Below are 57671 nucleotides of genomic sequence, written 5' to 3'. Positions count from 1 at the left end.
GCAAATAGTATTCTTAAACAAGTTGCAGCCAATTTCTCATAAAGGTTATCTGAAAAACACCGGATAATCAGTTTTCACCTATAAAAATATAAGCTATGCATGAATTGAGTATAGTGAAGGATATTTTTGACACTTTGGAAGAGCATTATGATGCTAAAGTTGAAGATATCCAACAGGTTCAGGTAACGGCAGGACTCCTCTCCAATGTACAGCCTGTCCTTATCCAGAATGCATTTGATGCATTTATTACCGATCATCCCCATTATCAGGAAATGGAACTTGAAGTTCTGGTAAATGATATTATTGCCCACTGTGAACGGTGTAGGAAAGACTTCAATGTCAGGTACCACCGCTTTGTCTGTGACGACTGCGGAACGGCTTCTTCGAATATTGTTCAGGGTAACGAACTCTTTATTTCAAAAGTAATTTTTAAACAAAAAAATCATTAAAATATGTCAACAGCAAACCCAAAAAGTTTAGGTAACCGTGTAGGATCCGTTCAATGTGATAACACGACTCTTCATTTATTAAAGGCCAACGATTTTGTAGCCAAAGCTATCAGAGACCGTTTAAAAGGCATTTGTGTCATCAATGTATGCTCCTCTCCGGGATCAGGAAAAACAACCCTGATGCAGGAAACAGGAAAGCGTCTGTCTCAGGATCTTAATATTTCGATTCTTGTCGGTGATCCGGAAACCGAACGTGATGCCATCAGAATGCGCGAAGTGGGAATCAATGCACTTCAGATTGTAACCGGAGGAATGTGCCACATTGAGGCTCAGATGATTTTGCAGGCTTTGGATCATATCGATCTGGAAGGGATTGACCTTTTATTCATCGAGAATGTAGGAAACCTTCTGTGCCCTTCAGCTTTTGATCTTGGAGAAGATTACCGTGTTACTCTTCTGGCTTCTACGGAAGGAGATGATAAACCGAAAAAATATCCACGCATGTTCTTGACCAGCGAATTGATGCTTGTCTCCAAAGCAGATCTTCTTCCTTATGTTCCTTTCTCTGTAGAAGCGGTAACAAAAGATGCCCATGAAGTAAACCCTAACCTTGAAGTAATGACCATCAGCACCTTAAACGGAGACGGTATTGAAGAATGGTGCAACTGGCTGAAAGAAAAGGTAAAACTGAAAAAAGAAAGTGCTGCTCAAGAGGCGTAATGTATGGAAATACTACAGCCAATCGTAATAGATGAAGTAAAGCCAAGAGAAAACCTGAATGATTCTCATCCTGACATTCTGGAACTCGAATGGTTTGAAAATAAAAAACAAAAACTGACCCGGGTTACCAGATCTGGGACAGTTTTAGAACTCAGATTGGGAAATCTTAAAGAATGGCAGCAGGGAGACCGGCTATACAGTCATGAACAGCAAGTTGCAACGATCTATTTTAAAACCTGCCTTACCATATGTTTTGTTCCTCAAAATGATACCGAAGCCGCAGATTTCTGTTATTTCATAGGAAATCAACACCTTCCTGTATTTGTTATTTCAGACCAACATTTCGCGGTCCCTTATGACGGCCGGCTGTACGAGCAGCTATCGGTGAAATATGGGCCCCGTCTAGAGCTTAAGGATGCACAACTTTTATCTGCCCAATCATTACGTTATCTCGTCCAAAAAAGAACACATGAAAATTAAAACCCTATTCATTACAACTTTTTCTGCCATTCTACTGGTTTTACAAAGTTGTAATAAACCAAAGAATTCGCCTTCAACAGAAACTTCAGCTTCTACAGAAGTAACAGCAACAGACAGCAGAGGTAAAAAAATTACGCTGCCTCATGAAGCTATGCGGATTGTTATTCTCTATAATGCACTTGTAGATGATGTTTATATGCTGCAGGCAGGAGAAAAAATTGTCGGCATTCCACAGCAGGTTTATGAAACGGAAGACACTTACCGTTTTCTTTCCAAACTGGATAGCAGGATTAAAAATAAAAGCATCGCAACCCCTACTTTTGGAGGGCAGTCCAGCAATGCAGAAAGTATTGTAGGGCTAAAACCTGATCTGGTCCTTACATTCAGTACCGATGAAGATAATATCACACAAATTGAAAACCTGGGAATTCCTGTCTTTACTTTCTCGTCTTTAAACGATGAAAAAATTCTGGATGAACTTAAAAATGTAGGGAAACTTCTGGGAAAGCAAAAACGAGCTGAAGAAATCACTCAATATGTTACTCAGGAAGTAAACAAAATGAAATCTTCTCATAGCAGTTCTCCTAAGAAGATCTACTATGCATGGTCTAAAGGACGCATTATGTCTACTTCAGGAAAAGGAAGCCTTATTGATATGGCAATAACCCTGTCAGGAGCTCAAAATGCCTGTCCGGTTCCAGTGGAAGCACCCAATATCAGTGCCGAAACGATGTACAAATGGAACCCTGATCTGATCGTATTATGGAACTCAAAATTATCTGATGTATACAGCCTTAAAGAATTGGCTGCACTTCCTGCAGTAAAAAACAAACAGGTGTTTGTAATGTCTCCTTCTTTTCCTTATGACCCGCATACGGTAAAATTTATGCTGTTTGCCAAACAGCTTCGTCACTGGTGCATGCCAGAATATACCCAGGAACAACTGGACCAGGATGTAGCGAAGGCATTTGAGATCATCTATGGTAAAAAAGGACTGATCTGATGATAAATACCATCAAAAAAGGATCTTTACTGATTATAGTTCCTCTACTGCTGATCATCGTTTCGCTCATTATAGGTTCGAGTCAGAATATCAGCCTGGGGGAACTCTTTCATCATATTGCGCTGGAAACAGGTCTGTCTACAGACCAGGCTTTATTACAGGGAAGTTTACATACTATTTTATGGCAGGTCCGCTTGCCACGAATTATCCTCACTTTTCTGGTAGGTGCCTCACTAGCTTCTGCGGGAGGTGTACTACAGGCTGTTTTCAGAAATCCGATTGTAGATCCTTTTACATTAGGAATTTCTTCAGGTTCTGCTTTCGGAGCAGCATTGGCTATGTTGTTTCCTGTAATGGCCGTAAATGTTTCTGCCTTTATTTTTGGAGTAGCAGCCGTGGGAATCACTTATCTGGTTTCATATGCAGGTGCCAAAACCTCTATTGTAAGCATGGTTCTTGCAGGGATGATTGTTTCAGGAGTGTTCACTGCTTTACTGACTGTACTACAATACCTCAGCGACCCTTATAAGTTGCAGGCGATTGTACAATGGACAATGGGAAACCTTCATACCGCTTCGTGGCAGAAAGTGTATACGGCATTGTTCCCGATCCTTGCGGGATTATTGATCATCATTATATTCCGCTGGAAGCTAAACCTTCTGGCATTAGGAGATCATGAAGCCATGGCTGTGGGAGTAAACCCTTTTGTATTAAAACTGGTCTTCATGGCAGTAGCAACAATGATCACAGCTTCAGCGGTGGCTGCGGTAGGAGTAATCAGTCTGTTCGGATTGATTGTACCTCACATCAGCAGAATGATTTTTGGCCCTAATAATAAGATTACAGTATGGGCCAACATCAGTATCGGCGGAACTTTTTTGCTCCTGATTGATGATTTTTCCCGTACCGTATTGCCTTTTGAAATTCCGATCGGAGTCTTTACCATGATTATCGGAGCGCCGGTTTTCATCTATTTAATGCGTCGAAATGCTATAAACTGGAACTCATGAATTCAATTATTTCAATCGAACAGCTTTCTTTCGGCTATGGAAACCATGAGGTGCTGCAGAATATAAGAGCTCAGTTTCCCAAAGGAAAACTGTCTGTCATCCTGGGAAGGAACGGAAGCGGTAAATCTACCCTATTTAAAATCATTGCCGGTCTTGAAAAAAACTACCAGGGAAATGTGTGGATTGGAGATAAAGAACGACGAAAAATTAAAATAGGAACTTCTTCCCCTGTTCGTCTTGGTTTTTTAAATCAAATTCATCAAACGACTTTTCCCTTTTCGGTATTGGATGTAATATTAACGGGAAGAGCTTCATTTTCAAGATTTTCCCCTAAAAAATCGGACTATAATGAAGTGGAAAATATCCTGTTGAAATTTAATTTAAACCACCTTAAAGATAAACCTTACACTTCTCTTTCCGGCGGAGAACGGCAATTGGTTCTTCTGTGTAGGGTAATGGTTCAGAAACCTGACATCTTGCTGTTGGATGAGCCAACCAATCATTTGGATCTGCATTATCAGGTCGCTGTTTTGGAAGCAATACGCCAATTGGTAAAGGAAGGTACTACGGTTTTATGCGTGATGCATGACCCGAATCTGGCTTTTCTTTTTGGAGACGAGTTCTTCGTCATGCAGAATCACAATCTTGTGGCCGTTCAATCTTTGGAAAAAGAGGAATTACATCAACTTCTGGAAGACACTTATGAATTGCCTTTACTGGGACTGGACAACCAGGGAACTCCAATATTTACACCTTTATTAAAGTAAAATATATGAAAAATCGTGAAGAAATAATGATTTCGTTAGTAGAAGATTACCATGTTTTCGAAGTATTGCCTTACGTTATGGAATTCAGACGGCAGCTGTTTCCTTTACTTGATCCTTTAATCATTCCTAAAGATCTGGTTAATTTCGAGCAGAACTATCTGCAGTCTTTGACGGGAGCATTCCTACAGGCCCGAACAAAAGACGGAAAACTGATTGGTTCGATCGGTATGATGCCTTATGACTACCGTTTTCCCCACCTTGATATTGATAAAGAAACCACTGTAGAAGTGGCCAGACTATTCGTGAACCCGGAGTACAGAAGAACCGGTATTGCCACCCGTTTATTCCAGGAGCTTGCCAATATTGCCAAACAAAAAAATATAAAGCGTTTATACCTTCATACCCATCCATTCCTTCCGGGAGCTTATAATTACTGGTTACAACAGGGTTTCGAACTTATGAAATCCTGTTATGAGGGAACCTATCCTACATTTCATATGGAACTTATGATTCCAGCACAACAATAAATAATACACAGAAAAATACATGAACACAACTAAAAAAGCATTATGCATCAATGGTATAATGCTCCTCCTTCCATTGGCCTTATCCGCACAGGAAACCCATTCTATTTTCGGAAAAGTTCTGAATCAGGAGGGGAAAATAATCTCCAACGCTACCGTTTCTCTCCAACAGGGAAGTTCAACAATAACGAGTAAAGATGGGAAATTTCAGTTTGACACTCCTATTCAATATCCGGCCCAACTTATGATTAATGCCAAAGGATATTCAGAATCGAATATTACCCTGGATTCTCTTTCCTATGATGATAAAAATGGAATAACCATACGACTGGCAGAAAATCACACCAATATTCAGGAAGTTCTGATCACAGCGCGCAGAAATAATTCTTATCTCACCAATAATTTAGAATTAGGAGGTAAATTTTCGGGAAATCTGAAGGATCTGCCTCAATCGGTTTCTATTGTAAGCAGCGAATTTATGGAAGATAAGCAAGCATATACCACCCGTGAAGTAGCACAGGATCTTGCGGGAGTAACTACAGCTTCCTCTTATGATGATCTTATTATCCGTGGTTTTAAAAGTGGTTATGAGACCGGAATCCGTCTTGTCAATGGCTTGCGTTCAGGATATAGCTACGGGAACAGTTATTACCGTTCTCCCTTAACCATCAACCTGGAGAGTGTTTCTGTTTTAAAAGGCCCCGGAGCTTCATTATTTGGAGACATTACTCCTGGAGGAACCATCAATATGGTTACTAAAAAACCTTTGGATCAGCAAAAAGGATCTGTTAATTTTTCTGTTGGAAGTTTTCAGACAGTCCGTACAAGCATTGATCTGACGGGCCCTTTAGATAAGGAAAAGAAAGTACTTTACCGTTTGAATGCAGGATATGAAGACACCAAAACCTTCAGAAATGTCAATCAGCAGAAAAACTTTATGATTGCGCCATCATTTACTTTTAAACCTTTCGACGGAACACAAGTGGATATCGATTTGGTATATGATCAGTTTCATGGCTATCTGGATCGTGGAATGGGTTTAAGAAATAATGATTTCTATGCTCTTCCCCGCTCTTTCACCCTAAGCCAGCCATCAGATTTTTATAATACCAAAACATTGTCATTCAGTGCCAGACTCAGTCAGAGATTGACTCATAACCTGTCGTTGAATGCCAGTTACATGAAATCTATTTATCAGGAAGATGTGAATGAGCACCGTACTCTCAACAGTTACGCAGATGCTCCTAACAATACGATTATGAATATGCGTTTCTTCGATCGTCATGGAAAGGATTATACGGATAATTCGGTAGTTTACTTTAAGTGGGACCTTACCGGAAAGGCAATTGAAAATCATATCATTGCGGGAGTAGATTATGCACAGTATGAAGGAGACAGCAACAATCAGCAGCGTGAAGCAAGACAACAAAAGATCGACGGAAAGATTGTTCCGCTGACATTTGATCTTAATAATCCTACTTATACAATTCATGATCTAAGCAATTATGTATGGCTGCCACAAGGTAGTTATCCTTTCTTAAGTCCTTATAAAACAACCGGAATTTATGTTCAGGACCAGATCTCTTTTGACAGGCTGAAACTGATTCTGGGACTTCGCCACGAACATTATTATTCTGAAACAATAAGCAGCGCTACCACCCGTTACAGCGGTACCCAAAATGCATGGTTACCCCGAATTGGATTAACGTATCAGATCAATGACAAGATCAATTATTTTGCAAGTTATTCACAAGGGTTTGCTCCTGTAGGGGCCAATTTCATCCAGAATTATCAGGATTATGGCGCCGACAAGCCTTTCACTGCCGAGCATAGTTTTCAGATCGAAACAGGTCTTAAAACCGGATTCTTCAAAAATCAGCTTCAGATGGATCTTTCTCTTTTCCAGATTGAAAGAAAAAATATGCTGATTGCTACAGGAGAAATAAGCCCAACTGGGTTTCCAGTGTATAGACAATCGGGAAATGCAGTTTCAAAAGGTGTTGAACTTGATATCCGCGGTCAGCTTACCAAGGAGTTTCAGGTGATGGCAAATTATACCTATAACGATACAGAGGTAAAAGCTTCTTCTATCGCTTCTGAAGTAGGGCAGGCTTTACCTGGGGCGCCTAAAAATATGGCAAGTATGTGGTTGAAGTATGTCTTTTCAGCGCACGCTTTAAAAGGTCTTGGTTTTGGGGCCGGTGTCTATTATGTAGATACAAGACGTATGGACAACAGCATTGGAAAAGACAGTGCCGGAAATGCACTTTGGGGCGAATGGCCTTCCTATACGACCGTTAATGCAGCCGTTTATTACCATATTGGAAAAATGAAAATGTCAGTAAACGTCAATAACGTTTTTGACAAGTACTATTTCCTGGGTGGGTTTGATTATACCCGCGCCTTCCCCGGAGCTCCAAGGAATGTAATGGCTTCTGTAGGATATTCTTTTTAATTTATTTTTTTTACTCTTGTTAAGACCTGGACCGTTTGATAACAGTCCGGGTTTTTTGTATTCTTAATTGTTCTAATAATTGATACCATGATGATAAAAACTATGTAATTAATCTCTTATTTAACTTCACAACAGAATATTTACTTCCAGCCTCCTCCTAATGCCGCATACAGATTAACCATCGCCTGCAACTGCTGGAGCTTATCTGTAACAGCATTCTGTCTGGCACTCGGAAGGCTTTGTTCTGAAGTTAAAACGTCTGTATAATTGGTTGCGCTGGTATATTTCAAAGTTTTTTAGTGAAGTATACCGCTTTTTCGAGATTGGTAATCTGCTCTTTATGGGAAGAAAACTTTTCCTCCACCATCTGATATTGATACAAAGCAAAGGCTCATGAAAAATATATCTTTCCAGATCATAGTAATCCGATTGCTGTGGTTTGACTATTTTTGTAAGACGGTATAAATCTCAATAATTATGCACAATGATTTCACCTTCAATTTTATAGAACCAGATGAGATAATTGCTGATTTTGTAGAAAATCTGGGAACATTTTATAATCAGTCGGACGAACCTAAAGAAGTGGTTATTATTCCTGATGGAAGGGTTGATCTTTTCTTTTCGCAATCTCCCTCTGAGCCATTTCATGCTACTCTTATCGGGCTGGAAACTTATCCTGAGCAAAGATATATTCCAGCCCATGCTCATGCTTTTATTATCAGTTTTAAACCTCTTGCTGTTGAATATATTTTAAAAACATCTATTGCCGATCTCCTCAATACAGGAAAAGATCTCCCGGAAGGCTTCTGGGGCTTTGAATTATCTGATATTCAAAATTTTGAAATATTCTGCACAAAAGCTACCGGGAAAATAAAAGAACTCCTTCCTTCGAACCTGGACGAAAGAAAACGCAGACTTTTTGAATTGATCTATTCATCAAAAGGCGAGATGAGTGTAAAGGAACTGTCAGAGAATATTGGCTGGAGTAGCCGACAAATTAACCGTTATTTTACCAAACATCTGGGATTGTCGTTAAAGGCTTATTCAACGATCTTACGATTCAGAGCTTCATTGGAACACATTGCACAGGGTAAACTTTTTCCTGAGCTTAATTATACCGATCAGAATCATTTCATTAAAGAAGTGAAAAAATTTTCGGGAGTGGCACCGAAAGAATTATCAAAAAATCAAAACGACCGATTTGTACTATTATCAGTGTTGAAGGGAAAGTAATTTTGTCCTGTAAAATTTAAATTAAAAATGTTGATAAACAATAAATCAATAGCCATTGTTGGTGGAGGTCCTGCCGGACTTACATTAGCAAGACTTTTACAATTGAAAAACGCAACTGTAAAAGTATATGAAAGAGATCGTAATCAATTTGCACGTGTACAGGGTTCTCCGCTTGATATGCACGAAGATTCTGGATTGGCTGCTATACGAAAAGCTGAACTTCTGGATGAATTCAAAAATACTTTTCGTCCTGGAGCAGATAAAACACTGATTATGAATAACAAGGGAGAAATTCTCTACAGTGACCACGAGACAAAGCCTGAAGAAGATTTTGGTGCCGAACATTTTCGCCCCGAAATAGACCGTGGGCCTTTAAGAAATATGCTTCTGGGATCTCTACAGCCTGAAACGGTGGTATGGGACAGTCATTTTATATCTATGGAACCCCAAGATGAAGGTTGGCTTCTCCATTTTAAAAACGGAACATCAGCCTATGCAGATCTTGTGATTGCTTCGGATGGGGCCAATTCTAAAGTCCGTCCTTATCTCACGAATAATAAACCTGTTTATTCCGGTGTTATTATGCTGGAAGGAAATATTTCCAAAGAAAACGCGCCCCATATTGATGCTTTGATTCAAGGGGGTAAAATAATGGCTTTTGGAAATACAAAGAATATACTGCTTGGGCAGAAAGGCAATGGAGATCTGGGTTTCTATGCCAGTTTTAAAGCTGATGAAAATTGGCCTACCGACAGTGGGCTAGATTTCTCAGATACCAGACAGCTTCTAGAATGGTTTAAAGAAAAGTATTCTGACTGGAGCGAAATCTGGACTGAACTCTTTGAAAATGCAACCACTCCTTTTATCCCACGTCTTATTTATTATATGCCCTTGGATCAAACCTGGGAAACGATGCCGAATGTAACGCTGATGGGAGATGCCGCGCATGTTATGCCACCATTTGCAGGAGAAGGAGCTAATATGGCGATGCTCGATGCCCTTGAGCTCAGCGAATATTTAACAGATACTTATTATCCTACGTTGAAAGAAGCGATTACCGCCTATGAGATAAAAATGCGTAAAAGAGCAGCCATTGCAACACAGGAATCTCTTGAAAATGGAGAACGCATGCATTCTGAAAAAGCTTTGGAAACTATGCTGGAATTCTTCAACGGACATTCTGCAGAACAGGAAGAAAAATAAATGTACAGACTTCAATATATTCATCATAAAAGGCTGTTTCAATTTTTGAAACAGCCTTTTTCCCTCTTAAAAAATGTCTCCCATTCAACGTGATCCCGGAAGAAATTGTGTTAGTTTCTGATTATATTTAGCACAACTTTTAAAATTTTAATTTGCTACGAGAGCTCATTTTATTTTCGTAATTAATACAGTCTAAATGTAGATTAAAATTTTTAAAAATATGAAAAAGCACCTACTACACTCATACAGCACTTTTATAAAACACTGTATATCAATAATAAAAAAACTATAAAATCCGATAGTAAAAATTATACTCTATAAAATAGTGAATGAAAAATATTTGGCTGTGAAATTTGTTCAATCTCATCATAAGTTCATTAAGCAGCTATCTTAAAATGATTCATGCCACTTTTGGGTAATATCTAAAAAAAATCGCCTACTCAATAACTACTCTCCGTTTCTTTTTTCCCAGATTTCCAACGCTGATAATTTGAATTAAGTTGAACTCAGAATATATTTTATTAATAAAATTGGGTTCTCCTCTTGAAGAAATTAAGAATTTTCAACACAAACAATAATCAATTAATTATCAATATATTGAGCCATTAAATTTCAGATGTAGTACCCGTGTAGTAGTCGTATTTTTTCTACTTTGTCAAAAAATTTTCAAATTTGAATATAAGACCACTACAAAATGACGAGTGGTGAAAGGAGAATATTTCGAATACTGTCTGATGTGATGATCGGACAGTTTTTTTTTTGAATTAATTCAATTCATCAAAAAATTGGTAAATATCTACTTCTGTAGGAATATTCAGTTTTTTTCTGATCCTGTATTTCTTCTGCTGAACGGTTCTATGCTGAACCAAAGTATAGCTTGCAATTTCTTTAGAAGTAAAATGAAGTTTGAGCATGGCGCAAAAAGCGAGTTCTGAACTTTCAAGGCTTGGATTAATGTTAAGAAGCTGCTCTACAAAATTAGGATAAGCTTCTCTGAAACGGATCAAAAATTGTGGATCATTGTTTTTTGCCAGCTCCATAATCTCATCTTGAGTGTTATCATTAATCTGGATTTTCAGACTCTCAGCCTCTGTTCTAAGGACTGCTTTTCTTTTCTTTAATGAACTGATAATTCTCCATGCATATATTCCCAGCATCGAAAAGCCTGCTAATAAAAAAATAAGAGCCCATTGGATATTGTTTTTATGCTTTTCTGAATCTTTTTTGGTTTCCGAAATGAAAGATTCCATATCCTGATTGATGGTTGCCAATAAAGCGGTATTGGTCTTATTTTTGGCTTCGGTATAAGCGTTCAGATAATAATAGGCTTTTTCTTTGTCACCCAAATGATCGTATACGGTTCTGAGATCGTTATAAATATATTTACCGTAATAGGCATAAATACGTTTTGTTTTCTCATTTATTTTCAATGCTTTATGAAGATATCCTTCTGCTTTTTCATATTGCTGATCCGCAATATAATATTCTCCCATAATGGTATTGGTGTAGAGTGCAATACCATCTTCTTTGCCTCTCTCATTGGCTTTGCTGTAAGCATTTGTAATATATTTATAGGCAGAATCTTTATTTTTATACATATAAATATAATCGCTTATCGCACAATCTGCCAACCCGGAATTATCTAGCTTTCTGGCCTTCTGGAAAAACTCCAGGGCTTTTTTCTTCTGCTTTTTCTGGATGAGATAAGTAGCCTGTCTGAGATAAATATTAAAAAGGATATTATTTTTAAGAGCGTGGTTCTGTTCTTTTTCTATATAATCCAGCGATTGTTTATTATACAGGAAGGCTTTGTCCAGTCTCTTCAGTTCCATATTGAATCGACCGTAAACATTATAGAATATAGCCTGATGAACATTATTTTTCGAATGCCTCAATATCTTTTCTGCATCTTCAAAAAACGTCTGGGCTTTTTGGTAATTTTCCAGTGAGATATTGACTTCTGCCAGGTTGATATAGCAAAGTGCTTTTCCATCTTCATAGCCAAGCTGGTCTGCTTTTTTATAGTATTTTTTGTTAAGACTGACAAGAGAATCATAATCACCAGCGAGCCTAAACTCTTCGTTACTTTTCATCAAAGTAACATCAAAACTTTTCTCATAGTCCTTGGAATCCGGATTACATGAAATTGAAATAATTAATAAAACATAAAAAAAGATACGTGTCATAATGCTTTCTCCATTTCGACTTAGTTGGTATAAATTATGGTTTAAAATTAGTTTTCGGTATTAAATGGTATTATGTTTTTTTAAAATTTTTGAAGCAATTCATCGTTTCAAATGATCGAAAAACTCATAAATATCTTCTTCTCCCGGGATATTCAGTCTTTTTCTTATCCTATATTTTTTTTGTTGTACAGATTTATGTTGTACAAAAGTATATTCCGCAATTTCCTTGGAAGAAAAATGCAGTTTCAGCATTGCGCAAAATGCCAGTTCTGAGTTTTCAAGATCAGGATTGATTTTCAAAAGAGCATTGATAAATTCCGGGTCTAATTCCTTGAATTTCATTAAGAATGAAGAATCATTTTTCCTGACTAATTCTATCACTTCCTGTAGTATCTTGTTCTGAACATGGTCTTTTAGTTGTTCTGTTTCCTGTTTCAGGGTTGTTTTTTTATTTTTCTGCTTTTGTATTACTTTCTGAATGTAAATCCCTGATATGGTGATTGCTGCCGTAGACAAAGCAATAAATAAAGGAAGTTCATTTTTATGCCAGTCTGAATCTTTTTTAATTTCGGAAATAAAATCTTCTGTGGCTTTATTCATCGTCGCTACCCTGGCAGCATCCAGACGGTTTTCTTCTTCCATGTATTTTTTCAGGTAATAGTAGGCTTTGCCCCCATCATTCTTTTTCTTGTAAAGTTCTGCCAAAGATTTATACACGCCATTGATGTGGGAAGAATAGGTACGTCTGGTTTTGATATTGATTTCCAGAGCTTTTTTAAGGGCTTTCTCTGCATTTTCATTATCATTGATCTCACTGTAATAGTAACCCATCGTATAATATACCCAGAGAGATTCCACATCACTTGTTTTATAGCTCAGCATCAGTTCATCGGCTTTTACAATATAAGGTTCTGCTGCTTTTGCCTGATGCGTAAACAAATAATATTGCCCCACCATACAATTCGTATATGCTGAATTTTCAAGTTTGTTTCCTTTTATGAATGATTTTAAGGATGTTCCCAACCACCCTTTCCAAGCAAAATAAATTCCTTTATTCACGTACAGTCTTGGAAGAAGCTTAGCACTCAAACTTGATTTTTTGGCTTTGCTTAAGTACATAAATGCTTTGTTATTGCAATCTATAGCTTTATCATACTGCTTGAGGTGAGAGTAATACTGACTGTAATCGTCATAAAATGTTGCCTGATGGTAGGTATTTTCAGAGTCCTGAAGCTCTTTTGAGGCTTTGTTAAAGAAAAACAGTGCTTTTTCGTAGTTTCCGGCTGATACATTCACTCCTGCGATATTGAGGTAGCAAAGACCTTTTCCTTCTTTGTATTTTATTTTGGCAGCTTTCTTCAGATATTCTATATTGAGTCTGATAAGTGCCTCATATTGCCCGGAAAGTTGTAGCTCTGTATTTTTCTTACTCAATGAAACATCAAAATCTTCTCTTTGTTTATTTTGAGAATCTTGTCTACAGGACATTGTAAACAATAGCAAACCTATACAAAATATACAGATCAACCTCTTTATGAAAATTGAATATGTTTCCGTGTTGTTAATAATCATTATATTTTATTCATCATCGCGGTACAGGTATTTTTTCACATTCCTACCTATACATTATCAAAAAATAAACCCCAAAATATGAGCTTCAAAGGTGTCGTTTTTCACAATCTATGATATAAATATACATAATTTATTAAGTACAATGAAATATCTTTTTTGTTAAAAAACTTTCTTTTTATTCTTAAAAATGTGTGTTTTTTTCTATTTTAAAGGCTCTTTCCCTCAAAACAAATCTTTTTCGTGTTTATCGTTTTTTGAATTTTCAACGTATTTTTTCCCTTTTCAATAAGACGGCCTTCTCATAGAATTGTTACATTCTTTATTCCAAAAAATAATCTTTAGAAACAATTCCGCTTTTCATCAATAAAAAAAACCGTGAAAAATTTCACGGTTTCTTGTTTCAATAGGACTTATTTTAAATTATACCAATACGGATCCACCATCAATAAGAAGTGATTGTCCTGTTGTATGAGGTTGCTTCATAAGGTAAATAAAGGCTTGTGCAATATCTTCGGGCTCTCCAATTCTTTTCAATAATGAGGCATCCTCCATATATTTGTAGAATCCATTCCGGTCTTCCTCGCTTAAACCATCCCATAAATTCGTTCTGATGACTCCGGCTGCAATATTATTGACTCTTATAGGAGCAAGTTCAACGGCCATAGCTCTTGTAAAAGCATCCATTGCACCACAAATACTGGCACCAAGACTGTATCCTTTGCTGGGACGATGCCCAAAACTGCCACTCATAAGGGTTATTGATCCTCCTTCGTTAAGATGTGCTTTTCCGTATTTAATGGCTGAAAGAGCACCCCAAAAACGAATGTTGAGGAAGCTTTTGGCCTGTTCAATGTCCATATCTTCCATCATATTCATGCTGATATTTTCCCCTGCTGTATATATCAGGTGATCGAAGTTTCCTACCTGTTCAAAAAATGTTTTAATATTTTCTTCTTTACTCAAATCGACAGAGAAACCGCTACTTTCAGCAGGTAACAACTCTAATGCTGCAGATATTCTTTGCTGATTACTGGATACTATAATCACATTTGCTCCTTCCCCTACTGCTGCTTTGGCTGTTGCCAATCCAATTCCTGAGCTTCCTCCTAAAATGACAATTCTTTTATGGGTTAGTACTCCATTTGTTTTTGGTTCATTTTCCATGATATATTCTGTTAAAAATTACTCTACAAAATTACCTGGTACTGAAAAAACTCTGTTTACCATTTGGTAAAAACGAACTTCCAACAATAAATCAATAGAAAAAAATAAATGAGTTGTTGCCAGTAGCTTTACTTAATGAATATTCTTCCGTATTCTACTCAATGATTGTTGTGTAATCCCAAGATAGGAAGCAATACTGTTCAGTGAAACAAGTTTAGCGACTTCTGGCTGCTGCTTAAGAAATAATTGATATCGTGAAGTGGAATCTAGGCCCAGATAACTGTTTCTTAATTCTACTTTGTCAAGAACGGCCTGTTGTATAATCTGATCAATGATCTTTCCTATGTAAGGCAAGGTTTTATGTAACAGCAACAATTTTTCTCTGCTTATAGATAGTACTTCAAGATCGCATGCGGCCTGAATGCCTTCTATGGCTTCCGTTTGATGGGTAAAACTTTTTAAAATTGTACAAAACTGGTTTTCCTTGAAGAAGAAATTAGTTACTGTATTGCCTTTCTCTTTTAAAACTGTGATTCTAGACACTCCTTTACAAACGAAAAAAAGCTCTCTACAAATATGATTGGGATATAAAAGATAGTCACCTTCCTTAAAAAACCTTCTTTCAAACACCTCTTCTATATACAGTTTATCTTTTTCATCAATAGGCGTAAAAGATTCTAAGTAATTGATTAATTGATTTTGCATAGCAGTTTAACGTGTTTGAATATAACAATGTATGAAAATATTTACAAAAGTAGCTTTTTAGATTTCTATGTTGCAGAGATTTTTATCATGTACTATAGCTTCCTTAGCGATAAATATAGAAGAGTGCTTTTAATTGCTTCTATAGGTGAAATAGGGGTAAACCCAAGCTCAGTCATTGCTTTTGAAATATCAACCCGGGAATCTGCATTATAATAGGCCTCAATGCTATTTGTCATAAGAAGAGGTGGTGCTTTGGTGATAATACTCTCATCTTCCATTTTCTTCGTTATTTTAATAAGCTCTGATTTTAATATTTTGGGAGGTATTAGCACTTCAGGAAACATTTCTTTCGCTATATAAAAAACGTCATACGTCGTAATAGATGGTTCTGTTGCTAAGATATAACGTTCACCTATTCTTCCATATTTATCTGCTAACATCATCCCGTTGACAACGTCTTTAACATCGATAAAATTAAATGCAAAATTAGGGTCTACAGGTAATTGATTTTTAAGCACCATATCAAAAAATGTCATCGTTGGTGTTAAATTTCCTACTACTTCTCCTCCAATTATTGAAGAAGGAAGTACGGAAATCAAGTTCACATTTAATTTTTTGGATAAATCCCAGGCCAATTGCTCCGCTTCCTGCTTTGACTGGTAATATGCATTCGGGAAATATGTATTCCATGTATTTTCTTTCATTGGAACCGAGGAGTGATCAAGTGCAGCAATAGAGCTTACTAATATCACCTTACTGATGCCGCATTTCGATGCTGCTTCAATAATATTTTTAGTTCCAATAATGTTAGGTTCAATAATATCCTTTTGAGGATCAGGTGACCAATGCTTAAAAACGGAGGCAACGTGAAATACTGTATGAACGTCTTTCATTGCAGCTTCCAGGGAAGATTTATCTAGTAAGTCAGCGTAAACCAATTCACAGTTCAATCCCACAAATGCTTTCTTGTTGTTTAGATCTCTCACACTTGCTCTTACATCGTAATGATGATGTATTAGTGCCCTTACTAAATTATTACCAAGATGACCATTCGCCCCAGTTACCAGACATTTAGATTTTTTGTTCATATCGTTGCTCAATTGTATATATCGTTTGCTGCAAAAGGATTGTCAACCAACCACAACCATATGCCATCATGATTGCGCTTCAGTATACAGGCTGTAGCTCCTTCCATTTCCATTGGATCTCCATTGGGCATTTTAGCTTTTACAGCATATTTATCGATCCATATAGCAAGATCACCAACAATGGTCACTCTTTGCCTGAGGCTTTTAATTTCAGGTTTCCATGAACAAATGTTTTCCAGAGCTTTCCCAATATTCTCTAGGCCTTTAATCTCCTGGCCATCTCTTTCGATATATGTTGCTTCTGAATCAAAACAACTTAAAGCACCTTTTAAGTCACCATGATAAATACAATTACGAAAATACTTAACACATCCTTCCGGACTTGTTCTGTCAAATTCTTTACTCATTTCTTGATTATTAATTAATATGATGCAAAAGTATTATTCAATGAATCATAAAAAAATGAACTTGGGTTAAGAAATTCGTTTGCGGATACGACTTAGAGCTTGAGGAGTAATTCCTATATACGATGCTAAATATTTTAAAGGAATATGCTTTATAAGATGTATATGTTCTTGAAATAGCATTAAATAAAGCTCTTCTGGAGTATTGGTTAAAAGAGCAATTTTTCTTTTGGCGGCCATAACAAATAAATGTTCTGTAGCAAGTCTGCCTATTTTTTCTCCAACCTGCGTCCGTTCATAAATAAGTTGTAAATCTGTATAGGAAATTCTCCATAAAACAGTGGGAGTTAACGTTTGTATATTCCAATTTGTTGATTCTTGAGTTAAAAATGACGGATAGGCGCTGAAAAAACTTTTCTCAAAGGCAAAGTCAAAGGTGGCTTCATTATCTCCTGCTTCTATCCAGAAACGAACAATTCCTGTTTCGATAAAAGAAAGGTAATTTTCTACTTCTCCTGACTTTATTATAAGGCTGTTTTTTTTAAATATCTGTTTTTCAAATTTAGGGGAAAATATTGCCCAGTCTTCATCAGATATTGGGGCAAACATTTGTAGACAATCTTTAATTAAAAGCATTTATTTTTGAATGTGGAAATACATTATGATAAAATAGTTGGCCCATTCTGAGCCTCTTTTTTTACGTGTGATAAGGTAAGCAATTCCCATCGAATTTATTAAAATGGAAAAACAAACGAAATCATTCAAAAAAACGACTGATTATCAACAAGATAAAAATATCTATTTTTTAACTCTCGTTTGATGACTAGTACAAACTTTACGGTTAATCAATGAATAACTCATATTTCCTACAAAAACTTGCATAACTGCTGTTCTCTTAAAAATAAAACTGCTGTTAATCACATAATTAACAGCAGTTTTGTGCGTTTTGATCTACATCTTGTGACCCGGCTGGGATTCGAACCCAGGACCCATACATTAAAAGTGTATTGCTCTACCAGCTGAGCTACCGAGTCGGCCACTTACTTTTTCAAGTAAAACCCTTTGTTTAAGGGACTGCAAAGATAGAAAGTTTTTCTATAATTCCAAACTTTTTCTCTTCATTTTACTTAAAAAATTCAGCATTCAACTAAGATAGCGGAAGGCTTCATGAATTTTTAGAAGTCTAAATTCTTTCTCTTCTATTTATAAATATCTGTCTATGAAACATATTGCTTTTAAAAGCTCTATATGACAGCTTTTACACGACATTCAAAAATTAAATTTATAAGTATTCTTTTTTTTGCCAGGTTCCACCAAAATACCAATTACCAAAGAAAGGGAGCCTTCTCTCCTTTTGTATTTTCTGCATAATACAGAGAAGGAAGAACGTGGGATAGATAAGTAAATTCGGTGTAACAATGCTCCATCAATCCAAAACCAATTTCATCCGGCAATGGATGATCACTATCTGCGGCTAATGCGCCAAGAAAAAAATGACTTCTCAACACACATCCCTGAGGTGTATCTCTGGTAACATGTATCATATATCCATCCAAAGGATCTCCATTATGATCTTTGGGAGTATCTTTCCCAAATCCTATTCTGCCATAGATTGCTGCACTGATGTCACGGTGAGCATATGCCTTTGCTAAATCGTCGGGATTAAAAATTTCTGCAGGATCATGAAATTTAATCGAAGCCTCTACGGGAGGAATATTTCCTAAGGATTCCGTAGCGTGAATTGTAGCACCGATATAATTCTCATTCTTAATCCATTTACTATCCCACCCACTATGGACCACATGATCGTGTGGATGCCACAATTTCAGATGCGCTGTTGTTTCAAAATAGGTAAACCACCAATCCAGCATTTTTCCTTTACAGTTGTACATCACATTTCTCATTGCGATGTGCAGCATACCGTTTTCCAGTCTCTTAATACCGGCTTCCAAAGCTACAGGGCCGGGTGATAAAAGTTGATTGATATCCTTAAAAATGATGTTTTCCATCTCTTTCGTAAGTTCCATAATTCAAATATTTTTAGATTTATATATTGATGTATCAGCTTATAATGCTGTAAATCCTCACACAAAATTAAATCAGTGCTTTATAAATTCGTTTGCATTATTTTCTAATCCAATGGGATAATTTGGAAATATGAGGAACCTCTAAGAATAAGATATACTTTTAAAAATCTATGTTAAGAAAATCTTGAAATAATGGACTCGTTTTACACAACTCCTGTCATTTGGTTTCTAAAATCTTCAGGTGTCTGCCCAGTCATTTTTTTATAAAATCTGGAAAAATAAGCAGGATCATCAAAATTCAAATGGTACGCGATTTCTTTTATAGTCAATTCACTGGAAACTAACATTCTATTTACCTCTACAATAAGTCTCTCATGCAGCAATTGTGTAAGGGTTCTGTCCATTTTCTCTTTCAGAATCTGGTTGATTCTTTTTTCACTGATTCCCATTTTGGAAGAATAAAAGTCAGCTCTTCGCTCAGTTTTATAATGCTCATCCATCAGCATAATAAACTGATAAACCCTTTTCTGATTGACATCCTGATGCAAAAAATAATGTTGATTGATGCGGATAAGATGTAATAGGAAAACTTTCAACAGTGATTTTACAATCAGATAGGTTCCCATAGCGTTGTTATATTCTTTCTTTATCAATATGATGAGATAGTTCAGAATTTCAGCTGTATCATTGTCTATAGAAAAATGGCTGTACTGCCCATGCATATTGAAAAGGTTGAAAACATCCAGGGCATATTCTTTGTCATCCTCTTCCAGATATTCTCTTTTAAAGGCAATTATACAGCCTTTTTTATCTTCCAGATCCAACGTTGTCATCCGGTATGGTGGAACAAGATACAAGTAATTACTTCCTTCTTTGTTATTGTTATTGTTATTGTTATTGTTATTGTTATCTTTATTTTCATGTTCTTTGACCCAAATCATTTCAAAAAAATGAGGCCGGTCGGTATTTTGCAAGTAATGAACAGGAAAATGAGAAAACTCAAAAAAAATAAATTTCAATGGATCAATTTGGTGAATGAATTTCATATACCGCACAATTTCCATACAAATATACAGTTATATCACACTAGGAAATGATGACAAAGGTTAGATTTTCAGGAATAATTTCTGTTGAGTTCCATGAATAAAAAAAGCTTCAACAATGGTTGAAGCTTATTCTTGTGACCCGGCTGGGATTCGAACCCAGGCCCCATACATTAAAAGTGTATTGCTCTACCAGCTGAGCTACCGAGTCGGCCACGTTTTCAATTGAAATAAATACTTAGAGTACTTTATTTCAATTACGATTTTCGTTTACAGTTCCTACTAATAAAAAATTATTCAGCAGGCAAAAAATCACAAATCAAATGATTTTTACTGTTAGTGACCCGGCTGGGATTCGAACCCAGGACCCATACATTAAAAGTGTATTGCTCTACCAGCTGAGCTACCGAGTCGGCCACTTACTTTTTCAAGTAAAACCCTTTGTTTAAGGGACTGCAAAGATAGAAATTTCCTTTTTAAATCCAAGCTTTTCTGAAGGTTTTTATTGAATTTTCTTTGCCATTATCAGCAAACATCTGTTTATAAATAAATTACGTTATCATATTTTTTCATAAAAAATTCCGACAATATCTTTTCCTGGTCGAAAAGGGCAAATGGTTTACTGCATTCATCAATACATTGTAAGTATAGTCGTTTTCATTTTTTTTAAACATCTATCTTTTAGCTTATGAAAAAGAATTTTTTCTCTTGAAAAGTATGAGGCATATCCTAGCTTGTTTGTAGCCTTATCCTGCTATTCCTTGCTGATATTCAAAAATCTCTACAATTGTATCAACTATCTTTTGGCCATGGTGTTTCCCGATCAGATAGAGAGCTGCGTCTATTCCTGCTGTAATTCCTGCCGTTGTAATCAGCTTCTCCTGATCTACATATCTGACTTCTCTTTTAACACAGCTCTTAGGATTATATTGCTCTAAAGCGTCCAAAGCCATAGCATGGGTTGTAATTTCATGATTCTCCAGAATACCCGTTTTGGATAACAACAGACATCCCGTACATACAGTAAAAATAACGGCCCCGTTTTGATACCCGTCTTTGACCCAATTCATCACAGTATCCTGAAAGTCAATATCCTGCAAATGCCTGATCACATGATCTGGATTAGCCCCAGGAATAACAATAATATCCGCCTTAGGAGCATTATGGATGGTATAAGTTGGGATAATAGCCATGGTATTGGCTTCCGTATGAATAGGTTCATTGGTTTTACCGACAGTATAGCAGTGATAGCTTCCTGGAAGAATTACATTTGCTTTAACAAAAACATCCAGCGGACCGTTCAAATCCAGGACTTCTACCTGGTCATACACTAAAAATGCGACATTCATTGTTTCATTGTTTTTTAATGGTTTCATAATGGTGTGATTAAGATTTATATTTTCGTGTAAAGACACGGTTTTTGTATGCTGACAATTCATTATCAACCTTATATTGGTTTATGTAAGAAGTTCAAGGATTAATTTTATTGAATCGATAAAATCGCGTGAATGAACCAGAATTCAAAAAAGGGTTATTCTGTACCCTTACCCATTTTACGGTATTTTGCCGGGGAAACTGAAAGGTATTTTAAAAATAAACGGCGGAGGGAAACAGGGCTTCCAAATCCTGATTTTTCTGCAATTATATCAATACTCAGATTGGTATATTCGAGCATATTTTTTGCCTGATCCAATCTCATTTTCTCCAGAAACCGGCCGGGCGTCATTCCAGATTCTTTTAAAAATACTCTGGAAAAATTACGGGTACTCATATTTAAAGTTTCTGCAATAGAATCGATATTTAAGGATTGTCCCAATTTATCTTTAAGCAAATCCCTTACTTTTTTTGTAAAGGAAGACATCATATCATAATCTGGTAGGGCATTTCCAAATTGTGACTGCAATCCGGGTCTTTTTAAATAGAGCACCAGATGTTTTGCTACTTCAGAGGCCAGAGGTTTTCCAAAATCTTCTTCCAAAAGCGCTAAAGCAAGATCAATTCCTGATGACACTCCTCCTGAAGTATAGATCTGTCCATCCCGGATGAAAAACGGATTAATATTGACTTCCAGCTCAGGATATGCTTTCTGCAGAATATCAGCATATTTCCAGTGGGTAGTCACCTGTTTTCCTTTTAAAAGTCCTGCTTTTGCCAAAACAAATGCTCCAACACAAACAGCGCCAAGACGTCTTACCTCCGTTATTGCATTTCTCAGATACTCATAAAGGTAAGGGTTTATTTCATCAAGAATTAAATGTGTAGTCCCGGCAATCAGTAAAGTATCTATTGGAAAATCAATATCATAAATAGTATGGCTACAGGTTAAAGGAATTCCCGAACTTGAATATACCACATGATCTGCAGTTCCTGATACCAGATAAATTTTATACCCCTGGTCAGGCTTTTCTTTGCATAAACACATATTGGTAGATGTAAATACATCACAAGGTCCTGCGACATCCAACAATTGTACCTGTGGTAAAATTAAAAGGACAATATTTTTCACTCTTATATCTTTTTCTGCATTTTCCATACTGACTTGTATGATACAAATGTACAGAGAATGAAGCCTGGCTGCAATGACAAAAAAAGGACATTTTCGGACAAAGCTATCATCATTTTAAAAACAAAAAGAGACTGCCTTTATAAAAAGACAGCCTCTCACCACTCAACTATAAAAACAAGCTTCAAACAGCTATACTCTTTTAATTTTATTAGAATTTCAACTTCTCATTTACGCAGGTGATAATCTGCGGGATTTTAAATAAAGAGCTGTACGGTTCAGATATGGGAAAAGAAAAATCAACAATAGAAAACCAGCCAGCAGCCACACCATCATTTCATAATAATCCATTGCAAAGCGAACATGATCCTGAACATTCATTCTTCCCACCAATAATTTATTGGCTGCTTTTACAGCACGATCTTCAGGCATTCCTCTAGCAATCAGTTTAGCGGTCTGACGATGAAGAAAATTTTTAACATCAGGGTCTACAGCGCTCAGGTGATCCTGAAAAGCGTTATAATGACGACTTTTTTCAAAAAGTTCAAAGAAATTGATCAATGCAATACTCATACAAAATCCAAAATATCTGATAGCTAAAGCCGTCGCAGCAGCCGAAGGGCCAATAGTAGCCGGAACTGAGGATATGATATAGATAATAGTAGGAACCATAATGAGCCCAACTCCCAGTCCCTGAATGAATAAAGGAATGTAATAATTGTATTCGTCTGCCTGCACATCAAAAGAATAGTACATCAGCACATGAAACAGTAACAGCAGCAGAAAACCAGGCCCCCAGATATACTGAATTCTCTTCTTCTGCAACACCATACAACAGGCGATAATTACACCTGCAACAAGCCCTGAAAGATTAAAAATATTGATGTATGAGATATGAAAAGGATCCAAATGCAGCTCTGCAGCAAAATAATTGTTGGTAATTCCGGAAGCAAAACGGCAAATATACATTACGAAAAGAACCAGTAAACCTATTTTAAAATTCCTGTATCTGAAGATTCTCAAATCAATATAAGGTCTTTTAATTGTGTGTTGGCGAACAACAGAGATCCACCCCACTACTACAATTCCGATAACGCTTCCTGCAATTCGGTTGTCTTCCAGCCAATAATATTCCTGTCCGAAAATAGTGATATAACCAATCAACACAAGCAGAATACTGAAAAGTACAAAACTCTGCCAATCCAGCTTATAGAGTGGAAATCTTGCATGACTTCTGTAGTTGCTCATCGCAAGAGTCAGAAAGACAAGTCCCGGCAGATAAGAAAAAATTGCCGTTTTATAAACGATATTAAAATTATAAGAATCAATAAGATCTGCGGTAATCAGATTATTGAAAGGCATGGCACAAAGTAGAATTCCAAAAAATACGGAGAAGCTTATCTCGCGGCCTCTTTCACTGCTTAGTCTGGTAAATATTTGTGTAAGAGAAAGGTTAACATTCCCAGCAAACAGTATTCCCTGTAGAAAACGGATCGGAAAGAGAATATAAATTTCCCGGGTACAATAACAGATCAGGCATGCCAGAATCTGTAAAGTGGTGAATAAAAGAAAATACTCTTTCGCAGCAAGAAAACTAAAAAACCGTCTTTCAAGGCTGTAAAAGCCAACGTATCCGGCATAGAACAGAGCTACAGAAAACTGAATATCAGCAGGTTCGCATCCATAATATCCTGCAGCTGCATTGATATTGGATAATGGAAGAAAAAAGATAATGATCCCCGGTAACGTCATGGAAAAAAGAATGATTTTTACCAACCATTCCGGAGCCCATCTTTTGAAAAAGGGCATTTTTCTTTTAACCATTGGAATGTTTTTTATTGGCGTATACATTCACATTCATTCCTACTTTAAGGACGTTGATTTCGTTCCTTTTACCATCTACCCTTATTCTCACAGGGATACGCTGTACAATCTTCACATAGTTTCCGGTAGAATTATCAGGGGGAAGCAATGAAAAACTCGATCCTGTTGCCGGTGAAAGCGAAATAATAGTTCCCTGAAACTCCTGATCCGGATAAGAATCGGCCACAATTTTCACATGATCACCAATATGCATATCTTTAATCTGAGTTTCTTTATAATTGGCTACGACCCATTTGTCTGTTTCGTTATTAACGATAAATGCAAGCGTTTCTCCGGCATCGATCATCTGCCCGGCTTCTACGGTTCTTCTTCCCATTCTTCCATCATACGGAGCCGTAACAGCCGTGTAGCTTACATCAAGTTTATGACGGTCCAATAAAGCTTCCAGCCTTGCAATTTCTGCCTGAACAACCGTTTTTTCTGCCTGAATATCTTTGATTTTGGAAACAGAAGCAGCATAATTGTCCTGTGATGATCTGTAATCACTTTCATTCACATCCAGGGCGGCTTTTGCATCTTCGAGTCTTTGCTTGGTCGCGGATTCTTCGTTGTAAAGTTTCTCATATCTTTTATAATCGAGCTCCTGTTTCCAGACTTTTGCTTTACTGGCTTCCACCTGAGCCTGTGCTGCGGCAGCTTCTTTGGATGTGGTTCCGGTATTGCTTTCCAAAACCTTCAATTCTGCATATGCTTTCTGAAGGGCAGCTTGAGTCTGTTTTTGCTGAAGAACATACTCACGGTTATCAATCACCAAAAGAGTGTCCCCTTTTTTTACTTCCTGATTTTCTTCAAATTTCACTTCTACAATGAATCCGCCTGCTCTTGAAATAACCGGATTAACGTATTCCTGAACTTGAGCATCGTTGGTTTGCTCGTATCGATAATAATTTTTAAGGGTAAAACCGCCCCACGCAATAAGTGCTGCAACGATTAAAACTGAAATCCATCCTGTAATTTTTGTAATCAGTCGGTCGGTGGGAGTATATTTTTTTTTCATTGTATTATAAAGTGCCTGTGATATTTTGTAATAAATAGTAATTGTTTTGTGCCATAATTCTTGCTGCTTCCAACTCAAATTTGGTTTGTAAAAGCTGTATATCTGCATCTAAGAGATCCGTAATAAGGGAAGTCTGACTGAAATACGTATTCTTCATGATCCTTGCATTTTCTTTGGCCTGGGCGACATTGGTTTCTGCCACCTTTATCTGCTCAAGAGCTTCCTGATACCGTAAGTAGGCTTCTTTTACCTGCTGTCTTATTTTGTCTTCCGTATCTTTATGTACTTCTTCTTCTTTTTCAAATTCCAGAGCGGCTGCTTTCACTTTCTGAGTATTGTGATAGAGTGACGAGATAGAAAATGATGCTTTTAAACCTACAATACCGAGGGAATACCAATAAGGATTGTAAGGGTACAGGAAAATCTGAGGATTGGCGTAATAAAATTCTCCGTATAGCCCTACTTTAGGACTTACATTGGCTTTTACCTGTTTCAGTTTAATTTTGCTCAGTTCTGTCTGCTGTTCTGAAACATGATAGTCGAAAGAATGATCCAGAGCTTGTTTCAGGTATTCATTATATGGCATTTTTTCATCCCACTCGCTAAAAGGAGCGTCGGGAATAACGATCTGATCATCAGGAATTCCAAGGATAATATTGAGTTTCTGCATCGCGATGAGAATATCATTTTCAATGGTAACCAACGCCATTTTTCTTTTGGAAAGTTCAAGGTCTATTCTCAAGACATCACTTTTCAGGACTACTCCATTTTTATAGAGAGTTTGAATTTCTTTAAGCTGAACTTTCTGATCCGCAATATCTTTTTTAATAAGATTTCTGAAAATTAATGTTTTCTGGAGATCAAGATATAGTGATGCTGTTTTATAGTGAATATCAGAAACAGCCTGCTCTTTTTGAATAGTTTTAATTTTCTGAAGGGTCTGGTTTTCTTTAATTTTAAGGTTTAATTTATTTCCTTCATAAATATTCAGATAAAAATCGGCTCCGGCTCTGTACAAAGTATGGATCACTTCGTGTTGTATAGGTTTTGAAAAAATTCCGTTTTCATAGATAGGAATATTGGAAGCTTTTTCAATGGATCCTTTGACCCCAATTTCCGGAAGGCGTTCTCTTTTGGCATCTTTTACTTCTGCTTCGGCAATGTCTGTACTTATGGTATTGATTTTAATATGACGGCTGTTTTCTTCAGCTCTGTGCCACGCATCTTTTAGGGATAGATGGATGGTATCAATTCTGGAACTGCCTGCCTGGGCTGAAATAGTGTAGGATGTTCCCAGTATCAGCAGTCCGGTGAGATAAATTTTCATCTGAATTTTTCGAATTATTGCACTGCAAATTTATTGGCAATCTGGAGATTATTTTTACCTAAAATAGTCAAGTTTTACATGATTCCGGCCAAATGATTATATTTGCTTACTGATAATGATTTTAGAACGGCAATGGGACTCATCGCAACACTTCCACATATAGACGAACACGACAGAAGTGTGTTTGTAATGCACGAAAAGTCTGAAAAACTAATCCCTTTTCACAAACATACAAAAGGACAACTGAGTTATGTGGAAGGCGGAATTGCCTATATCACAATTGATAACCGAACCTATGTAGTTCCCGCCCGGCATTTCTTCTGGATTCCACAGGGAATGGAACATATTCTGGAAATCGGACACAGTGCTACCGTTCTGCATTCTTTATATTTTTATGCCTATGATGATGATTCTGATCTTTTTTATGGAAGGTTGGGAATTTATCCTGCGTCAGAGCTTTTAATTCAAATGATCCGATATACTGAAATTTGGGACGAAAAACACGTTACCGAAAAAGATGAAAATTTTGAGTTTCTGATTGCTTTAAAAAAAATTCTACCCAAAACTCACAAACAACCTTTACCTATTATTCTTCCTGCAACGCATAATAAGCAGATGCAAAGGATAACTTCTTATCTTGAATGGAACATTGGAGAGAAACATACTCTTGCCAATGTAAGTGCCAGGTTTGGGCTGAGTGAACGATCTATGTCCCGTTTATTCAAATCTGATATGGATATTTCTTTTCTTCAATATCTGAAAACATTAAGGATCATCAAAGCGATAGAACTGCTTTTGAATACTGATAAGCCCATTAATGAAATAGCGGATGATGTGGGATACAGCTCTATCAGTGCATTCAGTGATACGTTTCATGAATTTACGCAATCGCGACCTTCGGATTTAAGAAAAAGTAGCAAGACTTCAAGAAATTCTGGGATGTCGAGAAGTTAAATGCTGATTGGGTTTTATTTTTACCGCAGATGACACGGATTTTCGCAAATGATTGCGTATAGATTGAAGTGTGTGAGTGCTAGATGTGCGTGTAAGTAAGTCTTTATTGAATGGAAGAGAGAAGCGGAAAATTATTGTTAGATCGATGTCTTAATCATTTTCCGCTTTTATGTTTGTACATGAGAAGATTGTTTTATTCTAAACTCAGGTTGCAATTGATTTGGCATTGCATCTGTTTCTCATCATGTATTAATTTTTTTATTGTGTCGCTTTCATTAGTGCTGAAGTAATCTGGCTCTCTTTTTTTGTTGAATAGGTAGAATCGAAAGGTTCCATTACGTTGAATAAATATTGATAAAACGGAGCAATCTGCTGAACTTTTTCAGATTCTTTCATCGCTTTTTCTTTATTCATTTGTTGAAGATCTTTTATAAAAATGTTGAATTTTTTGTCAATTGGTTCCACAGATTGTAATACATAAGCACGGGCTTTTTCATTCTGCCCTATTGTTTTATAAGCTTCTGTAACTGCGGAAACTACAAGTGCATATTCCATAGGTTTGGAACGCATCTGTTTTCTGGATGCAGCCTGAAATTTAGGGGAAAGGCTATGGTAGTAATCATATTCTTCAAAAATTCCTTTTTTAAGGGTTTCTGCCAGTTTTAAACCTTTCTGCTCCTGTCCGGCAACAATATATCCTGTAACCATCGAGCTTAATGAACGGGGATCATTATATTTTTCTACAGGAATTTCTCTGGCCGCTAGATCCAGAAGTTCTAGGGCTTTAGCTTTCTGACCACTCACGACCAATGCTGACACGGCTCTGCTTACAGACATTCGATAGCCCAAAATATTAGAAGTAGCAGTTTCATCATAATAAATACTAAGATCTTTGAAGTTCCCCCATCTGAAGTTTTTCACAACCTGGTACAGCGAGTTGGCATCTACCCTTCCTTTATCTCCATCCTGAAGTTGAGGAGTATAAATAGGAACCAATCTGTAGCTAAAACCATCAAACTGTAAATAATCATCAAGATAGAATATATTTTCACTGTCATACATTCCTCCTGAAGAGAAATTAATTGGACGTTTCCAGTCAAAGTTAGCCAGCATATCAAGCATCATCAGATTGCTTTTGTATAAGGTATTGGCTTCGTACTTAATGGTTATCTGATCTACCGCATTCGGAAGATCTTTTGGATTTATGATTCCCGACTGTACAGCATTTTGCTTATTCACAGGCAGAATAAATTTGTTTACCGGGATGATGTTGTATTTTTCATATTCCTTTTCACCAAAATACATCTTCAAAAGTTCATCTTTTGCCGGAGATTTTACTTTCAGGAATTGAATGGCTTCTTTCATTGTCATCGAATCCTCCGTCAAATATTTTCTAAATTCCTGAAACTCGGTTTCCGGAGCACCCTGATCTTTAAGCATTCCAAAGAAACCTTCCCAGTCTTCTTTTTTCATCAAATAAACCTGATCGTTTACTCCATCCCGGTATTCATCATGGGTTAATTCACCAGGAATTCCTTTTGCATTGTAAGTTCTTCTTTTTACCTGATCAATATTCCATGGAGTGGCTAAAAGAGTAAAATTTACTGTTTTTACGTCATCTCTGAACCTTTCCGTTTCCTGAATTGCCCAAACCGGAAAGGTATCGTTATCACCATATATAAAGATGATATCATCTTTTGGTAAAGACTTGAGAAATGAATAAGCATAGTCACGGGCCGCTGTTTTCTTACTTCTGTCATGAGAAGTATAATTCTGAAAGCCCATCATAAAAGGAATTCCCAATAATATCAATCCCAGAACAACGTTCACTATGTTAGATTTTATTTTAGACTGAAGGAACCAAAGGATAGCTCCGGCCCCCAAACCGATCCAAACGGCAAAGGCGTAAAATGATCCTACCATTGCATAGTCTCTTTCTCTTACTTCAAAAGGTTTCACCCCTGTGTAAAAAACAATTCCCATACTGGTAAGAATGAAAAGTGAAAGAAGGGCATAGAATCTACCAAAATCTCTGTTTAACTGAAAAAAGAAGCCAATAAGCCCTAAAATAAGAGGTAAAAAGAAGAATTTAACGGTACTTTCATTTTTAAATTTTGCAGGCATATGATCCTGATTTCCCAATAAAGCATTGTCTATAAAAGAGAATCCTGAAATCCAGTTTCCCTGGGTATTTTCCAGATGCCCCTGAAGGTCATTCTGTCTTCCAACAAAGTTCCACATCAGGTATCTTACAAAGTAATATCCGTTCTGAAAGGAAATAAAATAATCCATATTCTGGGCCAATGAAGGACGCTGAACTTTGATCAGGTCGTAGGGCTTTACCTTAAGATAATCTGAGGCCGTAATGGAATCATTTTCGTATTTAGCTTTCAGCTCTTCGAAGATTTGTTTGGCTTGAGGATTATCTGCCACATCTTCATTATCATCATTGAATGTAAAGTCAGGAGCGCCATATAATGCAATATAATTGGCCATTACATCGTCATCACTACTGAACATTCTTGGCATGAAGCTTATGTGAGATTTATTAAAAACGTAATTGAAACGTTCTCCTGTTTTTCTGTAGGTTCCCGTTTTTTCGTCTTTTTCGTAAATATCTCCTGTTATCTGTCTTTTATAACTGCCGTCTTCATTTTTTTCGATTCCGCTTTTATCAAGGAAGGCTGTATAATTCTGTCCGTAAATAGTTGGCCAGTCTCCATATTGCTCTCTATTGTAGTAATCTTTCATCCCGATTGCGGTATCCGGGTCGTTGAGATTCATGGGAGGATTAGCATTGGCTCTTATGGGAATCACCAGCCAGCAGGAAAACCCGATAATCATATAAACAAGGGATAAAACAGCAGTTTGGTATAATTTCCTTTTTGTTTTTCTTGTATATTGAATTAAAAGATAGCTGATTACGACCATGAGAACAAATGCAGCAATAGTTCCGGAATGGAATGGTAATCCCAATCCATTAACAAAAAAAATCTCCAGCTTCCCAAACAAAGTCATGATAAGGGGGAAAATAATTTTAAAGACAAATGCAAGAATTGCTAATGTAATGAGGTTTGCACAGATGAAGGTTTTCCATGAAAACGTATAGTTTCTTGCATAATATATAAGACATATTGCCGGAATAGCAAGCATACACATCATATGTACCCCTACAGAAAGTCCTATGATAAAGAAGATAAGAATAATCCATCTTTCACTGTCTACCGTTTTATATTCATTTTCCCATTTGGTAACCAACCACATCAATAATGCAATAAACATGGAAGCCATAGAATATACTTCTCCCTCTACAGCCGAAAACCAAAACGTATCTGAAAATGTAAAACATAAAGCACCGATGACTCCTGCAAAAAGGATAGAAAATTCCTGATATTTTGTTATTTCGTTGAAATCTTTATGTAAAAGACGTCTTAAAAAATGAGTAATTGTCCAAAACAGAAACACAATAGTAAACGCACTGAATAAGGCAGACATCGCATTGATGACAATAGAATAATTCTCAGCGTTCCCTAACGCAAAAATGCTTGCCACTGCTCCCATAATCTGAAACAAAGCAGCTCCGGGAGCGTGTGTCACCTCAAGTTTTGCGGCAGAGGATATATATTCTCCACAGTCCCAAAAACTTAAGGAATGCTCCATGGTTGAAAGGTAAGTAATAAGTGCAATAGCGAAAAGGAACCATCCCAATGCGGTGTTCCGTTTTTTAAAAGACCAATTTTTCATATAATATTTTCCAATAATCTATAAGACAATTGAAAGAAATGTTTTATTACATGAATATTGAATATTTCGTGCGTTTCAATAAAAGAACCTTCAGATAATGCATCTGAAGGCATACATTTATGCAAAAAAGATAATTTACATTTATCTGTTATAATTAGGACAATTCAAATCTTTATCAGAACTTTAGCTTTACATAAAGTAATCTTTTTCTATAGTTTTGTTGAATAATACCTTCTTAGTATGTATTATTGAGTCCACCATCCAAAGGAATGCTTGTTCCGGTAAGGTAAGATGCATATTCTGAAGCTAAAAAAGCTACGAGGTGACCATATTCTTCTGTTTTTCCTAATCTTTTCATCGGAATTTTATTTTCTCTGGCTTTTTTAATTTCTTCCTGAGAAACTCCGGTTTGTTGGGATTCATGACGGATAAGATTTTGGATTCTTTCCGTGTCAAAATACCCTGTTAAAACATTGTTCACGGTGATATTATGTTGAGCAATTTCATTGGAAAGAGTTTTTGCCCAGGCAATTACTGCGGAACGAATAGAATTGGAAAGCGCCAAATTTCCGATCGGTTCCTTTACTGAGAGGGAGGAAACGTTGATAATACGACCTGTGCCCTGTTTGATCATATTGGGTAAGGCAAGCAATGTAGTCTCACAAACGGTTTTAAATAACAAATCAAATGCTTTCTGATAATCATCAACACTTTTGTCCTGTGCAAGGCCAGGCTCCGGTCCGTTGGTATTGTTGACCAAAATATCTACAGCGTTCCTTTGGAAATATTCTGCAATAATTTTTCTATAGTTTTCAAAATCTGAAAAATCGGCTACCAGATACTGATGTTTCTGTTCTGTGTTGATTATGGGTAATAACGAAACGATATCTTTCAATTTGGATTCATTGCGGGCCATTACTGTAACATTGGCTCCACATTTTGCCAATTCTAAAGCGATTCCTGCCCCAATACCCTGTGTGGCTGCTCCTACTAAAGCATTTTTTGAAAAAAGTTGAATATTCATAGGGATTGTAGTAATTGTTATTTAAGTATACTAAATGTACGAAAAAAGCTATAGTTTTTTGCATTATCAATCCGAATCGGTTAATCTTAAGCCATCGAAAAAAACTTATATTATCGTCTTTTCCTACTTATATTCATTTTTTTTTAAAATCATAAAAGTTTTTATTTTTCGACATTTTAGTACACATAAGATGAAAATCTTTGATTTTCAAGACAACTGTAGTGTGCTTGGTTTACAGAAAGGTTAGAACTTATGCTTATCTTTTGTGACTTTTGTGGTTGAGTCTAAATTGACCTTTTAATTGACAGTAAGCAAACTCTACTTATCAAATTTTTATTTCAATAGTTCATCAATCTGTTCATAGAAAGAATCTTTACTGTAATCGGCTACTCCTGTATGATGAAGACGAATTTCTCCTTTTTTGTCAAGAACAACGGTTGTCGGTAATGAGCCTTCATAGAGAGCTACGGGAATAGTCCCTACCGGAACGAGAAATGGGACTGTGAAACCTTTTTCCTGTAAGTAATTTTTACCGAGCTGCATATTATCATCCATGTTAATGGTAAGAAATACCATATTGGGGTTCGTTTTATATTTTTCATAGAGTTTTTGAACAGAAGGAAATTCTGCTCTGCAGGGAGGACACCATGATGCCCAGAAGTTGATAAAAACCACTTTATTTTGTAAAGAAGCAGCATCAATAATGGTTCCGTCTTCTTTTCTCAATGTAAATCCTGTATATGAAACAGAAGCGTCTTTACTGGTTTCTTTTTTTACATCCGATATCCTTGAATTGAGGATTCCGGTAGAAGCGATCTGCCTCATAAGCCATGCTTTGGCATCCGGATTTACGAGCAATATAATGAAGAGAAGGGCCAAAATTGCTGTAGACCAGTTTTTCATCAACCATAATTTCAGTTTTTCCATATTCTTTTTTCTGGTAATTCTTTACAGCAATATAGGATTTATATTCGGATCAGGGGTATCATTGAACGGGTTTCTGTATAAAAAAGGCCTTTAAATCCTAGGATTTAAAGGCCGCCTCTGCATGGTGTTCTTTCTTACCGAGAAAAAAACACATCTCCATCTTTAGCATACATCAAGAATTTCATTTGTGTACTTTACCTTCCATCCGTTTGACTGTTTTTGAATATCCCACATCTTGCGGTATATTCCGTTTTTTTCTAAAAGTTCTGTATGATTTCCTTTTTCTGAAATTTCACCTTCATTCAAAACCAGAATCTGATTGGCATTTTGGATGGTAGACAATTTATGAGCAATAACCACAACCGTTTTGGATCTTACCAGCTCCTGTATAGCGCGCTGAATATAGATTTCATTTTCAGGATCCAGGCTGGCTGTAGCTTCGTCCAGTAATACGATGGGAGCATCTTTCAGTAAAGCTCTTGCAATGCTGATTCTTTGTTTTTGGCCTCCGGACAGCTTGCTTCCTCCCTCTCCTACTTTGGTATGTATACCTTCCGGCAAATCGTTGATAAATTCAAGACATTGTGCTTTTTCCAAAGCCTTTTCTATTTCGTGATCTACGGCTTCGGGGTTTCCTATTTTAACATTATTATAAATCGTATCATCAAAAAGATAAACCTCCTGAAATACTTCGCTGATCTGTTTATAAAAAACATCCTGATTGATATTTCTGATATCTGTTCCTCCAATGGTTATACTTCCTTCATTCACATCCCAAAATCTGGCAATTAAAGAAGCAATAGTCGTTTTTCCTGAGCCTGAATGCCCTACCAAAGCAAGCATGGAGTTTTCAGGAACGGTAAAATTGATATTCTGTAGAGTCATTTTTTCCTGATATCCAAAGCTTACATTATGAAAACAGATCTGGTAGTTTTGAGGAATTTCATTTTTTTCAGTTTCCATGGTAGGTTCTTCTAAAACTCCGATGATACGGCTCAAACTTTCGTTCATATATCGAAGAACAAGATAGTCTACCATCACCACTTTCAATGGATTATAGAGGTTATATCCCATAATCAGAAAAGTTATGAGCACAGGAACTGTGATGGACTGATGGAGAAGAAAATATAACCCAAGTGCGACCATACTTATAAAACCAATCTCAAATACAATTCCGGCTGTTACAATAAACGGCCCTGGAATGGCTTCCATCTGAATGCTTTTACGACGAAGATCATCAAAAGAATCTTCAAGCCCTTTATGTCTCTGTCCTGTTAATCCATAAGATTTCAAATGACGGATTCCCTGTACATATTCTAAAAATTTTGCTCCAACTGTATTTCTGGCTGCAATTTGTTTTTTCCCTAAACTGCTTACAAAATAATTTGCAATCCTTAAAAAAGGATAGATTAGTGGCAGCGCTAACAATAGGCAAAAAGCCAGCCTCCAGTCATACACGAACAGAAATACGGATAATAAAGCAGTTCCAAATGCTGCTGAAGCCAAGTTTCCGATACTGTGGCCAAATATTCCTTCAAAATTGGCAACATCCTGCAAAACAATGGATGCAATCTCGCCCGGATCTCTCTGCTTAAAGAACCCCAAAGAAAACTTCTGAATATGATTCCCCAGTTTAATGCGCAGTTTTGTGGAAAGATCATAAACCAGAATATTGGATTGCACCATAGAACGGGATGCCACAAAAAACTGAATAAGGAGCATCACGGCCATCAAAGCCACTACCGTCCAAATTCTTGTCAGATCTGGCTGTTCTGAGAAAAGCTCCCAGACCACAACCAACAGAATCCCTGAAGGAGCCGCAATAAACATACTGTGTATCACTTCCGTGAAAGCTACTTTCCGGGTGTCTTTCGGGTTAAAAGAAGTGACATATTTTAAATTTTTCATCATGATCAAACTTTTTTAGAAGTTTCATATTGTGTCAATAATTTTCTTCTGAACAGGAACAGCAGTGAACTGAAAAACACCAAATACGCAATATTGAATATCGCTCCTCCAACCCATCCTGAATAAGGTAATGGCAGCATACTTTTAACAGGAATAATAAGCAATGTCAAAACAAATGGAGTCAGCAAAGCCATCCATCTCGGAAGAAGTGTTTTGTTTAAAAGAATACTCACAGCAAAGGAAATCCAGCCGACTGCCAAAACTCCAATGGCTGCTCCCCAGGCGATATTCAGCATTTTCATAAATCCTCTTCCTGTCTCTAAAAGATAAGGGTGTGAAGCGGGATCTGTATGATAAATTACTTTATAAATTTCCCCAACGTAAAAGAATCCCGCATGGCCTAGCGGAGACAAAACCGCACCAGCCAACAGAACCCAATACACCAATATAGCATACCATTTCTGAGTATCTTTAAAAAACTGATACACCAACCAACTTGCCGGAATAAGCAGCGGGCCTGTGAGTGCGCCAATTAAAGCACCAAACATCAGTCGGGCCGTTGAACCTTCTAGCATTAATGTAGCAAATTCAATATTGACCTGATTTGCATAGTTTTTTGAGAATAATGGATAATCTGCGGGGTTAGGATCAAATCCTGCTACAAAAATATCTCCAATAAGCCAGCAAATAGATACAACAATTGCGGCAACAAAAGACCATTTTATTTTATTTGAATAATTCATAAACTTTTCTGTAGATAAATAGCTAAATCATTATTGAGTGTTAGCATCTGCATTTTCTTCGTGTCTTTCTGCTGCCGATTTATCTTCTGTAACTCCGGATTTCCAGTAGGAATAGGCATAAAGTTCTTCCTGTTTCCACTGTTTTTCTTTTCTGAGATATCTGCGGATTTCTTTAACAGAAGAAAATTCTGCGGCTACATAACCGGAGCGAGAACCTTCGGGCAGCACCTGTTCTTTTACTACTTCTGCCAGTTTACTACCCTGCTGAGGGTGCTCATTATGAATCCAGATAAACTGAATATCAGCGTTGGTTTGCAGATTCTGCTCATCTTCTTTGCCATGAACCTCAATAATACATATTCCCTTAGCTTCTGTAGGAAGATCTTCAAGAATTGCAGCCAAAACCGGAATTCCTGTGGCATCTGCAACCAAAAAATAATGATCGGCTTTGCCATAGAGTTCTATTTTTCCATCTTTCATCAACACACCCAACAAATCGCCCGGTTTGGATTCAATGGCCCATGCTGAGGCCGGACCTTCGTCTCCGTGAGCGACAAAATCGATCCATATTTCGTTCTTTTCGAGATCAATTCCCCGATGGGTATAGGTTCTTATGCTGGGACGGGTTTCTTCAGGCTGAGGTTTCCACTGCATTGTATCATAATCAAATTCAGGAAAATGAATCTGCCTCACTCCTTTTGGTGGAATAAGTATTTTATTGTTTACCCCTATCGTGGTGTTCTCTATTAATGGAACCTGTTCTCCCGTTAAAAAAATCCTGATATAGTGTGGTGTGATGTATTCTTTTCTGCTTACTGTAAATTCTGCCTGTATTGCTTTAAAATTTCTCATAATACGTTTATTAAGGGTATTTTTCTGTTACATTACAAATTCTTTCGCTCTGATATGAGCATTCCACATTCTCTGATATATTTTGCTTTCTTCGAGAAGATCTTCATGTTTTCCTTCCGAAATAAGCTTTCCTTTGTCAAAAACCAGAATGGCATCTGCATCGGTAATGGTGCTTAGTCTATGGGCAATGATCAATACGGTTTTATCTTTAATCAAACGACTGAAAGCCTGTTGGATTTTGTATTCGTTTTCGGGATCTGCAAAAGCCGTAGCTTCATCGAGGATAAGGATCGGAGCATTTTTAAGGATTGCTCTCGCCAGCTGGAATCTTTGCTGCTCTCCGCCACTCAAATGTACTCCTGATTGCCCGAATAGCGTTTCGTAGCCATGAGGAAGTGATAAGATCAAATCATGAATTTGTGCCGCTTTAGCCGCTTCTATTACTTCTTCATAGGTTTTATCCATTCCCATTTTTATGTTTTCAAACATGGTCTGCTGAAACATAAAACTATCCTGAAATACAAAGGAAACCATCTTCATCAGCTGTTCCTGAGGATAATCTTTAATATTGATCCCACCAATTTTAATATTTCCTTTACTGGTATCCCAGAAGCGGGCTAAAAGCTGCCCTACTGTACTTTTACCTGCTCCTGAAGGACCTACCAGCGCTGTAATGGATTTCTCTCTAATCATAAAATCTACATTTTCCAATACAAGATTATTCTCATCATAGGCAAAACTCACTTCTTCAAAGACAATACTGAGATCTTTGGACTGACGATTTTCATGGTTTTTTTTTAAATTTTCGTGATACAAAAGGTTATCTATCTGCTCTACTCCACGGTTGATCACCGAAATCTGTATTCCCATATTACTGAGTACAAAAAGTGGTTTGATATATCCGGTTCCTAAAATCAGGAAAAGTAATAAGGTAGACAGCGTAACTCCGTTTCTAAAGTATAAATACAACCCAAGAGCCAGGACAGGAAGCATTGCATTGCTGATAAAGCTCATAAATACAGCAAATGCCGGAGTGCTGGATTTTACCCAGTCATTGACAAAACCGTTAAACTGTTTTACGGTATTTCCATATTTATCAAAGGTTTCTGCGGACTGACCAAAAATTTTCATCACAGGCATAGCCCGTACATATTCCACAATCCCGGAATTCATGTCTTCTAGTGACTGATGATAGTTTTTCATCAGAGCTTTTGATTTTTTACCTCCAAACATAAGCGGAATCCAAATTCCCAAAATGATTAAAGGAACAAAGCTGATAGCTGCCAGTCTCCAATCCTGTGAAAAGAGAAAAATAATAGTAACCACAGGCAAAGCCACACCTTTTACAAAATCCGGAATCTGGTGAGCGATAAAGTTTTCTATTCTCTCCACATCATCAGACAGAATCTTTTTCAGTGCTCCTGAGTTTCTGTTGTTGAAATATCCCATAGGAAGTTTTCCTACTTTATCTACAATGAATCTTCTTAATTCGAACAAAACATTATACGCTGCGATATGTGATAAAATTCCGGACAGAAAGAATACCGACATACTGACTACAGCTGCAACCACAGCATAGATGATATATTCTTGGGCCAGACCAAAATCTACCTTTTCTTTGGTCAGTTCACGGATAATATAAAATACCAATATATAGGGAACCAAACTCAAAAATGCATGGATTATGGCCAATAAACCGGACAGAAACAACAACATTTTTCTTCTTCCCGCGATTTCCAGCAGTCTTGCAATACCGTTCTTTCTTTTCTTAGATTCTTTCATGAAAAACAGACTTAGTTATTAAGAATGATTCTAAATAATCATTACCTTTGTGCAAAAGTAGAGTGTACAGCCAAGAGTTTGGGTATGCATAACGGAATAAAAAGTCCGCAAAAAGGAAAATCTAACCATAGGAAAGACAATGACATTACGCTTATATGATGAAAGTATCGGAAAAATGCTCATGGAGCGAAATTATCCTGATACCTATTACGCAAAAGACGGAGATATCCAGGAGTGTATTATACAGCTGAAACCTCCATATGGTAATGGGTTTTACCATGAAATATGTTTCGAAAATGTGCATATCAGTTTTGGAAATATTGCATTGGACAATAAACTTCAGCTGTATTTTGAAAGTGATTTCGATACCGTGGAAATGCATTTTGCCTTAAAAGGAAAAAGTGCGGCCAATTCTGATAATTTTGGAAAAACGGTACAGTTTGACAGCTACCAGCACAATATTATCTATGCCCATCAAATGCAGGGAAAGATGGATTTTTATGGTCCGGATCTTCATATTCTGGAAATTAATCTTGCGCCTTCTTTCTTTAAAAAATTCCTGCCGGATTATTCAGGGCTCTTTGAAACCTTCAGAAATGCTATTGAAAAACAGCAGTCATCGCTCATTAATCCTCACCACAGCCGAATAAGCCTGGAAATGTATCAGATTCTGAATGATCTTATGAACTGTGACAGAAAAGGGATTTTCAAAAGAATCTACCTTGAAGCTAAAGTAAGTGAACTTCTTCTTCTACAAATGGAGCAAATCCTTCACAATGATTCCTCAACCTCCACCCTGCCTAAAAAAGACGAAGAAAAGATCTATGCAGTAAGAGATTATATTGCCAATAATCTAGATGCCAGTTGTTCTCTCAATGAACTGGCTCATCAGGTAGGCACGAATGAATTTACTTTGAAGAAAGGCTTTAAAGAGCTTTTCGGTACTACCGTTTTTGGTTTCTGGAATGACACCAAAATGGAACTTGCGAAAAAAATGCTCCTCGACAGCGATTTGAATATCAGTGAAATTTCTGATATGATCGGATATAAAAATCCACGACATTTTTCGGCGGCCTTTAAAAAGAAATACAATGTATTACCCAGCAAAGTGGGAAGCAAATCATTCTAATTTTTGATTTAATATAAACGCCAGGCAATATTTCAGACGTTTCAGAGTTTTACTATCAATCAGAAATATCTGATGTATGGTCATCATGTTTTGCCTGTTTACGTCAATGGTGATGATCCCACCATTAAAAAAAATAACTATGAAAAATCACAAAATCACGACAATTTCCTCTTCTTTTTGTTCTCGGATGATCTCCTTCTCATCGCTCTATGATAAGATTTTCTGATCAGGAATGTCATTTTTTATATTTATTTGGAAGAAAATTCATTCAGTAAATTAAAATAATTTATTCATTCCCATAATTAAACCAATAAATGAATTAAATAATATTCCAAGCATAATATTATTTTTTATGCAACAATTTTGTTTTATTATTATTTCACATACATTGGAAAAACACTATAAAAGCTCTTATTTTCATGGATTTATTTCATAATTAAGGCTTTAGCTGTAACTAATCCCTCAATTATTCAACTAATCTTACGTCAAATAAAAACATCTATTCCTATAAAAAAGATCTACTACTTTAAAATAAACTAATGCAAATATCCTTTTTCAAAATTACAGCAGCCACCGCTGCTCTCTGTTTCAGTACCCTGGCCATTGCCCAACAAACCTACTCTGTAAGCGGAACTGTAAAAGACAAAAAAAATGGTGAATTACTGATTGGAGTCACCATCAAAGTAAGTGAAAACCCAGCCATCAATGTCGTTGCCAATGAATATGGATTTTACTCCCTTTCGCTACCAGAAGGCAATTACACTATCATTATTTCCAATCCAGGATATAAAGATTTTGAACAACAGATAACAGTAGATCAAAACATCAAATTGGATCTTCCTCTTCTTCCACAGGAGGAAACGGCAAAAGCCATCGATGAAGTAGTGATTACAGGGATTAAAAAGGATAAAAATCTCACCTCCGCTCAAATGGGAACGGAGACATTAAGCATTAAAAGTATAGAAAAACTTCCTGTTCTGTTCGGAGAAAAAGACGTGATGAAAACCATTCAGCTGTTACCGGGAATCAAAAGCAGCGGAGAAGGAAGCAGCGGATTCAGTGTAAGAGGGGGTGCCACAGACCAAAACCTAATCTTATTGGACGAAGCTCCTGTCTACAATGCTTCTCACCTTCTTGGTTTTTTCAGTACATTTAACAGTGATGCTTTGAAAGATGCAAGTATCATTAAAGGAAACAGCCCGGCCCAATACGGCGGTCGACTATCTTCTGTACTGGATGTGAAAATGAAAGACGGAAACAATAAAGACTACAACGTAAATGGAGGGGTTGGTCTTATCAGCAGCCGATTGAGCGTAGAAGGTCCTATTCAAAAGGAAAAATCATCATTCATTGTTTCAGGAAGAAGAACGTATGCAGACCTTTTCCTTAAAACAACCAAAGATTATAAAGACAACAAGCTGTATTTCTATGATCTTAACCTGAAAGCGAACTATCAGATCAATGAAAACAACCGTATTTATCTTTCCGGATATTTTGGAAGGGATGTATTGGGACTTGGTGACACCTTCAATACAGATTGGGGAAATACAACAGCAACATTGAGATGGAACAGCATCATCAGCAGTAAATTATTCTCCAACACATCATTTATCTACAGTGATTATGATTATAAAATCAGTCTGAAAAATGATGATAATGTGTTTGATCTTAATTCAAAAATAAAAGACTGGAACCTGAAGCAGGATTTTACGTGGTTTGCAGGCAATAAGCATTCTGTACGTTTTGGTCTTCAGTCTATCTATCATACCATTATCCCAAGCAGCGCTTCCGGAACGAGTGTGAGCAGCTATCCAAGAAATCCAAGATATTCATGGGAAAACGCATTGTATATAAACGACGACTTTAAGGCTACAGAGAAGCTAACCATTAATTATGGAGCAAGGCTTTCGATGTTCAGTGTATTAGGTGGAGATACTTTCAACACATATAACGAAGGAGTTCTTACAGACAGTGAGTTTTTAGAGAAAGGAAAATTCGGAAAAACGTATGTGAATATTGAACCGAGAGTTTCAGCCAACTACCGAATCAATGAAGTAAGCAGTGTGAAAGGAGGTTATTCCCGCAATACTCAGAATCTTCACCTTTTAAGCAACAGTAACAGTGGAAATCCTACCGACCAGTGGATTGGAAGCAGCTACACAGTAAAACCGGAAATTGCAGACCAGATAAGCTTAGGATATAGCAGAAACTTCAACAATAACAATTATGAGTTGAATGCTGAGGTATATTATAAATCTATGCAGAATCAGATCGATTTCAAAAATGGAGCCCAGATTGGATTTGACACCGGAGCTGATGTAGAAAGTGAACTGCTTTTCGGAAAAGGAAGAGCCTATGGTTTGGAACTTATTGCCAAAAAGAAAAGCGGAAAGCTTACAGGATGGATTTCTTATACGTTATCTAAAACGGAAAGAAAAATCAACGGAATCAACAACAACGAATGGTATAATGCGAGAATGGATAAAACCCATGATCTCTCTATTGTAGCAACGTATCAGCTGAATCCAAAATGGACCTTCTCCGGATTGTTTGTTTACAGTACAGGAAATGCCGTTACCTTCCCTACCGGAAAGTACGAACTGAATGGACAGACCGTATTCCAATACAGCAACAGAAATGCTGACAGAATGCCGGCCTACCACAGAATGGATGTAAGTGCCACTTATGAGCCAAGCACCAATAAACGTTTCCGTGGTTCATGGACTTTCGGTATATACAACCTGTATGGCCGTGAGAACGCTTATATCATCAACTTCGAAGATAATCCTGACCGTATGGGAACCACCCGCGCTACACAGGTTTCTTTATTCCGTTGGGTACCTAACATCACTTATAACTTCAAATTCTAAATCATGAAAAAATCATTTTTTATCATATTATCTTTATTTGCCTTAACTTCTTGTGAAAAAGAAATCGACCTTGATCTCAACGACCAAAGCGGTAATATTGTTATTGAAGGAAATGTAACTGATAAAGTAGGCCCTTATACTGTGAAGATCACAAAATCTGTTGGTTTTTCGGAACCTAATCAATATCCTGCTGTTACCGGAGCTCAGGTTATTTTAAGTGACAATACAGGGCAAACCGAAACACTTCATTATGTAGGCAACGGAATGTACCAAACCACAACTTTTTATGGTGACCCAGGCAGAACCTACACGCTGAAAGTGCAGGCTGAAGGAAAAGAATATACTGCTCAAAGTACAATGCCTGAACCTGTGCTTCTTACTGGATTACAGCAGAGTTCATTCAAATTTGGTGATAAAAGTACTTATACTCTTTTACCAATTTTTACAGATCCGGCTCCGCTAGGCAACCGTTATCTTTTCACTTTTACCATCAACAATCTTACGAAGAAATACATGACGGTGATGTCTGACAATGTCAACAACGGATTACCCAATCAGCAGCCTTTGATCCTTCCGAACGATGATAATAAAGGACGAGACCATGAAGTAGTGCCAGGAGATACAATTCATGTAGAAATGCAGTGCATCAGTACCAATATATTTACGTATTACAGTGCCCTTCTTCAAATTTCCGATGGTAATGGCGGAGGAGTAACACCCACCAACCCACCAAGCAATATCAGTAACGGAGCTTTGGGGTATTTTTCAGCCCATACCGTTGACAAGGATAGTTTTGTGATCCAGCAACTAACTACCCCATAAATTGAAAAAGGATATTCCAGCATTTTGGAATATCCTTTTTTATTACGCTTTAATTTATTGTAGCAATATCTGAAGGCACTCAATAAAAGCAGCCTTCATGAAAATGAAGACCGCTTTCTGGAAATGTATGAATGTTCTGAATTTAATATCCTGATTCCAAAATCTTTAAAAGCTCGGTCTGCTGAACAACATCGTTTTTGCTGCTGATCAGGTTATAATTAGCCTGAAGCCATCCGTTACGGACTACAAAAAATGTATACGCATCCATTAGCCCTTCTTTATACTTTTCTTCAGATTTCTGGAATGACAGTTTCTGGTTTTCAAAATTGGTATTCAACAGATTATATTTTTCCTGGGCATTTAAAAACTGTGCCTTAATGGAATTGATATTCTGTGTAAGATCATTGATTACCAATTCTTTATCATAATTGGAGTTAATAATATTAAGTTTTGCTATTTCTACATTCGTTTTAACCTGTAACTTATTAAAGATTGGAATATTGAGTCCAAAAAATACCGTCTGATTTTTATTCTGAGAAAACTGATCCGAAAAACGGGTATTGAAACCATCATCTTTTCCCAACACTTTGTTATAGAAGGTAGACCAGCTGTAACTTCCGTTCAAAGTTGGCAGATAGGCAGATTTGGCAATATCTTCTCTCTTTTCCTGGGCCTTAATTTCCGCGATGGCAGATTGATAAGCAGGATTTTTTTCCAACAGTTTTTGGGTAAAATCCGGATCGTGAAACTCTTCTTCAGCAGCAAGATTACCCTCTGTCATTACAAAATCTACTGAATCCTGAGTAAAAGACAATGCATTAAGCAGATTGATCTTCGCCTGATCCCGCTGATTTTTTGCAGAAACCCATTGCTCCTGTAACGTACCAAAGTTGGCTTTGATATCATACACATCACTTTTGGGCCTGTTTCCAATTTCTACTTCTTTTTCAGTTCTTTTGATCTGATCCTGCATTCCTGTGATCTGAGTTTCCAGAACTTCAAGCCAGCTTTTGCTGTTTTGATAGGTAAAAAACATTTGAATCACATTCAGTTTTACCTTATTCTGAGCCAATTTAAGTTTATAAGCACTGGTTTCTTTATTCAGTTTAGACAGAGATATATTGAGAATATTAGTCCAGTTGAAAAGACTCCAGTCTGCCTGAGCTGTAAACTGATCATATTGTGTATTGAGCGCTTCTCTCTGGTTACTCGACTGGTTAATGGAAGAACCAAAACTATAAGTATGTCTCACCCCCGCTTCCACGGAAGGCAGCAACATTCCTTTTGACCCTGTTATCAATTGATCATTTTTTGCAACATTCACTGTAGCCTGCTTCACCAAAGGATGATGAGCTACTGCATAGTTGAGACATTCCTGCAGGTTCCATGTTTGCTGAGCCGGAAAAAGGCCAACAAAAAATAGGAAAATGAAATTTTTCATGAGTACTTTCTGGTTTGAAAAAATTAAAAATAAAGTGAGCAATGTGCCCTGTTACTCATATTTCAGGTATTTTATAAGATCCACTTTTGTTGCTTTATACGCTTTGATGCTTACGACCGCAAAAGTAAGTCCCAATAAGACAAGAAAACTCAGGATAAACGGCCATACCGGCATATCAATTCTGTAAGCGAAATCTTTCAGCCATTCGTTCATCAGGAAATAACAGATCGGAATGCTTATCAGAACAGCAATGGTAGCAATCCAAAGGAACTGACGGGTTAATCCGAATACCAATGTATGATCAGAAGCTCCTAATGTTTTTCTGATAGCAACGTCTTTGAGCTTTTGCTCAATCATCAATGAAGAAAGTGCAAAAAGGCCCAGCAAAGCAACCATTAAAACCATAGCATTGAGAATGGTAAATAAGGTTTGTTGTTTTTGATACATTTCAAAAGTTTTGGCAAATTTCTGATCAAGGAAATAATAATCAAATGGGTAACCAGGTTCCACATTGCTCTGCCAGTAGGTTTTAAGTCTTTTTACTGTTCCGTCAATATCATTAGGCTCTATTTTCAATTGAATATTATAAACATTAAACCTCTTCCATTTTGTCTGCATGTAATGGAAAAATACAACCGGTTCTATCTCTGTTTTTAAGCTTCTTACGTTGAAATCTTTTACAATTCCTACAATTTTATACTTTTTGTCATCAAACCCAGGTTGAATTTCATTTTTAAAAGCATCTTCTTCGTTCCATCCGAATTTTCTTATAAAAGCTTCGTTCACCATAATATTATTGATCGTATCCGATGAAAGATTAGGATCCAGCCAACGTCCTTTTTTAAGTTTTACATTGATGAATTTCAGATAATTATAATCCATAGAACCATGCTGAGCCTGAATACTTTTACCCATAAAATCCATATTTGAGCTTCCATATCTTCCCACTCCCGGAACAGCTTCACCGTAAGAAACATCACTTACTCCCTGAATTTTCTTCATTTCAGTTCTCAGACGTTCATATTTCAGCCAAGGTTTATCGCTATTTTCACCGAAATTAATCATCAAGATTTGCCTTCCACTATATCCGAGATCTTTGTTCATCATATATTTTACCTGTTGATGAACAATCAATCCACCGATAATGAAAAATGAGGAAATCACCAGCTGTAATGTTAAAATACCGTTTCTCAGCCAAACGCCGTGTTTGCTTCTGGCAAAATTTCCTTTCAGCGTTTCAATAGCTTTGAAATTGGAAAGATATATTGCAGGAATCAGTCCTGATATAATTGTTACCAAAGTAACCATTCCAAGAGAATATGCGTAAATGTGCCAGTCATTCATTTTTATGTCTTTATCATAAAACTTGTTCAGACTCGGCAAAAGTAATTCTGTAAGGGCTAATGAAAGCAGATAAGAGGCTATACAGATCACAAAGGTTTCCAGCAAAAACTGTAGAATAAGATTAGACTTTGTACTTCCAATCGCTTTTCTCACCCCTATTTCTTTAGCTCTCTGTGATGCCTGTGCGGTTTTCAGATTAATAAAATTGATGGCTGATAAAACAACGATCAGAACAGAAAGGGTGAAAAGAATCAACAAAGTTTTGAAATCAGGATTTCCAAACCAGGAAGCTTCTGCGTGAAGTTTCAGCCGATCCAAAGGAGTCAGCAAACTGTCTGTAGGGCCATACAAATCCATATATTGCTTTACCGACAATCCGGAAGATTTTCCGTCCAGCGCTGCACGATATTCAAAAATATCTTTAATGAATTTATGTTGTACCGTGAGAGGATCTGTTCCTTTTTTCAGCATGAAAAAGCAACCGTAGCTGAAGTTTCCCCAGCTGTTTTCGTTATCTTTCATCTGACGAACAGGGTTGAAAAGAAATTCGGGTTTGATCTGTGAATTCCCTTCCGGCAGTTCATATACAGCTGTTACAATATAGTTTTTATTATCAAATTTGATGCTTTCTCCTGCCACATTGGTTCTCCCAAAAAGATTGTTGGCAGCGGTTGTGGACAGTGCAATGGAGTTTTCTGATTTCAAGGCATCTTTGTAACTGCCGGCAACCAGTTTGAAAGGGAAAAAATTGAAGAAATTTTCAGAAACTTCCATCCCCTCCTGCTGATAAAAAGTTTTATTTTTTGCAATCATCTTCAATCCTATTCCCGAGCCACTCAATAAAACATAATCCTGAACCCCCGGAACTACTTCCTTGGCACGTTTCGCCATGGGAATTGAGATGTTGTTTCCGTAAGATTTATTTTTCTTGGAGTAAGACTGAAAGAAATAAATACTTTCTTTTTTGGGATTCCATTTTTCATAGGATTCTTCGTCATTCCAATGCATAAGAATAAGCATAAAGCCTGTTAATCCTATAGTAAGTCCAAATAAATTGATGAACGTGGACAGCCAGTTTTTTTTATAATTGATCAGAGCAATTTTGATCCAGTTGGTAAGCATAATAATAGTATTATAATTAATGATAATCGACAGAATACGGAAGAGTTATTCAAATATTCCTGCATCTGCTTTTGCAAAGACATCTTTTCTCTGGGAAGCATGTTCTTCACTAAAAATTTCACCATCTTTCATATTAATGATTCGGGAAGCAAATCCTGCATCATAGGAAGAGTGCGTTACCATCACAATGGTAGATCCTTCTCTGTGGAGTTCTGCCAGGAGGTTCATTACTTCGTTTCCATTAGAGCTGTCGAGGTTTCCTGTAGGTTCATCGGCAAGGATTAGTTTGGGCTTTGTCACCAAAGCTCTTGCAACGGCTGCTCTCTGCTGCTGTCCTCCGGAAAGCTGCTGTGGATAATGCTTGGCACGGTGAGCAATATTGATCTTTTCCATAATTTCTTCTACTTTTCTTTTTCTTTCTGAAGAGGAGAAACCGTTGTATATTAATGGAAGTTCAATGTTTTCATAAACCGTCAGCTCGTCGATCAGGTTAAAATTCTGGAAGATAAATCCTATATTTTTTTTACGAACGTCTGATTTTTTTCTTTCGCTCAAGCCCATCATCTCTGTTGTTTCAAATTGGTATGAACCTGAAGAAGCACTGTCCAGAAGTCCAATAATATTTAGAAAAGTAGATTTCCCACATCCTGAAGGGCCCATTATAGCGAGAAATTCTCCCTCTTTAATACTTAGACTTACCTCATTCAGAGCGTTGGTCTGTACATCTTCTGCTCTATAGATTTTTGAAAGGTTATGTATATTGATCATGATAACGTTTTTTATTAATTTAATTGATTAAGTTCGTTGATAGCTAGTGGCAATGAAAGGTTAAAAATATTCATCTTTTTACTTTTTAATATCGAGAATTTCATATTTTTTCAAATCTGAATAATCAGAGGTAATAACTGTCTCTCCTACTTTTAGGCCAGACAATACTTCATAATAAAGAGGATTTTCTCTTCCCAGGCTGATGGTTCTCTTTTCTGCTTTATTCCCTTTAACGACAAAGATCCATTTTCCATTGGTGTCTTTTGAGAAATTTCCTTTGGGTATCATAATACTTTGGGTATCGGCTGAAAGTTTCAGTTTTACTCCGAATGTCATTCCTATTTTCAGGTTGTCAGGTTTTTTGTCTGTAAAGCTCAGCTCTACAAGAAACTGCCCGTCTTTTACTTCCGGTAGAATTTTTGAGATCATTACTTCATACGATTTATCATTGTTGTCCAGCATTCCTTTGATCCCATTCTGAAGTTTATTGATATAATATTCATCTACTTTGGCAACCAGCTTATAGCCGTCCATCAGGTCAATTTTCCCTATACTCTGACCTGTGGTAAGATTCTCTCCCATCGAAATAACGAATGAAGAAAGCCTTCCGGAAGCTGGAGCCACAATAAGAAAATTATTTTTATTGGACCTTAAAATCTGAAGACTCTTATCCATTTGTCCCATAGAATTTGTAATAGCAGACATTTGAGCGTTTCTTGAGCCTTTTTCCGTGGAAAATCCTTTTTCAACAATAGATTTTCTTTGTTTTTGATACGTAAGATTCTGTACACTGATGTCATAATCTGTCTTTTTACCAATTTCTGCATCATAGAGCCTTTTTTGCAGATTAAAAGTCTGAAGCGCCGTATTATAATCATTCTGTGCCTGCAGAAGTTCTTTGTCCTGCGCCAGCTCCTGATTTTTCAGTTCAAGAAGTGTATTTCTCATCTGGCTGATCTGCTGCATAATCCCCGTTTCCTGGTTCATATAATTAAATTCGGTATTGGGATTATACACTCTTGCTATGGGCTGGTCTTTGGTAAGCATCTGCCCATCCTCAGTAAAAATTTCTTTTACTGCTCCGCCTTCCAAAACATTGATTAAAGATGAATTGAGAGATTGAGTCTGTGCTGTAACCATCAACATGTCTTCAAACTTTCCCTGGGTTACCTCATCGGTCTGAATATTTTCTACAGAGACATTATACGTTTTTTTCTGTTGTACAAAATACAAACTGGAAAGTGTCAGAAACACCAATATTGCCAATCCACTTAAAACAAATTTTAATTTCGATTTCTTTTTTACTATTTTCGTATCCATATTAAAGATAACTCATTTTATTACAATAGATTACACAATGTAGATGCCAGAAAATTATGATTCTGTAAGTCATTGAAAATCTGCCATTCTTTTGTAATCAACACAGAAAGGACTGTTCATTATCGGACACTTTTTGTGCGAAAATGAACAGTTTTAGTATTAAAACCTTATTTTTAAAAGTAGAAACCATACCATGCGTAAAAAAGAAGCCCATATTCTGATTGTAGATGATGATGAAGATATCCTGTTCTCTGCGAGAGTCTGGCTAAAAAAGTTTTTCACGGAAGTAAGCTGCCTTAGCAAACCGGGTGAAATTTTAAAATTCATGACTGAAAACCAGGTAAATGCTGTGGTATTAGACATGAACTTTAGAAAAGGATTTGAAAACGGACAGGACGGTCTTTATTGGATGAATGAGATCAGAAGTCTCGAGCCTCAACTTCCTATTATTCTGATGACGGCCTACGGTGAAGTAGAACTTGCTGTGGAAGCGCTCAAAAACGGAGCTTCCGATTTTATTCTGAAACCATGGAACAATGAAAAGTTATATGCTTCTGTTAATTTGGCGGTCGATCTTTCAAGAAAGAACAGAAAACTCAGCCAATGGGAAAACGTGAACCAAAAGAGCAATCAGTACCAACTGGAAAGTCATTCTCCCAAAATGCAGGAAGTTCTGAAACAGATTGAAAAAGTAGCTCCTACAGATGCCAACGTCCTTTTATTGGGTGAAAACGGAACCGGAAAATATGTATTGGCAGAATCTATTCATCAACAATCCGAAAGAAGCAGCCAGCCTTTTGTACATATTGATCTTGGAAGTATCTCCGAAAGTCTTTTTGAGTCGGAGCTGTTTGGATATAAAAAAGGGGCTTTTACTGATGCCCATCAGGATTATGCAGGAAAAATTGAAAATGCACAGAACGGAACTGTTTTTCTCGATGAAATTGGAAATCTACCGTTACAGCTTCAGACCAAATTGCTAAGCCTGATCCAAAACAGAAAATTATCCAGATTAGGAGAATCTAAAGAACGTTTACTGGATGTACGTTTTATTTTTGCAACTAATGAGAATTTGAAAAAAGCGGTTGCAGAGAATCGTTTCCGTCAGGATTTGTACTACAGGATCAATACGGTAGAAATTCAGATTCCGGCTTTGCGCGACAGGCAGGAGGATATTGGATTACTGGCGCGTTATTTTCTGGATCGCTATAAACAGAAATATCATAAACCCAATCTGGAACTTACGGACGATATTCTGACAAGCCTTACTCATTTTCCGTGGCCGGGAAATATCCGGGAGCTCGATCATTGCCTGGAAAGAAGCGTTATCCTGTCTAATGACAGTACACTTCAGCTATTGATCCCGCAATTAGAGGAACAGGAAAATGCCATTATCAATTTGAATATTGAAGAAATGGAAGAACTTCTCATCAAAAAAGCGTTAAAAAAACATACGGGAAATATCTCTTTAGCGGCAGAAGATCTGGGATTATCGCGGGCTGCTTTGTACAGAAGAATGGAGAAATTTGGACTATAATTTAAAATTGACGGTCAAATTTCATCTTTTCAATCTAAATATTAACCGTAAAAAAGTATCTTTAAATAACAACTTTTCTTTTTAAATAAAAAGTACTGTAAACTTCATGAATACGAACTACAATCTGTGGCTGCCATACAATCTGCTTTCAGTTGCCAGTGGAATTATGGCCTATCATTTTTTTATGGAGGAGCAATGGTTTAATGCCGTTCTCTTCGTTCTGCTTACGATTGTTTTTACCGTTTTGATCTATTTTTCATTATCAGCAAAGACATCAAAAGTTGAAAAGATCATCACTTCTGTAAGGAAAAAAGATTTTTCATTATTTCCTCAGGAAGAGGGCGATTCTTTGTTGGACAACAGTATTCGTTTATATTATCAGAGCAAGGAGGAACAATTTTCTTTATCGTCTTATAAGTTGCTTTACGAAAGTATTCTGGATCATATGGAAACGGGGCTTATCATCTTATCTGAAAAAGACGGCAACTGGGAAGTTTTTTATGTAAACAATGCTTTTCTCAATATTTTGCAGGTTCCAAAATACAAGCAGTGGGATCTTTACGCTACGAAAGTTCCTGAATTTTATAACATTATCAAAGAAACAAATTATCAAAGCTCACAGGAGTTTTTTGATATTTCTGTAAACAGTGATTCTAAACAGTCTTTTTCTCTCAGAACCAAACAGGTAAAAAACAGACAGCATCTTTTCTATATCATTACGCTGGAATCTGTTCAGAAAATTATTGAGCAGAAAGAAAAGCTGGCCTGGAACAATCTTATGAAAGTCATTTCTCATGAACTTTTGAATACACTGACGCCTGTGAACAGCCTGATTCAGAATCTGGAATATATCAGTAATCAGGAAACCATTGATCAGGAAGATCAGGAGGAAATGAAGGAAAGCCTGATGATCATCAATTCCAAATCTAAACAGCTTTTAAATTTTGTGGATCATTACCGTCAGGTTGCCGAATTACCCAAACCCCACCTGGCTCCTGTTTCTTTGAAAAAAGTGATTGAGTCGGCCCTTGGATTCCTGAAATCTGAGTTTGAAAAAAATCATATTCAGATCCTTCAGAATATTGAAGATTATATAATATCTGCCGATGAAAAAATGATTGAACGAAGCCTGATCAATCTTTATCTTAATGCCATTCATGCTGTTTCAGAAAAAGAATATAAACAAATTTCTACTACGGTAAAATCTTATAGCAACCGTATCATTGTAAGCATTACAGATAATGGTTCGGGGGTTACTCCTGAAATTAAAGATAAAATTTTCCTACCGTTCTTTACGACAAGATCACATGGTTCCGGTATAGGACTTACCCTTGCCAAAAGTATTATGGAAGCTCATGGAGGTTATCTTAATTATAAAACGCTGGAAGAAGGAAGTACCTTTGAACTCTGGTTCTTAGAATAAACAGGTTTCCTCACTATCATAGCTCCTTTTTAATGATACATTCTGGACCATTATATTTTTTTGTACTATAATGCTTTACTTACTGACATACTGTTGTCACCACTCTATTTTACCTTTGTTTTAAAGTTATTCAACAATACAATTTAAAACAATATGAAATTAACATCCTTAAGAATCATCACCCAAGACATCAAAAAATCTGTCGGATTCTATGAAAAAGCAATGAATGCAACCGGACATTGGTATACTGAAGATTTTGCAGAACTTTCTACAAGTACCATTACAATAGCGATTGGAAGTACTCGAACTATGAAAATGTTTTCCGAAGGGCTTACAGCGTTTTCCGGTACAAAATCTACCATTATTGAATTTATGGTTAAAGATGTAGACACAGAATATGAAAGAATCAAACTGATTACTTCAGATATAATTCAGGAACCTACAACAATGCCGTGGGGGAACAGATCTCTTTTATTCTGTGATCCGGACGGGAATATGATCAACTTTTTTACCCCTGTAAGTGCAGAAGCGATCCAGAAGTTTGATTAAAATTTTTTGAATACAAAATACCGTTTTTTCAGAACGGTATTTTTATTTTATACCATCACTGAAACTTTAATGACCACAATTTTTAAATTTCCAAAAAATACCACTCCAACACGCCACTTATTTTTTATATTTGGCTTTGAAAAACACCAATACTTTATGATGAATTTAAAATCGTATCTGGAATTAAAAGTAGATGATCAGGAATATTTGTCAGCATTTACCATTACCGGCTCAAACATTCAATTTTCCGGAACAATATATATTCACGAAGACAGCCGATCTCTTGCTGATTTTGCCAACAGCCTTATTGATTTTCCTAAATATGAAAAGAAGCTGTTTTTTGAAATGGGACATAAAGATTCTCGATTTTCTTATTTCTCAATAAGCCTTTATCCAACGCAATCTCTTTCTCACATTGGGGTTCAGATCACAATGGTAACAGATGCTCATTTTCGGGATGAAGATCAATGTAAAATACAATTTGAGATTATTGTAGAACCTAGCGCCATTGATGAGTTCCGAAAAGCTTTATCACGAATTTCGCATAAAGGGTCAGGAAATGCTATTCTATATGGAAAAGACAATCGTATATAACCTATCCGAATGAAAGATATAAAACTTCATCAAAAGAAATTCAACGAGATAAAAGAATTATTGATCTCAAAATTGGGCGAAAAAATTGTTATTGACGAAGAAAATGGAACCACATTTCTTCAAATTGAAGATTCTGAATATTGGCTTTCCGTTGATCATTCTGAATTTACAGTAGGATTTGGACTCAATCACAAACATTTCAGTGAAGAATATGACAATTTAAAAAAAGGCATTGAAGAAGCCTTTAAACTGTTGACCCATGAAATACGAGTTACAAAATACATCAAAGGTAAAACCCTTTATAAAGCAGTTACAGAAATTAAAATTTCTGATTCTATAATAGAAAACCTAGGAGTTACCGGAATTTTATTCTACCCTTTTTGGAAAAAAAACCAAACTGAAACCTCCTATTTTGAAGCAATAATAAAGAAAGAGGACATTGAATCGGAAATTGAAAAAATTGTAACAATACCCTAAACTCATTTCCCCATGCTTTCTAATGAAAAACCAGCCTGAAATAAGCAACAGACTGGTCTTTATTATTTTTATTTACCTAAGAAATCAATTGCCTTATTGACAAATGTTTCATGGTTTTGGAAGAAAGAAGCGTGGCCAGAATCCGGGAAGATTAAAAGCTCGGCATGTTCTAATACCTGTGCCATATTCTTGGCATTCTGCACTGAAACCGGAAGATCATTTTCACCATGAACAATTAGTACTGGATTTTTGATCTTTTTCAGCGTGATAAGGGCATCTGCATCAGGTTGCGCCCAACTTAATACGGCTGTAAACTGAGCATTTGAAGTATTATCGCTCAATGGAAGATCCCGATCTGTCGTACGAAGCTGAATTCTGGCATAAGAAGCTTTTCCTGCAGCAATACTTTGGCTGGATTCTGTAAATCCAAATTTCAGAAAAGAGGCTTCAGCGCTCAATCCAGCTGTTCCGGCAATAATATTGGGTAGATTAGACAATCCGATGGCTCCCTGTGGTCCTGTTCCTGTTAAAATCACTTTATTGATGAGTGAAGGTTCAGTTAAAACAATTCTCTGAGCCACAAATCCACCCATGGAGAATCCCATGATATTTACTTTATTCAAATTCAATGCTTTGATGAAATCTACAGCATCATCTGCCATGGCCTGAACTGTATTGGGAGTAGTTCCTTCTGAGGAGGCAACTCCTTTATTATCAAAAATGATTACTTTATATTTTTTAGATAAACCATCTGTTATTGCGGGATCCCAATCATCCATTGAGCCTCCCAGCCCCGGTAATAATACTAAAGGAATACCATTTTCATTTCCCAGTGTACGATAGGCAATCGTATTTCCCTTTACATTTACAAATTGGGTTTTGGCGTTTTGGTGGTTGTTATTCTGTATCTCCTGTACCGTGGGAGGTTCGTTTTCCTCGGAGCAAGACACCGTTGCTACTGTAAATAAAGTTAAACATAGTAAACTTACTGCTGAGATTTTTCTGATTGCTTTCATTGTTGTTTATTTTTTTGTTTTGATTATGCTGCAAACTTAAAACACAACAAAAAGCGAAACATCCAAAAGGTTGTTCAACAGGACTTTTTACCGACCTAATTAGACAATTTTAGTGGGGAAATTGAAAACCTTTTTTATTTTTTATCCATCAAACGCTGTATTTCATACTGATTCAGAAAGTATGTTCTATCAACAGAAATTCCGTCCCGGCTGAGTGTTGCCCGTTTTGAGATGTATTTCTTTTCATTCCAATTGAGAATATAGGTTCTTGTATTGCTCATAAAATTATTGGTTCCTTCACTTCCATCCGAATACATATTGGTAATTCGGTTAAAATTACTTTCATCCATCATGATCGGCTGATTGTTGTAAACATACACCATTTTATACTCCATGATACAGCCATAATATTTTGTCACATATTCATTGCATTTTTCTTGGCGGATCTTTTCAGCCTGCGGTAAGAGTTGATTGATTTTTTCAATCTGCAGCTGTTCTTCGGCCTTCAGGTCATCAAATTTGATATGTTCGATTAATGACTGCCCCAAACAAATCTGGCACAATCCCATCCATACAAGGGTTAAAAAGATTTTCATGAATTACTGTTTTTGCGAATATAGAAATTCAGAAAGACAATATCAATTGTAAAAAGCGCTTACTGTATTTCTTTACTATTTTTTAAAGCATGGAGTGCCTTCATTGCTTTATCGGCATCATGTTTTGCAACAAAGATATGGTCATGAAAATAGGCTGCAACAACATTACAGCTGATGTTCTCTTTTTTGAGAGCGTTGGCAAAAGCAGCTGTAAGGCCTACGGCTTCCAGTGAGGAATGGATCGTAAGAGTAATCCACGAAGCAATATAAGTGTATTTCAAATGCCATTCGTCTGCAATTGTTCTGTCTAACACTACAGTAAATGCTTCCGCTTCTTTAAAGAAAAACAGAATTTTCTCTATATCCGGGATCTGGCTCAGTGTTTCAACAGTACAAAACACATATTCTCCGGTATTCAATACGGGTTCCATATTCTGAAGCAGAACCGCTAAATCTTTTTCTCCTGACATCTTTTTTATACAAAACTAAAGTATAGATTTCTGGATTTATTTATCATTTGATAAAAAATAAAGATCATCCGATAAAGTTGTTTCAACAGTATTTCTTGCCTTATGCAAAGATCACTGAGAAATAGATTAGGTAATATTGCATTGTTATGACGTAATTAACACATCTCACTAATAATTAGCCATTTATAAAGCTTTTAAATAAATTTACAGGAACATTTTTACAATCAGGACCGTTCTTCATTTTCGTTAAACTCTTAAAAAGTAAAGTTTATGAATAATTACAACCATACTATTGAAATAAAATCTTCTACAGATATGATATATAAAGCCCTGACGGAACAAATTCCTCTTTGGTGGACAGAAACTTATGAAGGTTCTTCGCTAAAAACGGGTGATAGGTTTACTATAAGATTTGGAGATCAGGTGCACAAAACAATGCGCGTAAAAGAATGTGTACCCCATTCAAGAGTGATTTGGGAGGTTGAAGATGCGCTGATTGCCATTTCTTCGCTGAAAAATCAGTCCGAATGGATAGGAACTACGATCGTTTGGGAAATGAAAGAAGAAAAAAATACAGCATTGCTTGATCTTACACACATTGGCTTAAATCCTTCAATTGAATGCTATGAAATCTGTATTGGCGGCTGGAAGCAGTTTATAGGAAGCCTGAAAATGTTTCTGGAAACTGGGAAAGGAAATCCTTATGCAAAATAGTATTTAAAAAGCTATATACTCAAAAGCAAGAAAGAGGCAATATGCCTCTTCCTTTTTAGTACTAATAACCTACCAATTGAACTTCTCTATGTGTATTTGTGTTTTTTTATATTCTTATTATCATTTGGTCTTTTTATCAAGAAGAACGATTTAAAAGCTATTCATACATTTTATAATTGTTTCATCATTTGCGTTTTTTATATAATTATAGTTTATTATTTGTACTGCTATAATTATTAATTTTTCTCGATAAAATATACTTCTGAAAAAGTGTTTTAAGTTTCTTTCTTTCCGTAAATCTTATAGTGCAAAGTAACGACATTGCTGAATAAAGTCTTCTATAAAAGGCATCGATACATATCGAAGTGTTTATAGATATTTATCGATACACAATATCTGTTTGATGAAAGAGATGTAGAATAGCCCTTGGTACGTTATATTTTATGATGAGTTTTAACAAGATCTACCAGTTCAACCAGGTTTTCTATTTTCAATTTCTCGAAGATATTTTTTTTGATTGTACTTACGGTATTTTGTTTTATGTCCAGACTATTGGCAATTTCCAGATTTCCGTATCCTTCGGCATAGAGCTCGGCAATTTCCATTTCTCTTTTTGTAAGGCTGGTGAGCGGACTTATCAAATTGGGATTATAAACAAACTGTACGAGCAGATCTCTGGAAAGATCAGAAAAGTACTCCCCTTTCTGAATAAAGGCAGTAAGTGCTTCTCTTATTTCATCTTCTTCACTTAATTTGCTCAGATATCCGTTTGCTCCTGCTTTAATAAATTTAAGAGCGTGA

At 36.6% G+C, this 57671-nt stretch carries 50 protein-coding genes and 3 tRNA genes (1 of these 53 cut by a window edge); 20 read left to right on the top strand and 33 right to left on the bottom strand.

Features of this window, described 5'->3' with window-relative positions:
- The first annotated feature begins 95 nt into the window (after nucleotides 1–95).
- From ACL9RH_RS02920 to ACL9RH_RS02885, 8 genes are read left to right on the top strand one after another with little or no spacing between them, the layout of a single operon-like run.
- On the top strand, nucleotides 96–449 hold the full coding sequence (locus tag ACL9RH_RS02920) for a hydrogenase maturation nickel metallochaperone HypA (protein WP_422691836.1): 354 nt from the start codon (nucleotides 96–98) through the stop codon (nucleotides 447–449).
- A gap of 3 nt (nucleotides 450–452) precedes the next feature.
- Nucleotides 453–1169, top strand: a complete 717-nt coding sequence (gene hypB, locus ACL9RH_RS02915; protein ID WP_422691835.1) for a hydrogenase nickel incorporation protein HypB — start codon at nucleotides 453–455, stop codon at nucleotides 1167–1169.
- Nucleotides 1170–1172: 3 nt separating this feature from the next.
- On the top strand, nucleotides 1173–1649 hold the full coding sequence (locus ACL9RH_RS02910) for an urease accessory protein UreE (RefSeq protein WP_422691834.1): 477 nt from the start codon (nucleotides 1173–1175) through the stop codon (nucleotides 1647–1649).
- Nucleotides 1639–2652 (top strand): ABC transporter substrate-binding protein, encoded by a 1014-nt coding sequence (locus ACL9RH_RS02905; protein ID WP_422691833.1) that lies wholly within the window; start codon nucleotides 1639–1641, stop codon nucleotides 2650–2652. The genes ACL9RH_RS02910 and ACL9RH_RS02905 overlap by 11 nt, the downstream gene beginning before the upstream one ends.
- Nucleotides 2652–3662, top strand: coding sequence for a FecCD family ABC transporter permease (locus ACL9RH_RS02900; RefSeq protein WP_422691832.1), 1011 nt, complete (start codon nucleotides 2652–2654; stop codon nucleotides 3660–3662). The genes ACL9RH_RS02905 and ACL9RH_RS02900 overlap by 1 nt, the downstream gene beginning before the upstream one ends.
- Nucleotides 3659–4429, top strand: a complete 771-nt coding sequence (locus tag ACL9RH_RS02895) for an ABC transporter ATP-binding protein (protein ID WP_422691831.1) — start codon at nucleotides 3659–3661, stop codon at nucleotides 4427–4429. The genes ACL9RH_RS02900 and ACL9RH_RS02895 overlap by 4 nt, the downstream gene beginning before the upstream one ends.
- A gap of 5 nt (nucleotides 4430–4434) precedes the next feature.
- Entirely contained in the window at nucleotides 4435–4956 is a 522-nt protein-coding gene (locus ACL9RH_RS02890; protein ID WP_422691830.1) for a GNAT family N-acetyltransferase, read from the top strand.
- Nucleotides 4957–4975: 19 nt separating this feature from the next.
- Nucleotides 4976–7408, top strand: coding sequence for a TonB-dependent siderophore receptor (locus ACL9RH_RS02885; protein WP_422691829.1), 2433 nt, complete (start codon nucleotides 4976–4978; stop codon nucleotides 7406–7408).
- A 140-nt stretch (nucleotides 7409–7548) separates the two neighbouring features.
- On the opposite strand, the gene ACL9RH_RS02880 is transcribed toward ACL9RH_RS02885, so the two are convergent.
- The gene (locus ACL9RH_RS02880) at nucleotides 7549–7698 is read right to left on the bottom strand and encodes a hypothetical protein (RefSeq protein WP_422691828.1); all 150 of its coding nucleotides are present in this window, start codon (nucleotides 7696–7698) and stop codon (nucleotides 7549–7551) included.
- Between the two features lie 187 nt (nucleotides 7699–7885).
- Here ACL9RH_RS02880 and ACL9RH_RS02875 point away from each other — a divergent pair, with 187 nt between their 5' ends.
- Together ACL9RH_RS02875 and ACL9RH_RS02870 are read left to right on the top strand one after the other, a co-directional pair.
- A complete protein-coding gene (locus ACL9RH_RS02875; RefSeq protein WP_422691826.1) occupies nucleotides 7886–8641 on the top strand; it encodes a helix-turn-helix domain-containing protein in 756 nt (251 codons plus the stop codon).
- Between the two features lie 27 nt (nucleotides 8642–8668).
- Nucleotides 8669–9844 (top strand): FAD-dependent oxidoreductase, encoded by a 1176-nt coding sequence (locus tag ACL9RH_RS02870; protein WP_422691825.1) that lies wholly within the window; start codon nucleotides 8669–8671, stop codon nucleotides 9842–9844.
- Between the two features lie 764 nt (nucleotides 9845–10608).
- On the opposite strand, the gene ACL9RH_RS02865 is transcribed toward ACL9RH_RS02870, so the two are convergent.
- The 17 genes from ACL9RH_RS02865 to ACL9RH_RS02785 all read right to left on the bottom strand — a co-directional run bounded on the left by ACL9RH_RS02865 (nucleotide 10609) and on the right by ACL9RH_RS02785 (nucleotide 26744).
- The gene (locus ACL9RH_RS02865) at nucleotides 10609–12030 is read right to left on the bottom strand and encodes a tetratricopeptide repeat protein (protein WP_422691824.1); all 1422 of its coding nucleotides are present in this window, start codon (nucleotides 12028–12030) and stop codon (nucleotides 10609–10611) included.
- A gap of 99 nt (nucleotides 12031–12129) precedes the next feature.
- The gene (locus ACL9RH_RS02860; RefSeq protein WP_422691823.1) at nucleotides 12130–13518 is read right to left on the bottom strand and encodes a hypothetical protein; all 1389 of its coding nucleotides are present in this window, start codon (nucleotides 13516–13518) and stop codon (nucleotides 12130–12132) included.
- A gap of 504 nt (nucleotides 13519–14022) precedes the next feature.
- Nucleotides 14023–14766, bottom strand: a complete 744-nt coding sequence (locus ACL9RH_RS02855) for an SDR family oxidoreductase (protein WP_422691822.1) — start codon at nucleotides 14764–14766, stop codon at nucleotides 14023–14025.
- A gap of 132 nt (nucleotides 14767–14898) precedes the next feature.
- Entirely contained in the window at nucleotides 14899–15471 is a 573-nt protein-coding gene (locus tag ACL9RH_RS02850; RefSeq protein WP_422691821.1) for a Crp/Fnr family transcriptional regulator, read from the bottom strand.
- 92 nt (nucleotides 15472–15563) lie between these two features.
- The gene (locus ACL9RH_RS02845; RefSeq protein WP_422691820.1) at nucleotides 15564–16559 is read right to left on the bottom strand and encodes an NAD-dependent epimerase/dehydratase family protein; all 996 of its coding nucleotides are present in this window, start codon (nucleotides 16557–16559) and stop codon (nucleotides 15564–15566) included.
- 8 nt (nucleotides 16560–16567) lie between these two features.
- On the bottom strand, nucleotides 16568–16966 hold the full coding sequence (locus tag ACL9RH_RS02840) for a YybH family protein (protein ID WP_422691819.1): 399 nt from the start codon (nucleotides 16964–16966) through the stop codon (nucleotides 16568–16570).
- Between the two features lie 66 nt (nucleotides 16967–17032).
- Nucleotides 17033–17599 (bottom strand): Crp/Fnr family transcriptional regulator, encoded by a 567-nt coding sequence (locus ACL9RH_RS02835; protein WP_422691818.1) that lies wholly within the window; start codon nucleotides 17597–17599, stop codon nucleotides 17033–17035.
- Between the two features lie 325 nt (nucleotides 17600–17924).
- Nucleotides 17925–17997: transfer RNA gene (locus ACL9RH_RS02830), tRNA-Lys, on the bottom strand.
- 291 nt (nucleotides 17998–18288) lie between these two features.
- Nucleotides 18289–18990 carry a DAPG hydrolase family protein gene (locus ACL9RH_RS02825; protein WP_422691817.1) on the bottom strand — a complete coding sequence of 234 codons (702 nt, stop codon included), beginning with the start codon at nucleotides 18988–18990 and terminating at the stop codon, nucleotides 18289–18291.
- Between the two features lie 203 nt (nucleotides 18991–19193).
- Nucleotides 19194–19931, bottom strand: a complete 738-nt coding sequence (locus ACL9RH_RS02820) for a helix-turn-helix domain-containing protein (protein ID WP_422691816.1) — start codon at nucleotides 19929–19931, stop codon at nucleotides 19194–19196.
- Between the two features lie 240 nt (nucleotides 19932–20171).
- A tRNA-Lys gene (locus ACL9RH_RS02815) sits at nucleotides 20172–20244 on the bottom strand.
- 129 nt (nucleotides 20245–20373) lie between these two features.
- Nucleotides 20374–20446, bottom strand: a tRNA-Lys gene (locus tag ACL9RH_RS02810).
- Between the two features lie 333 nt (nucleotides 20447–20779).
- Nucleotides 20780–21409: a DJ-1/PfpI family protein gene (locus tag ACL9RH_RS02805; RefSeq protein ID WP_422691815.1), complete on the bottom strand. Its 630-nt coding sequence runs from the start codon at nucleotides 21407–21409 to the stop codon at nucleotides 20780–20782.
- A 155-nt stretch (nucleotides 21410–21564) separates the two neighbouring features.
- Nucleotides 21565–22566, bottom strand: coding sequence for a GlxA family transcriptional regulator (locus ACL9RH_RS02800; protein ID WP_422691814.1), 1002 nt, complete (start codon nucleotides 22564–22566; stop codon nucleotides 21565–21567).
- A gap of 201 nt (nucleotides 22567–22767) precedes the next feature.
- Entirely contained in the window at nucleotides 22768–24360 is a 1593-nt protein-coding gene (locus tag ACL9RH_RS02795; protein WP_422691813.1) for a beta-carotene 15,15'-monooxygenase, read from the bottom strand.
- Nucleotides 24353–25417: an HlyD family secretion protein gene (locus tag ACL9RH_RS02790; protein ID WP_422691812.1), complete on the bottom strand. Its 1065-nt coding sequence runs from the start codon at nucleotides 25415–25417 to the stop codon at nucleotides 24353–24355. The genes ACL9RH_RS02795 and ACL9RH_RS02790 overlap by 8 nt, the downstream gene beginning before the upstream one ends.
- A gap of 4 nt (nucleotides 25418–25421) precedes the next feature.
- Nucleotides 25422–26744 carry a TolC family protein gene (locus ACL9RH_RS02785; protein WP_422691811.1) on the bottom strand — a complete coding sequence of 441 codons (1323 nt, stop codon included), beginning with the start codon at nucleotides 26742–26744 and terminating at the stop codon, nucleotides 25422–25424.
- A 102-nt stretch (nucleotides 26745–26846) separates the two neighbouring features.
- Here ACL9RH_RS02785 and ACL9RH_RS02780 point away from each other — a divergent pair, with 102 nt between their 5' ends.
- On the top strand, nucleotides 26847–27698 hold the full coding sequence (locus ACL9RH_RS02780; protein ID WP_422691810.1) for a helix-turn-helix domain-containing protein: 852 nt from the start codon (nucleotides 26847–26849) through the stop codon (nucleotides 27696–27698).
- 258 nt (nucleotides 27699–27956) lie between these two features.
- On the opposite strand, the gene ACL9RH_RS02775 is transcribed toward ACL9RH_RS02780, so the two are convergent.
- The 7 genes from ACL9RH_RS02775 to ACL9RH_RS02745 form a co-directional block, all read right to left on the bottom strand.
- The gene (locus ACL9RH_RS02775) at nucleotides 27957–31442 is read right to left on the bottom strand and encodes a DUF2723 domain-containing protein (RefSeq protein ID WP_422691809.1); all 3486 of its coding nucleotides are present in this window, start codon (nucleotides 31440–31442) and stop codon (nucleotides 27957–27959) included.
- Between the two features lie 235 nt (nucleotides 31443–31677).
- Nucleotides 31678–32466: an SDR family oxidoreductase gene (locus tag ACL9RH_RS02770; RefSeq protein WP_422691808.1), complete on the bottom strand. Its 789-nt coding sequence runs from the start codon at nucleotides 32464–32466 to the stop codon at nucleotides 31678–31680.
- A gap of 333 nt (nucleotides 32467–32799) precedes the next feature.
- Nucleotides 32800–33393 (bottom strand): TlpA family protein disulfide reductase, encoded by a 594-nt coding sequence (locus ACL9RH_RS02765; RefSeq protein WP_422691807.1) that lies wholly within the window; start codon nucleotides 33391–33393, stop codon nucleotides 32800–32802.
- Nucleotides 33394–33555: 162 nt separating this feature from the next.
- Entirely contained in the window at nucleotides 33556–35304 is a 1749-nt protein-coding gene (locus ACL9RH_RS02760) for an ABC transporter ATP-binding protein (RefSeq protein ID WP_422691806.1), read from the bottom strand.
- Nucleotides 35305–35306: 2 nt separating this feature from the next.
- Complete coding sequence (locus tag ACL9RH_RS02755) at nucleotides 35307–36044, bottom strand: DUF6796 family protein (protein WP_422691805.1); 738 nt, start codon at nucleotides 36042–36044, stop codon at nucleotides 35307–35309.
- 30 nt (nucleotides 36045–36074) lie between these two features.
- The gene (locus ACL9RH_RS02750) at nucleotides 36075–36896 is read right to left on the bottom strand and encodes a siderophore-interacting protein (protein ID WP_422691804.1); all 822 of its coding nucleotides are present in this window, start codon (nucleotides 36894–36896) and stop codon (nucleotides 36075–36077) included.
- A gap of 27 nt (nucleotides 36897–36923) precedes the next feature.
- Nucleotides 36924–38678 carry an ABC transporter ATP-binding protein gene (locus ACL9RH_RS02745; RefSeq protein ID WP_422691802.1) on the bottom strand — a complete coding sequence of 585 codons (1755 nt, stop codon included), beginning with the start codon at nucleotides 38676–38678 and terminating at the stop codon, nucleotides 36924–36926.
- 139 nt (nucleotides 38679–38817) lie between these two features.
- Here ACL9RH_RS02745 and ACL9RH_RS02740 point away from each other — a divergent pair, with 139 nt between their 5' ends.
- From ACL9RH_RS02740 to ACL9RH_RS02730, 3 genes are all read left to right on the top strand, one after another.
- Nucleotides 38818–39807, top strand: coding sequence for a helix-turn-helix domain-containing protein (locus ACL9RH_RS02740; protein WP_422691801.1), 990 nt, complete (start codon nucleotides 38818–38820; stop codon nucleotides 39805–39807).
- A 539-nt stretch (nucleotides 39808–40346) separates the two neighbouring features.
- Entirely contained in the window at nucleotides 40347–42677 is a 2331-nt protein-coding gene (locus ACL9RH_RS02735) for a TonB-dependent receptor (RefSeq protein ID WP_422691800.1), read from the top strand.
- Between the two features lie 3 nt (nucleotides 42678–42680).
- The gene (locus ACL9RH_RS02730; protein ID WP_422691799.1) at nucleotides 42681–43499 is read left to right on the top strand and encodes a DUF4249 domain-containing protein; all 819 of its coding nucleotides are present in this window, start codon (nucleotides 42681–42683) and stop codon (nucleotides 43497–43499) included.
- 142 nt (nucleotides 43500–43641) lie between these two features.
- Here the strand turns inward: ACL9RH_RS02730 and ACL9RH_RS02725 are convergent, their stop codons facing one another.
- The 4 genes from ACL9RH_RS02725 to ACL9RH_RS02710 form a co-directional block, all read right to left on the bottom strand.
- On the bottom strand, nucleotides 43642–44940 hold the full coding sequence (locus tag ACL9RH_RS02725; protein WP_422691798.1) for a TolC family protein: 1299 nt from the start codon (nucleotides 44938–44940) through the stop codon (nucleotides 43642–43644).
- A 51-nt stretch (nucleotides 44941–44991) separates the two neighbouring features.
- Complete coding sequence (locus tag ACL9RH_RS02720; protein WP_422691797.1) at nucleotides 44992–47406, bottom strand: ABC transporter permease; 2415 nt, start codon at nucleotides 47404–47406, stop codon at nucleotides 44992–44994.
- Nucleotides 47407–47451: 45 nt separating this feature from the next.
- Nucleotides 47452–48174 carry an ABC transporter ATP-binding protein gene (locus tag ACL9RH_RS02715; RefSeq protein WP_422691796.1) on the bottom strand — a complete coding sequence of 241 codons (723 nt, stop codon included), beginning with the start codon at nucleotides 48172–48174 and terminating at the stop codon, nucleotides 47452–47454.
- Between the two features lie 78 nt (nucleotides 48175–48252).
- The gene (locus ACL9RH_RS02710; protein WP_422691795.1) at nucleotides 48253–49494 is read right to left on the bottom strand and encodes an efflux RND transporter periplasmic adaptor subunit; all 1242 of its coding nucleotides are present in this window, start codon (nucleotides 49492–49494) and stop codon (nucleotides 48253–48255) included.
- A 193-nt stretch (nucleotides 49495–49687) separates the two neighbouring features.
- Between ACL9RH_RS02710 and ACL9RH_RS02705 the strand changes: the two genes are divergently transcribed.
- The 5 genes from ACL9RH_RS02705 (at nucleotide 49688) to ACL9RH_RS02685 (ending at nucleotide 54074) form a co-directional block, all read left to right on the top strand.
- Nucleotides 49688–51031: a sigma-54-dependent transcriptional regulator gene (locus ACL9RH_RS02705; RefSeq protein WP_422691794.1), complete on the top strand. Its 1344-nt coding sequence runs from the start codon at nucleotides 49688–49690 to the stop codon at nucleotides 51029–51031.
- 106 nt (nucleotides 51032–51137) lie between these two features.
- Entirely contained in the window at nucleotides 51138–52454 is a 1317-nt protein-coding gene (locus ACL9RH_RS02700) for a sensor histidine kinase (protein ID WP_422691793.1), read from the top strand.
- A 153-nt stretch (nucleotides 52455–52607) separates the two neighbouring features.
- Nucleotides 52608–53003 (top strand): VOC family protein, encoded by a 396-nt coding sequence (locus ACL9RH_RS02695; RefSeq protein ID WP_422691792.1) that lies wholly within the window; start codon nucleotides 52608–52610, stop codon nucleotides 53001–53003.
- 156 nt (nucleotides 53004–53159) lie between these two features.
- On the top strand, nucleotides 53160–53597 hold the full coding sequence (locus ACL9RH_RS02690) for a hypothetical protein (RefSeq protein ID WP_422691791.1): 438 nt from the start codon (nucleotides 53160–53162) through the stop codon (nucleotides 53595–53597).
- 9 nt (nucleotides 53598–53606) lie between these two features.
- Complete coding sequence (locus tag ACL9RH_RS02685; protein WP_422691790.1) at nucleotides 53607–54074, top strand: hypothetical protein; 468 nt, start codon at nucleotides 53607–53609, stop codon at nucleotides 54072–54074.
- Nucleotides 54075–54142: 68 nt separating this feature from the next.
- Here the strand turns inward: ACL9RH_RS02685 and ACL9RH_RS02680 are convergent, their stop codons facing one another.
- From ACL9RH_RS02680 to ACL9RH_RS02670, 3 genes are all read right to left on the bottom strand, one after another.
- A complete protein-coding gene (locus ACL9RH_RS02680) occupies nucleotides 54143–55090 on the bottom strand; it encodes an alpha/beta fold hydrolase (RefSeq protein WP_422691789.1) in 948 nt (315 codons plus the stop codon).
- Between the two features lie 134 nt (nucleotides 55091–55224).
- Entirely contained in the window at nucleotides 55225–55686 is a 462-nt protein-coding gene (locus ACL9RH_RS02675) for a hypothetical protein (RefSeq protein ID WP_422691788.1), read from the bottom strand.
- A 59-nt stretch (nucleotides 55687–55745) separates the two neighbouring features.
- The gene (locus ACL9RH_RS02670) at nucleotides 55746–56156 is read right to left on the bottom strand and encodes an ACT domain-containing protein (RefSeq protein WP_422691787.1); all 411 of its coding nucleotides are present in this window, start codon (nucleotides 56154–56156) and stop codon (nucleotides 55746–55748) included.
- A gap of 270 nt (nucleotides 56157–56426) precedes the next feature.
- On the opposite strand from ACL9RH_RS02670, the gene ACL9RH_RS02665 reads away from it, so the two are divergent.
- On the top strand, nucleotides 56427–56870 hold the full coding sequence (locus tag ACL9RH_RS02665; RefSeq protein WP_422691785.1) for an SRPBCC family protein: 444 nt from the start codon (nucleotides 56427–56429) through the stop codon (nucleotides 56868–56870).
- Nucleotides 56871–57304: 434 nt separating this feature from the next.
- Here the strand turns inward: ACL9RH_RS02665 and ACL9RH_RS02660 are convergent, their stop codons facing one another.
- Nucleotides 57305–57671, bottom strand: the 3' portion of a protein-coding gene (locus ACL9RH_RS02660) for a response regulator transcription factor (protein ID WP_422691784.1). The gene runs 287 nt beyond the window's last position; 367 of the gene's 654 nt are visible here — the last part of the coding sequence; its start codon lies beyond the right edge, outside the window; its stop codon occupies nucleotides 57305–57307.

Origin of the sequence: Chryseobacterium sp. Mn2064, assembly GCF_049319685.1 — a bacterium.
Taxonomy (GTDB): domain Bacteria; phylum Bacteroidota; class Bacteroidia; order Flavobacteriales; family Weeksellaceae; genus Chryseobacterium.
Note: the sequence above shows the minus strand (reverse complement) of the source record. Positions and strands in the feature narration are given on the sequence as shown.

Coding starts and splice junctions, on each gene's coding strand:
- ACL9RH_RS02920 (WP_422691836.1), top strand. CDS start 96: ATGCATGAATTGAGTATAGTGAAGGATATTTTTGACACTTTGGAAGAG.
- hypB (WP_422691835.1), top strand. CDS start 453: ATGTCAACAGCAAACCCAAAAAGTTTAGGTAACCGTGTAGGATCCGTT.
- ACL9RH_RS02910 (WP_422691834.1), top strand. CDS start 1,173: ATGGAAATACTACAGCCAATCGTAATAGATGAAGTAAAGCCAAGAGAA.
- ACL9RH_RS02905 (WP_422691833.1), top strand. CDS start 1,639: ATGAAAATTAAAACCCTATTCATTACAACTTTTTCTGCCATTCTACTG.
- ACL9RH_RS02900 (WP_422691832.1), top strand. CDS start 2,652: ATGATAAATACCATCAAAAAAGGATCTTTACTGATTATAGTTCCTCTA.
- ACL9RH_RS02895 (WP_422691831.1), top strand. CDS start 3,659: ATGAATTCAATTATTTCAATCGAACAGCTTTCTTTCGGCTATGGAAAC.
- ACL9RH_RS02890 (WP_422691830.1), top strand. CDS start 4,435: ATGAAAAATCGTGAAGAAATAATGATTTCGTTAGTAGAAGATTACCAT.
- ACL9RH_RS02885 (WP_422691829.1), top strand. CDS start 4,976: ATGAACACAACTAAAAAAGCATTATGCATCAATGGTATAATGCTCCTC.
- ACL9RH_RS02875 (WP_422691826.1), top strand. CDS start 7,886: ATGCACAATGATTTCACCTTCAATTTTATAGAACCAGATGAGATAATT.
- ACL9RH_RS02870 (WP_422691825.1), top strand. CDS start 8,669: ATGTTGATAAACAATAAATCAATAGCCATTGTTGGTGGAGGTCCTGCC.
- ACL9RH_RS02865 (WP_422691824.1), bottom strand. CDS start 12,030: ATGACACGTATCTTTTTTTATGTTTTATTAATTATTTCAATTTCATGT.
- ACL9RH_RS02860 (WP_422691823.1), bottom strand. CDS start 13,518: ATGTCCTGTAGACAAGATTCTCAAAATAAACAAAGAGAAGATTTTGAT.
- ACL9RH_RS02855 (WP_422691822.1), bottom strand. CDS start 14,766: ATGGAAAATGAACCAAAAACAAATGGAGTACTAACCCATAAAAGAATT.
- ACL9RH_RS02850 (WP_422691821.1), bottom strand. CDS start 15,471: ATGCAAAATCAATTAATCAATTACTTAGAATCTTTTACGCCTATTGAT.
- ACL9RH_RS02845 (WP_422691820.1), bottom strand. CDS start 16,559: ATGAACAAAAAATCTAAATGTCTGGTAACTGGGGCGAATGGTCATCTT.
- ACL9RH_RS02840 (WP_422691819.1), bottom strand. CDS start 16,966: ATGAGTAAAGAATTTGACAGAACAAGTCCGGAAGGATGTGTTAAGTAT.
- ACL9RH_RS02835 (WP_422691818.1), bottom strand. CDS start 17,599: ATGCTTTTAATTAAAGATTGTCTACAAATGTTTGCCCCAATATCTGAT.
- ACL9RH_RS02825 (WP_422691817.1), bottom strand. CDS start 18,990: ATGGAACTTACGAAAGAGATGGAAAACATCATTTTTAAGGATATCAAT.
- ACL9RH_RS02820 (WP_422691816.1), bottom strand. CDS start 19,931: ATGATTTGGGTCAAAGAACATGAAAATAAAGATAACAATAACAATAAC.
- ACL9RH_RS02805 (WP_422691815.1), bottom strand. CDS start 21,409: ATGAAACCATTAAAAAACAATGAAACAATGAATGTCGCATTTTTAGTG.
- ACL9RH_RS02800 (WP_422691814.1), bottom strand. CDS start 22,566: ATGGAAAATGCAGAAAAAGATATAAGAGTGAAAAATATTGTCCTTTTA.
- ACL9RH_RS02795 (WP_422691813.1), bottom strand. CDS start 24,360: ATGGTTAAAAGAAAAATGCCCTTTTTCAAAAGATGGGCTCCGGAATGG.
- ACL9RH_RS02790 (WP_422691812.1), bottom strand. CDS start 25,417: ATGAAAAAAAAATATACTCCCACCGACCGACTGATTACAAAAATTACA.
- ACL9RH_RS02785 (WP_422691811.1), bottom strand. CDS start 26,744: ATGAAAATTTATCTCACCGGACTGCTGATACTGGGAACATCCTACACT.
- ACL9RH_RS02775 (WP_422691809.1), bottom strand. CDS start 31,442: ATGAAAAATTGGTCTTTTAAAAAACGGAACACCGCATTGGGATGGTTC.
- ACL9RH_RS02770 (WP_422691808.1), bottom strand. CDS start 32,466: ATGAATATTCAACTTTTTTCAAAAAATGCTTTAGTAGGAGCAGCCACA.
- ACL9RH_RS02765 (WP_422691807.1), bottom strand. CDS start 33,393: ATGGAAAAACTGAAATTATGGTTGATGAAAAACTGGTCTACAGCAATT.
- ACL9RH_RS02760 (WP_422691806.1), bottom strand. CDS start 35,304: ATGATGAAAAATTTAAAATATGTCACTTCTTTTAACCCGAAAGACACC.
- ACL9RH_RS02755 (WP_422691805.1), bottom strand. CDS start 36,044: ATGAATTATTCAAATAAAATAAAATGGTCTTTTGTTGCCGCAATTGTT.
- ACL9RH_RS02750 (WP_422691804.1), bottom strand. CDS start 36,896: ATGAGAAATTTTAAAGCAATACAGGCAGAATTTACAGTAAGCAGAAAA.
- ACL9RH_RS02745 (WP_422691802.1), bottom strand. CDS start 38,678: ATGAAAGAATCTAAGAAAAGAAAGAACGGTATTGCAAGACTGCTGGAA.
- ACL9RH_RS02740 (WP_422691801.1), top strand. CDS start 38,818: ATGACATTACGCTTATATGATGAAAGTATCGGAAAAATGCTCATGGAG.
- ACL9RH_RS02735 (WP_422691800.1), top strand. CDS start 40,347: ATGCAAATATCCTTTTTCAAAATTACAGCAGCCACCGCTGCTCTCTGT.
- ACL9RH_RS02730 (WP_422691799.1), top strand. CDS start 42,681: ATGAAAAAATCATTTTTTATCATATTATCTTTATTTGCCTTAACTTCT.
- ACL9RH_RS02725 (WP_422691798.1), bottom strand. CDS start 44,940: ATGAAAAATTTCATTTTCCTATTTTTTGTTGGCCTTTTTCCGGCTCAG.
- ACL9RH_RS02720 (WP_422691797.1), bottom strand. CDS start 47,406: ATGCTTACCAACTGGATCAAAATTGCTCTGATCAATTATAAAAAAAAC.
- ACL9RH_RS02715 (WP_422691796.1), bottom strand. CDS start 48,174: ATGATCAATATACATAACCTTTCAAAAATCTATAGAGCAGAAGATGTA.
- ACL9RH_RS02710 (WP_422691795.1), bottom strand. CDS start 49,494: ATGGATACGAAAATAGTAAAAAAGAAATCGAAATTAAAATTTGTTTTA.
- ACL9RH_RS02705 (WP_422691794.1), top strand. CDS start 49,688: ATGCGTAAAAAAGAAGCCCATATTCTGATTGTAGATGATGATGAAGAT.
- ACL9RH_RS02700 (WP_422691793.1), top strand. CDS start 51,138: ATGAATACGAACTACAATCTGTGGCTGCCATACAATCTGCTTTCAGTT.
- ACL9RH_RS02695 (WP_422691792.1), top strand. CDS start 52,608: ATGAAATTAACATCCTTAAGAATCATCACCCAAGACATCAAAAAATCT.
- ACL9RH_RS02690 (WP_422691791.1), top strand. CDS start 53,160: ATGATGAATTTAAAATCGTATCTGGAATTAAAAGTAGATGATCAGGAA.
- ACL9RH_RS02685 (WP_422691790.1), top strand. CDS start 53,607: ATGAAAGATATAAAACTTCATCAAAAGAAATTCAACGAGATAAAAGAA.
- ACL9RH_RS02680 (WP_422691789.1), bottom strand. CDS start 55,090: ATGAAAGCAATCAGAAAAATCTCAGCAGTAAGTTTACTATGTTTAACT.
- ACL9RH_RS02675 (WP_422691788.1), bottom strand. CDS start 55,686: ATGAAAATCTTTTTAACCCTTGTATGGATGGGATTGTGCCAGATTTGT.
- ACL9RH_RS02670 (WP_422691787.1), bottom strand. CDS start 56,156: ATGTCAGGAGAAAAAGATTTAGCGGTTCTGCTTCAGAATATGGAACCC.
- ACL9RH_RS02665 (WP_422691785.1), top strand. CDS start 56,427: ATGAATAATTACAACCATACTATTGAAATAAAATCTTCTACAGATATG.